Origin of the sequence: Pseudoalteromonas sp. J010, assembly GCF_003934235.1 — a bacterium.
GTDB lineage: Bacteria > Pseudomonadota > Gammaproteobacteria > Enterobacterales > Alteromonadaceae > Pseudoalteromonas > Pseudoalteromonas peptidolytica.
On the sequence record NZ_RDBW01000009.1, the window covers coordinates 1 to 57,671 of the forward strand.

A 57,671-nucleotide genomic window follows, 5' to 3' on the forward strand; every position below is an offset into this window, starting at 1 on the left:
TAGGTGCTGGTGTTGTAGCAACAATCGAAGCATAAGCTTTAGGTTGTAGCAATACACTGTAAAAAAGGTCGCTAGGTGCTGGTGTTGTAGCAACAATCGAAGCATAAGCTTTAGGTTGTAGCAATACACTGTAAAAAAGGTCGCGAAAGCGGCCTTTTTTAATGCCTATAGGAAATCAAAGGTAATACGTATATAGGCATGAGAGTGGCACGCTGACAATATATGGATTGTCATAATCAACACATATCCCCATTATCCATAAGAACCACACAACAATCTCCCGATATATCTTTTTGATGAACTAAAATCCACATTCTAACCACTCAATTAGCCTATTCTATAAGTTATACCAATTAGCTTTAATACTTGTTCAATTTGAAGGCGTAATACCAATTTGACTTAATACTTGCTCAATTTGAAGGAGTAAATCTGACGCTAACAGCGTTAAAAATTTCTTATTTAGAACAACTAAATAGCAAAATTTTTGCCTTGCCTACAGGACGTAGGTACCTCGGCGTGAGCAGGACGCGGAAGCGGTGTTATCGACAAGATTTTCTCACCTCAAAATAGACGGCTTAATTAAAGATAATGGGTATTAATACTTTGCCTCCATTGACGTAAAAATTTGGTTAAATTCGTAAAGATGTGCAAAATAAGCCTGTATAAAAAATAAGATTAGGAAGTGAAATCATGTTAGCTCTATCAACCCGAGTGATTGTTGCTGTGCTCAGTACTGCAATTTCCCTATGTACTTTTACCAGTTATGCCAAAGTCGATAAGGAGAGATCTTATATTCTTGCAACAGCATCATCAGGGGGAACGTTTTATCCTGTGGGGGTTGCAATTGCGACATTAGCCAAACTTAAAATCACGCCACAGCATGGTATGAGTGTATCTGCTATAACCTCAGCAGGTTCGGGTGATAATCTAAAACTAATGCGAAATAAAGAGGCTGAGCTGGCTATCTTACAAGGACTTTATGGCGCTTGGGCAACGCAAGGCGAAGGGGCGATGTCCACGGCAGGAAAGCAAGACTATCTGCGTTCAGTAACTATGCTTTGGCAGAATGTTGAGCACTTTGTAATTGATAAAAAGTATGCCAAAACGGGTAATGTGTCAGACTTAAAAAATCTTTACTCGCAAGGATTTGGTATTGGTAAACGTAATTCAGGCACAGAAGGATCGGGCAAGCACATTATGGCTGCACTAAGTATTGATAGTGAGAAATTCACTTTGGTTCATAAAGGCTATGCAGGCTCTGCTAATGCGTTACAAAACGGTCAAATTGCAGGGATGAATATTCCCGCAGGCGTGCCAGTTAGTGCTATCACAAGTGCTTACGCTGCTGATGCTCAAGGGATAACTGTGCTTGATTTTACGGATGAGCAGCTACAAAAAGTAAATGGTGGGACTGAACTGTGGTCTCGTTTCGAAATTCCAGCAAACACTTATCCAGGTCAAACCAAAGCCATCAAAACGATTGCCCAGCCTAATTTCCTTGCTGTTCACAAAGATATGAACGAAGAAGATGTTTACCTTCTTACTAAGACGATTTATGAAAACTTGGTTTTTTTACAGACTATCCATAAAGCAACCAAAGCAATGGCAATTGAAAAAGCGTTAATAGGACTCCCTGCTAAATTACACCCAGGGGCACTAAAATATTATCAAGAAATAGGTATCGAGATACCTGCCCACCTGCAGTAGTTCTGGTCGTTAAGCAAAGTGAGACAGTATGTACCAATGAGTAGTATCAAAAATGAGCCGGATAGTTTAGTAGTACCAACAAAGCCCCAGAGTAACAAAGCAAGGCTAGCTTTCTATTTGGCGGTAATCACAAGCCTCTTACATCTTTATTTTAATTTAGTTGCTACCTGGCCAGACAATTATATTTCAGCCATTCACTTTATGTTGTTTGGGAGCTTTTTATTACTGACTGTGCCGCTTAAGAGTGGCAGATGGACATGGGTTGCTCATGTGATTGATGTTGGGCTATGTGTAAGCTTAGTACTCAGTTGTGGCTATCTCGTGCTCTATAGTGACGCATTGGCAGCACGTAACTATGAATTTGCAACAGCTGACTGGCTAGCATCGATTACCGCTACGTTAGTGGCGCTAGAGTTAGTTCGTCGAAGTATGGGATGGTTTATTCCCGTTATGATCATGCTGGCGATGAGCTATGTATTGTTTCTTGGGCAATATATTGACGGTATTTTTCATTTTGCAGGACTCAGCGCTGAAACAATACTGTTTCGAAATTATTTTGATGACGGGCTCTTTGGGCCTATTGCCAAGATCTCTTGGACATTCGTATTTATGTTCATCCTGTTCGGTAGCTTTTTAGTTCAAGCGGGAACCGGTGATTTTATTATTCGTTTATCTAACGCACTTGTTGGGCGCATGGTTGGTGGCCAAGGTTTGGTTGCTGTGGTGAGTTCAGGCATGATGGGGTCAGTATCTGGATCTGCGATTGCCAATACAGCTGCAACTGGTGTGATCACAATCCCTTTAATGAAGAAGGCCGGATTTCCGGCAAAATTTGCCGCTGCTGTTGAAGCTGGAGCCTCAACAGGTGGCCAGTTGATCCCACCAATTATGGGAGCCGGTGTGTTTGTGATGGCTTCATACACGCAGATCCCATATCTCACAATTATTGCGGCGGCGTTTATGCCAGCGGTACTGTACTTTGCTTCCATTGCTATTTTTGTAAGAATTCAGGCAAAGCGATTAGGTATTAAACCATCAGAACACGCCGAGCAATTGAGTGCATGGCAAGAGTTAAAAGCGGGTTGGCATCATCTGTTACCTATATTGCTGCTGGTTGCACTTATGGTTTATGGCTTTACACCCACCTACGCCGTTAGTATTGCAACCCTCAGTGTATACTTATTTTCTTTGGGGTCTCGCACGCCAATGGGTTATTCAAAAGTACTCGCAGCACTTGCTTCGGCAACAGAGAATAGCGCCAAAACAGCGGTGTTATTGGTAACTATAGGTGTGCTTATTAATTGTATATCTATCAGCTCACTTGGGGTTACTTTCTCTTTGATGATCAATGAATGGGCTGGGTCGAATTTGATGTTGTTGCTGGTGTTGATTGCATTGGCATCTCTAATCGTTGGAATGGGCTTACCTGTTACGGCATCTTATATTGTGTTAGCGACACTCTCAGCGCCTGCACTGTACGGATTGATCAGTCAATCTGCATTGGTAGAGGTGATAGTCAACGGCCAACTCAACGATACCGCGAACATGATGATGCAGATGATGGCGCCAAGCCTCAGTGAGATTTATAACTTGCCTACAACCAGCGCCAATGAGGTAATGACTATACTGGCTGGGTTACCACCAGAAGCCATTGAGATTATTCGTAGCAATCAATTCGATGCTTCGCACTTGGCGATGATGCTTCTATCAGCGCACATGATTATCTTTTGGCTGTCGCAAGATAGTAACGTGACCCCACCGGTGTGCTTGGTAGCCTTTACTGCGGCTGGGATCGCAAAAACTCCACCAATGGCAACGGGAGTAGAAGCATGGAAGACAGCTAAAGCCTTATATATAGTGCCACTATTATTTGCTTACACTCCTTTTATAGGCGGTACTCACGTTGAAGTGATGCAAATATTTTTTACTGCCCTCATCGGTATCTATGCACTGGTTGCTGCAATTTATGGATATGCAGAGTCTCAATTGAAGCCATGGATAAGAGGAGTTATTGCGATTGCTGGCGTGTCGTTAGTATGGCCACATCAAATGTACTATCTAGACATTGGTGCAGCAATGATGGTGATTTCCTTGATTGCAACGCAAGTTTGGGTGGCTAGAACGGCAAGAGCATAAAGAACTTCTTATTGAGAACAACTAAATAGCAAAGTTCTTTCTTGCCCTCACGGGTGTAGGTACCTAGGTGGCGTCGTTGCTACCAATAAGGTTTTCCCGCCTCAAAGTAGCTCGCTTAATCAAGCAAGTTGGTATAAAAGGCCCTAAAACATGGGCCTTTTAGCATTATACGATATGTTGAATGGACTGATAAATCCTAGCAGGAAGGAGTGCTTTTAAATGTTGCTCCAATGTCAGCAAAGTCGTTGTGCCACGAATACCTGTACCTTCATCTTGCTCAATAAAGCCCTGCTCTTTCAAACTAGAAACAAAAGCGCTTAGTACTTTCTTGTCAAAAAACTCGGGGCTTTTGACTCCATGCAATGTCCCAAGTCGCTCGGCCAGTAGTGCGCTCTCGCTTTCGAGCTCACTGCGACTCAAGCCCTGATGGTGTTTAACTAGGTTGATGGTGATTGCATAACGCTCTAGGGTCAAATGGATCACTTTACCTAGCATTTCAAGTTGAGCTAAGGCTGCCCCCTCTTTGTTAACAGAAGCTAGGTGTCCGTCAAATGAAATAAGCTTCTGGGCTGCAAAGAAGGATAAAATAGATTCGATATAATCGTCTTGAAGATCGGTTAAAAACCACTCTTTAGCGAATAAAGGGTATAGCAACTCAACTTCTTTTCTGCATTCATCAATGCTTAAGCTGTAGCGGTTGAAAAGCTGTTGCGCTATTAAACTAGGTACTGCAAATAAATGAAGAATATTATTTCGATAATAATTTAGCAGCGCACGCTCATGTTCTTTAACACTGATGATGCTACCAAAGCTATCGTCAATGACATCGAACTTATCGAGCTTTAGAGCATGACTCAAGAGTGCTTCAGCACTACAAGCTGGGATTGTAGCATTGTTGTGATAGGGGGCTTGCCTGTGTAACTCTAGGTACAATTCGAGCTGCTGTAATAGCTGCGGCTTTGGTAATGCAAACTGTTCATTACTTAACAATATTGTGGCAAGAAGGTTGACAGAGTTAAGCGCTGCAGAGTTATTTATCTCGGTCATGATCACCTCAGAGAGATCAGCCACTTGTTTGTTTAGCCACACAGGCTTTTGTGCTTCTGTTGGGTGGATTGATGCACGCCAGTCAGGCTGCTGTTCGTTTAGAAATTGATTGACAGAAATTGGCTCGCCAAAATTTAAGTAGCCTCGTCCGTAATTTTTCAGATTCTTAATAGCCTTAAAAATGCCAAATATAGACTCATTTTTTTTGCTATTGCCGGCTAACTCTTTTAGGTACGTATTGATTTCCATCACATGTTCATAACCGAGGTAAACAGGTACTAGCGAAATAGGTCTATCGATACCTCGTAGCATAGACTGGAGCGTCATAGCCAGCATGCCCGTTTTTGGTGGCAATAAGCGACCTGTGCGACTGCGTCCACCTTCGGTATAAAATTTGACAGAGTAGCCTTTAATGAATAGCTGGCTGAGGTACTCTTTGAATACCGCAGAATACAGCTTATTTCCAGAAAAGGAGCGGCGAATAAAGAAAGCACCGCTGCGTCTAAAAATAGGGCCTGCAGGGAAAAAATTAAGATTGACACCTGCCGCAATATGCGGAGGCACTAAGCCTTGGTGATAAATGACATAGGTAAGTAGTAAGTAGTCCATATGGCTACGATGACAGGGGACATAGATGATTTCATGACCTTTATCAGCAAGTGCTTGGACTTTATCTGAGTTATTTACCTCAATGCCATTATAAAGTTTATTCCAAAGCCAAGTCAGAGCCCTATCTGCTACGCGCACCATGGCATCGGAATAATTCGCCGCGATTTCATCAAGTAAAGATAATGCTTGTAAGCGTGCCTCTTCTTGACTAAGGCCTTTTGCTTTGGCTTCGTCGGCAATGGCTTTTTTGATACTTTGTGATGCCAATATTGAACTGAATAGTTGCTCACGAGAAGGGAGCTTTGGTCCAGTTGCTGCGAGTTTTTGGCGTCTAAAGTGCACTCTGGCAACGCGTAAAAGCTTATGAGGAAGCTCTTCAACATCGGCTTTATCAGTAAGTAGTTGGTTAAGTTCAATAGGGCGTGAAAATCGAACAAAGTTGTCACGACCTGAAAACATCACTACAAAGCACTTTCGCAACCAGCTTGGGGTCAGTGAATTTGATAACAGCGTGCCCACACCTGGTTTTTCTTTGCCTGGGTTTCTACCCCAAAGAATAGTCACAGGGATAACTTGGACATTTTGATTGATATCGGCTTTTAACGCTTCAAAAATTGCCTTGCTATGAGCAAGGGCATTGCTTGGCTTGTGGCTATTGCCAAATACGCTCGGTGGCGCTTGGATCCCAACAAACCGGTTGAGCTCTTTATTTCCTATTTTTTCTTTTTGGGAAGGTCTTGGCAAGCCAAGCTTCTTACACATTATATCCAACGCGACCATATCTGAAGTTGAATCTAACGTCGCCACATAAAAAGTAGGTATGCTTGGGTCAAGCTCATAGTCATTAATGGGATTTTCTGGCAATACTTTACTTTTGACGAAAAGCCAATTGCTACAACGAGCGATAGTGGTGAGCAAATAAGAAAAAATCTGCATGGAAATACCGAACAATTATCATTAATTATAGAATACCAAGATTTAACTGGACTGACCATTTCAACTGCTATTTTCAGCCATCTTGCTCTGTTTTTTGATGCTTTAAAAAGTAGCACAGTTATCTTAACGGACAATGATAGAAAGCTGTTTGTGCAGGTTGCTTTACTCTAAAGTTGCCAAGGCTGCGCCTAAACGCTGGTTATTTTACGGCCATAAAATTACTTTATAATAGTTGTTGCATTTATCACCAATATCACTATAATATGCAGACTTTCTTGACCATAGTGTCTTTGAAAGTAAATGAAAGGTCTGGATTTCAGGCCCTATGAACAGGAACTCCGATTGTGAGTTCAATGGTAGAAATAAATTAACAACCGACTTCTCAGGAATTATTGAGCTAGTCTCGGTCGTTTTTTTATGCTCTTTTTAAATGCTCTTTTTATTTTGAGGTTTAAGAATGTCAAATCAACGCATTCGTATTCGCCTAAAAGCTTTTGACCACCGTTTGATTGACCAATCAACGGCGGAAATCGTGGAAACAGCGAAGCGCACTGGTGCACAGGTTCGTGGTCCAATCCCACTACCTACGCGCAAAGAACGTTTCACAGTATTGATCTCTCCGCACGTTAACAAAGACGCGCGTGATCAGTATGAAATCCGCACCCACAAACGTCTGATCGACATCGTAGAACCAACTGACAAGACTGTAGACGCGCTAATGCGCCTAGACCTTGCTGCTGGTGTTGATGTTCAAATCAGCCTGGGTTAATCGGAAGATTAGAGAGGTTTTAGGAAAATGGCATTAGGTCTAGTCGGTCGTAAAGTGGGTATGACACGTATCTTCACTGAAGATGGTGTATCTATCCCTGTGACAGTTATCGAAGCGACTCCTAACCGTGTTACGCAGATCAAATCTGACGCAACTGACGGTTATAACGCGCTTCAAGTTACTGCAGGCGAGAAAAAAGCAAGCCGTGTAAACAAACCAGCAGCGGGTCACTTCGCTAAAGCTGGCGTTGAAGCGGGTCGCGGCCTGTGGGAATTCCGTCTTAACGGCGGTGAAGGTGAATTTGAAGTAGGTTCAGAGCTAACTGTTGAACTTTTCACTGAAGTGAAAAAAGTAGACGTTACTGGTACTTCAAAAGGTAAAGGTTTCCAAGGTGGTGTTAAGCGCTGGAACTTCAGCATGCAAGACGCAACTCACGGTAACTCTCTATCTCACCGTGCTCCTGGTTCAATCGGTCAAAACCAGTCTCCTGGTAAAGTTTTCAAAGGTAAGAAAATGGCCGGTCAAATGGGTAATGTTCGTTCTACGACACAGAACCTTGAACTAGTACGTGTTGACGCAGAGCGTAACTTGCTTTTAGTTAAAGGTGCAGTACCTGGCGCTATCGGCGGTGACGTTATCGTTAAACCAGCTGTTAAAGCATAAGTCCTGGAGATTTAGTGATGGAATTAGCAATTAAAGGCGCTGGTGCGCTTGAAGTTTCCGAAGCTACTTTTGGACGTGAGTTTAACGAAGCATTAGTACACCAAGTAGTTGTTGCTTACGCAGCAGGTGCTCGTCAAGGTACTAAAGCTCAACTGACACGTTCTGAAGTACGCGGTGGTGGTAAGAAACCATTCCGCCAAAAAGGTACTGGCCGTGCTCGTGCTGGTACAATCCGCAGCCCAATCTGGCGCAGCGGTGGTGTGAGCTTTGCAGCTAAGCCGCAAGATCACAGCCAAAAAGTTAACCGTAAGATGTATCGCGGTGCGATCAAGAGCATTCTTTCTGAGCTTGTTCGTCAAGATCGTCTAGTAGTTGTTGAAGATTTTGGTCTAGAAGCACCAAAAACTAAAGAACTAGTAGCTAAGCTTAAAGAACTTGAGCTTAAAGACGTACTAATCGTGACTGAAGAAGTAGATGAGAATCTATTCCTTTCTGCACGTAACCTGTACAAGGTTGACACGCGTGACGTAGCTGGCATCGACCCAGTAAGCCTAATCGCTTTCGATAAGGTTCTGATTACTGCTGCTGCTGTTAAGCAACTTGAGGAGGCGCTAGCATGATCCGTGAAGAACGTCTTTTAAAAGTAATCCTTGCTCCACACATCTCTGAGAAGAGCACTGTATCTGCTGAAGAAAACAACACGATTGTTTTCAAAGTAGCAAAAGATGCAAACAAAGCAGAAATTAAAGCTGCTATTGAAAAGCTTTTCGAAGTAGAAGTAACTGGTGTTCGCACTCTAAATGTTAAGGGTAAGACAAAGCGTACTGGTATGCGTTTTGGCCGTCGTAGCGATTGGAAAAAAGCATACGTTACTCTTAAAGAAGGTAGCGAGCTAGACTTTGTCGGCGGCGCCGAGTAATAAGGGGAGTTAGAATTATGGCACTTCAAAAGTGTAAACCAACTTCTGCGGGTCGTCGTCACGTCGTTAAAGTGGTTAACCCTGATCTACACAAGGGTAAGCCTTACGCTCCGCTACTAGAGAAAAACTCTAAATCAGGCGGTCGTAACAACAACGGTCGTATCACGGTTCGTCACATCGGTGGTGGTCATAAGCAGCACTACCGTGTAATCGACTTTACACGCACAAAAGATGGCATTCCTGCTAAAGTTGAGCGTCTAGAGTACGATCCAAACCGTAGCGCAAACATCGCTCTTGTATTATATGCAGACGGTGAGCGTCGTTACATTATTGCACCTAAGGGTCTTAAAGCAGGTGATGCAATCCAATCTGGTGTTGATGCACCAATCAAGGTTGGTAACACACTACCTATGCGTAATATCCCTGTAGGTTCTACAGTACACAACGTTGAACTTAAACCTGGCAAAGGTGCACAAATTGCACGTTCTGCTGGTGCTTACGTACAGATCCTTGCTCGTGAAGGTCAATACGTAACACTACGTCTTCGCTCTGGTGAAGTTCGTAAGGTTGAGTCTGATTGTCGTGCGACTCTTGGCGAAGTAGGTAACGCAGAGCACATGCTACGTTCACTAGGTAAAGCTGGTGCAAATCGTTGGCGTGGTATCCGTCCTACAGTTCGTGGTGTTGCCATGAACCCGATTGACCACCCACACGGTGGTGGTGAAGGTCGTACTTCTGGTGGTCGTCACCCTGTATCTCCATGGGGCGTACCTACTAAGGGTTACAAGACTCGTAAGAACAAGCGTACTGATAAGTTCATCGTACGTCGTCGTACTAAATAATAGTTGAGGAATTGCCATGCCACGTTCTCTCAAGAAAGGTCCATTTATTGACCTACACTTGCTGAAGAAGGTAGAGAAAGCGTTGGAAAGCGGTGACAAGAAGCCAATTAAAACTTGGAGCCGTCGTTCAATGATCATACCTAACATGATCGGATTGACCATCGCTGTCCATAATGGTCGTCAGCACGTTCCTGTGTTCATCACAGACGAAATGATCGGTCACAAACTAGGTGAATTTGCACCTACACGTACTTACCGCGGTCACGCTGCGGATAAGAAAGCTAAGAAACGTTAATCGGAGGGTATGATGGAAGCATTAGCTAAACACAAATTCGCCTCTGGTTCGGCGCAGAAAGCACGTCTAGTGGCAGATCAGATCCGTGGACTTCCGGTTGATCGCGCGCTAGAAATCCTGGCGTACAGCCCGAAGAAAGCGGCTGTATTAGTTAAGAAAGTACTTGAGTCTGCTATCGCGAACGCGGAGCACAACGAAGGTGCTGACATTGATGAGCTTAAAGTGGCTAAAGTATTTGTAGACGAAGGTCCTACAATGAAACGTATTATGCCACGTGCTAAAGGACGCGCAGACCGCATCCTTAAGCGTACAAGCCACATCACTGTTGTGGTATCGGATAGCTAGGAGATATAAGTAATGGGACAAAAAGTTCATCCTACTGGTATTCGCCTAGGTATCTCAAAGCCTTGGGTATCTACTTGGTACGCGAATACAAAAGATTTCTCTGAACAGCTTTTTGGCGATCACAAAGTACGTCAATACCTTACTAAGGAATTGAAAAGTGCTTCTGTAGCTAAGATCGTTATCGAGCGTCCAGCTAAATCAATCCGTGTAACAATTCACACAGCTCGTCCTGGTGTTGTTATCGGTAAAAAAGGTGAAGATGTTGAAAAGCTTCGCCAAGCTGTAACTAAGCTTGCTGGTGTACCTGCGCAAATCAACATCGCAGAAGTACGTAAGCCAGAGCTAGATGCACAATTAGTTGCTGACGGTATTTCTTCTCAGTTAGAGCGTCGTGTTATGTTCCGTCGTGCTATGAAGCGCGCAGTACAAAACGCAATGCGTCTAGGTGCGAAGGGTATCAAAGTTGAAGTAAGCGGCCGTCTAGGCGGTGCTGAAATCGCACGTTCTGAGTGGTACCGTGAAGGTCGTGTACCTCTACACACTCTACGTGCTGATATCGACTACGCAACTTCAGAAGCTTTGACCACTTACGGTATCATCGGTGTTAAGGTTTGGATCTTCAAAGGCGAAGTAATTGGTGGTCTTCCACTAGTTCAAGAGCAAGAGAAGCCAGCTAAACGTGCGCCGAAGAAAGCTAAAAAAAGTGCTAAGTAAGAGGTAGCGACTAATGTTACAGCCAAAACGTACAAAATTCCGTAAGGTACACAAAGGCCGCAACCGTGGTCTGGCTACCAGCGGTAACAAAGTTAGCTTCGGTTCTTTCGGCTTGAAAGCGACTGGCCGTGGCCGTATGACTGCTCGTCAAATCGAAGCAGCTCGTCGTGCTATGACACGTCACGTCAAGCGTCAAGGTAAAATCTGGATCCGTGTATTCCCAGATAAGCCAATTACAGAAAAGCCGCTTGAAGTTCGTATGGGTAAAGGTAAAGGTTCTGTTGAATACTGGGTTGCTGAAATTCAGCCTGGTAAAGTGCTTTACGAAATGGAAGGTGTTTCTGAAGAGCTTGCTCGTGAAGCATTTAACCTTGCTTCTCGTAAACTACCATTCAAGACAACTTTCGTAACTCGGACGGTAATGTAATGAAAGCTAGCGAATTAAAAGACAAAAGCGTAGAAGAGCTAAATGCTGAACTTCTTGAGCTACTTCGTGAGCAGTTTAACCTGCGCATGCAAGCGAGCACTGGTCAGCTAGCTCAAACTCACGAACTGAGAAAAGTACGTCGCAACATTGCGCGTGTTAAAACGGTTATTAACCAGAAGGCAGGTGCATAATGAGCGATAAGATCCGTACTCTTCAAGGTCGTGTAGTAAGCGATAAAATGGACAAATCAATTGTTGTTGCTATCGAGCGTCAGGTTAAGCACCCGATCTACGGTAAGTTCATCAAGCGTACAACTAAGTTGCACGCACACGATGAAAACAACACGGCACTAGCAGGTGACGTCGTGACTATTCGCGAATGTGCGCCAATCTCTAAGAAAAAATCTTGGATGCTAGTTGACGTGATTGAACGTCCTAAGAAAGCTTAATTTTAGTTTTTAACTAAATTAGACTTTTGATAAAGCCCCAGCATATGCCGGGGCTTTTGCGTTTCTGGATAATTTTTATAAATGGCTATCGAACGTCAGGTTATACCAATTTGCTTAATTAAGTGGTCTATCTTGAGGCGAGAAAATCTTCTCGATAACTCCGCTACCGCATCCTGCTATCGCTAAGGTACCTACATCCATATAGGCAAGGCAAAAATCTTGCTATTTAGTTGTTCTAAATGAGAAATTTTTAACGCTGTTAGCGTCAGATTTACTCCTTCAAATTGAGCAAGTATTAAGTCAAATTGGTATTAAGCATCCGATCTACGGTACTCTTTATAGAAAGAAAGCATCAAGCGTACAACTAAGTTGCACGCACACGATGAAAACAACACGGCTACTCACAGGTGACGTCGTGACTATTCGCGAATGTGCGCCAATCTCTAAGAAAAAATCTTGGACGCTAGTTGACGTGATTGAACGTCCTAAGAAAGCTTAATTTTAGTTTTTAACTAAATTAGACTTTTGATAAAGCCCCAGCACATGCTGGGGCTTTTGCGTTTCTGGGAAGTTGGTTATCGCCTTGATGGTCGGTATCACTAAAGTGTGCTGTCTTTTTACGATACAGCCGTTATGCTAGAAAAAATAATAAAAAATCATCACAGTTATGTTTTCTATCGGGCTTATCAGTCTTCTTGCACTGCTGTATTTAGCGCTTTTATTTACCATTGCATGGGGCGCGGATAGGGCAAGTACTAAATTTCGCTCTTATCATGCCAAGCAAGTCACCTATGCCTTGTCACTTGGGGTATATTGCACCTCTTGGGCGTTTTTTGGCACTACCGCGCAAGCTGCAAATAATGGTTGGTGGCTAGCGCCAACTTATGTTGGCACGATTTTACTGTTTATATTTGGTTGGCAAGTCTACACTCGCATTGCTGAAATCTGTCGCCAGCAGCAACTGACCTCTATGGCGGACTTTATTGCCACGCGTTACGGTAATTCCTCTAGTCTGTCAGGGTTAATTTCTCTGATCTCTGTTATTGCAGTCGTCCCCTATATTGCCCTTCAGCTTAATGCCACCAGCGCCAGTATAGGTATGCTAACAAGCGAAACCCAGCTGGTGAGTACCGCATTTTGGCAAGATAGTACTTTTTACATTACGTTACTGTTAGCTCTATTTGCCATTTTGTTTGGCACACGTAGGCTGAGACCCAGTGAGCATAACCCAGGGTTGATGACTGCAATCGCCTTTGAGTCATTAATTAAGTTGCTGGCGTTTATGGCCGTTGGTGTCTACGTCTGTTTTGTGCTCTTTGAATCGCCAGCTCACTTATTTAACCAGGTGGAGCAGCAGGGAATTACCAAGCAAATTGAGGCAACTGCCAGCCCAACCTATGTTTATTTAGTCCATGTTCTCTTGGGTGTATTGGCAACGCTTTGTTTGCCACGACAATTCCATACCTCTTTTATTGAATATGACGAGCAAAACCAATTTAAAACTGCACGCTGGCTATTTCCCGTTTATTTGCTGCTGATTAATTTATTTATTTTGCCAATCGCTTACGCCGGATTGGTGTATTTTAATGGTCAAGATGTTGGTTACGATACGTTTGTGCTTGCCTTACCGCTGGGATCTGATGCACCTTTGGTTGCTTTAACTGCCTTTCTGGGAGGATTCTCTGCGGCGACGAGCATGGTAATAGTCTCAGCCATCGTGCTATCGATTATGATCACCAATGATTTTATCAATCAATTTTTGTTGCGCCGCTCGCAGTTAAATTCACACCATCGTGGTTTATCTAAGTTTAATCTGCTCAATGCTAGACGGGTGGTCATTGTTGGCATTTTATTGTTGAGTTATGCCAGTCATCGTGTGCTTGCTGAGGGTAATACGTTGGCTAATATGGGACTCATGTCATTTGCCTTGGTTGCGCAGTTTGCGCCCGCGATGGTGATTGGTTTGTGGTGGCGAGGAGCTTCGTGCTTAGGCGCGCAATTAGGTATTGTGACAGGTTTTGCTATTTGGTTTTACACCCTGTTGTTACCGAGCTTGATCAGTGGCCTTAACTTCGAAAGTCACTGGTTGAGCGCGGGGCCTATGGGTATCACATGGTTAGCACCGTTAGACTTTTTGAGTCTGGGGTTAGACAGTACGAGTCAGTCTGTGCTGATCTCGTTAAGTGCAAATTTGTTGGTTTATTTTCTGGTGCCATTTATTTCATCAGCACGTCTTGCTGAGCGCTTACAAAGCAATAAATTTGTTATGCCATCCAAATCTGCACAGTCTGCAAATACAGTGTTGAGTTACCACGACTTGGCAACATTACTGCAGCGCTTTAGCGAGCAAGCGCGAGCACAGCAGCTTGTAGAGCTTCATTTCCCTAAAGAGCTCGGAAACTGGAAACTACCAGCACCTTTGCAAGTTGAAAATATCATTGAGCGGGAGATGTCGACCCTCGTTGGTGGGGCATCTGCGAAACTGATTTTAGATGTCGCCAAAGATGAAAAGCGTCAGCCTTTAGAGCAAGTTGCAGAGTTTGTCGATGAAGCGTCACAGGTATTACGTTTTAATCGTGACTTGCTACAGTCGACCATAGAAAATGTCAGTCAGGGAATTAGTGTAGTAGATAGCCAACTGCAACTGGTCGCTTGGAACCAGCGCTATGCAGAAATGTTTAACTATCCGGACAATGCACTGTTTATTGGTCGCCCTGTGGCTGAGCTTATTCGTTACAATGCACAGCGCGGACTATTTGGTGATGCTGATGTCGAGCAGCAAGTACAGAAGCGTTTATCACATTTACGACGAGGCAATGCATATCGTTACCGCCGCGAGCACCACGATGGTCGCGTGTTTGAAATACAAGGTAACCCGCTTCCGGGTGGCGGGTTTGTAACAACCTACACTGACATCACGGAGTTTGTGAAACAGCAGTCCCTACTAGAACAAGTTAATACAAACCTAGAAGAAACGGTCGCAGCAAGAACCAAAGAGTTGATAGACGCCAACCATGCTTTATCTACTGCGAAACGCCAAGCTGAGCAGGCAACGGAGAGTAAGACCCGTTTTTTCGCAGCAGCAAGCCATGACCTGTTACAGCCATTTAACGCAGCGAGCCTGTTTTGTTCATTGATGAGTGAAAAAGCCCATGGGACTGAACTAGCTGAGCTTTCGCAAAGCATCAAAAGTTCATTGGCAAGTGCTGAAGAGCTGTTGTCGAGCATTCTTGAACTCACAAAGTTAGAAGCCGGTGCGTTTAAGGTTAATCGCTCGCGCTTTGTGTTATCGACACTGTTGGAGCCATTAGAAAATGAATATGGGGCGATAGCGAAAGACAAAGGACTCGCGTTTACTGTGCGGGTTTGTGATGCCATGCTCTACACCGATAAAGCACTCCTAAAAAGGGTGTTGGGAAACTTACTGAGTAACGCGATTCGTTACACTGAGTCTGGTACGATAAGGCTTATCGCTGAATGTCAGGGTGAGAGTGTTTCAATCATTGTTGAAGACACTGGCGTGGGCATTGCAAAGCAAGATCAGGACGCCATATTTCAAGAGTTTAAACAGCTGCATAGTAAAGAGCTAGCGCAGGGATTAGGACTTGGACTTGCGATCAGTAAACGGATATGTGAAGTGTTGGAAATACCCATCACCCTTGGCTCACAACTTAATAAAGGCACGCAATTTACCTTAACACTGCCAAGCTTTGGAATGCAGACGGATCAAAAGAGCGAAGTAATTGCTGACAAACCCAGTGGTGATGCGCAATTATCGGGTTTGTCTATTTGGCTACTCGATAATGATGCCAACGCACTTGATGCACTATCACAAGTATTGCGAAGTTGGGGGTGTAAGGTGGTCGTAGCGCGAGATGAAGCAGCGCTTAGTGCACTGCAAGCAACGAGTCGGGCTGATATGTTGATCGCGGATTATCAGCTTGATCATGGTGTCACCGGACTTGAGGTAATTACGGCGCTTGCGCTGGACAATATGCCAATCATTATCAACACAGCTAACCACGACGAGGCTATTCGCGAGCAAGTAAGTGATGCCGGGATCCCATTACTTTATAAACCGCTTAAAATACCGGCCCTAAAGCGCATGATTAAACGACTAATTTAGTTAAGCACTCGCTTCATCGTCGAGGTGTACATCCGTAGCCAGCTGATTAAAGAGGATCCCAGCTTGGGTGCGGTTATACACATTGAGCTTTTTTAAAATTGCTGAAACATGTTGTTTGATGGTGGTCTCTTGAATCGACATTGCATATGCAATCTGCTTATTCAAAAGGCCGTCGGCAATCATCGTTAACACGCGATATTGCTGCGGTGTTAGCTTTTCTAAATTACGTGCAAATTGCGCTTGTTCGCTTTCACTTTCTGGCGCGATATCCACGATTTCAGGCAACCAAGTTTCTCCTTCAATAACGAGCTTGATAGCATCACTAATCACTTCTAGTGAGGAAGACTTGGGAATATAAGCGCTTGCCCCGAGGGCAACACATTGACTAATAATGGCTGCTGATTCGTTGGCTGAAACCATGATCACTAGTATGTCTGGATACTGATTTCTTAACCGGGCAAGACCTTCGAGGCCTTTCGCACCAGGAATAGACAAGTCCAAAAATACTAGCTCTGTCTCAGGATGCGCGAGCAACATCTCGAATAAGCTGTCTAAGGTACTGGCTTCTTTAATGGGGTCATGACCAATCGCTTGTGCAGCAGCGTGTTTAAGTGCGCTGCGAAATAGTGGGTGGTCATCAGCGATGATTGCTTGCACCTGAGACATCCTTAACTAACTCCAAGTATCCGTTGTTATAGGGTATTTCCAAAACTACATCAAGCGATTGAGATAGCGAGACTCTCTTGCAGCCTCGCTTTCGGTGCTAAAAACGATAACCTACGGTAAGCGAAACGGTTCTTGGGTCGCCAAAGTAGCCTATCAAAGTATTATCACCACCAAGTCCTGGCGTGTATTTACTCACATTACTCGGATCGCTTGGATCTGGTGTCACGAACTGATAGCCTCCTATCATATATTCTTCATCGGTCAGGTTTTTCCCATGAAGACCAACACGCCAATTGCCATCTGTGCTATACCAATTAATACTCAGATTGACTAAACCATAGCTATCCTGCGTCAGTAGGCTATCTTCCTCAAATAAGACATAATCACCACGATGGTAGTAGCTGGCATTGAATACCCAATCGCCAATATCGCTGTAGAGTTTATAGGTCGCCCCAAGGTTAAAAGTTAAATCAGGGGTGTTAGAAATACTAAAGCGGTCTGATTTATCAAATGTCGCACCCGTGTCTGGGTTAGTATCGAGTACCTCTTCAAAGTCGCTGTCGATATATCCTATCGCGGCGTCAAAACTCAGCGCCTCTGTGGCGACATAGCTCAGCTCGGCTTCAATACCATTTGCTGTAGACTTACCGATGTTGCCAAGTCGTTGGTTTAGATCGGCAGAAGTTGCACCGGGCAATACGGAAATATATTGGCGGTCTTTGTGATCTAATGTGAATAGCGTGATATTGGCTCTTAGATTGTCGTTCCATTCGCTTTTCATACCGATTTCGAATGAATCTACGATTTCAGGGTCTGCAGCAGGCTCTGCGGTGCTAGCTCTGGGGTTGAAGGTGCCGGATTTAAATCCTTGAGCATAGCTGGCAAAGAACATGATATCGCGGTTGTATTGATATTCCACTCCCGCTCTTGGCGTAAACCGTGACCAATCTTCTTCATCATCAAGCACTGACGGTACGAGCTCACCGGCAGGGCGTGTATAACCTGGGATCCAATTTGATTCGGGATACACGACATCAAAGACCAAACCATTGCTTACTTGCGCTTCTTTGCTGTCTTTAGTGTAACGAGCGCCTAATGTGAGCGACCACTGCTCTGCTAAATCAATGGTGCCTTGAATATACGCAGCTTTACTATTTGAGTTATTACAACCACTCACTTCTCGCGTAAGACCGGGAGCGCCCAAGCTTTGTCCTAATACCTCCAAAATTGCTTGGAATTGGCCGCATGACTCACCATCGTAATAGTATAGACCTGAGACAAATTTATAGCCGTTACCTGCATGGCTTAGCTGTATCTCATGGGTGGTTTGTTCATCATCATAAATGGCGGGTACATCAAAGATCCGCAATGGCGTATTATCAAAGTCGATATTGGTCGGGGAGTAACTATCTCGGCTAGCACCGATGTATTTTATTGTGGTAGCGTCAGAAAGATCCCAGCGAGCGGTCAAACTATATCCCTCAAGCTCGACTTTATTCCACGTTGGCATACTGGTGTAAGAATCAAATACGCTGTCAGGCACGGGGGCGTCAGTCAGTAAGCTCGGCAACAAGCGATAACCCCCTTTAGAGTTGGAGTCATCGTCGGTTTTATCCCATGCTAAACGGAAGAACAAATCATCGCTTGGACGATATTCCAAGGTTAACCGCGCAGCTTGAATTTCTTTATTGTAGTTTTCCTTGTCTTGGCCGGGCAGCGTTGAAACCTTGAACTCACCAAAGCCATCTCGATTCAAAGTTGCAAAGCCATAACCTAGGTAGAGTGTATCTTCCACGAGCGGCAGTTGACCTGTGATCTTAAGATCGCGTTGATTATAACTACCAACAGTCCCTTCCACGTTAAAAGTCGCATCGCCAGACATTTCCTTAGTGACATATTTTATAGCGCCACCAATAGTGTTTTTGCCATATAGCGTTCCTTGCGGTCCACGTAGTACTTCAATCTGTTGTACATCAAGGAGGTCTAGTACAGCCCCTTGCGGCCTTGCTAAGTAAATGTCATCGACGTAAATACCGACACCAGGTTCATAACCCCATAATGGATCTTGTTGCCCAACACCACGAATAAAGGCTGTGAGGGTAGAGTTAGTGCCACGGCTGGCTTGAAGTGTGGTATTAGGTGAAAACTGCTGGACTTCAGAGAGTACCGAAATGCCATTTTCGAGTAGATCGGTTTCACCGATAGAAGTCACTGCCACCGGAACGGTTTGAAGGTTTTCTACCGTCTTTCGTGCCGTGACCTCGATGCGCTCTAACTTGCCTTGTGATTGTATTGCTTGTTCTGCTGCCGCTGGGCTGACTTGAGTTGCCAGTGTAATAGCCAACGCGATAGCTGAATATCTAGGTTGGTAAATGTTCATCCAGTGATCCCTTTATTATTGTCATTTGGGGCTTGTTGTCACACCAAAGCATAGGGGAGTTGTAAAGTTTTTCTATTAGTACCTTAGTACTAATACCTTGATACGCTAGGATTAACACGGGGTGTAGGGCTTCTATAACCTTAGTACTATGGTTTTTATTGCGCCTGCACGCCACACTGATATTCATCAACAGTATGCCCAACACATCAATTTATAACGGGCATTAATAACAATAAAAGGAAGCCCTTATGCTCAGTATGCTTGGACTGGCAGGAGGACTTGGCCTACTTATTTGGCTAACTCTTCGTGGTGTAAATTTGTTTATTGCAGCTCCACTATGCGCATTATTGGTCGCACTAACCAGTGGCGTTGCTTTATTTCCTTCAGATGTGGTGCAAAGTAGCTTTATTACACTGTATATGGACGGCTTTGCAGGTTTTTTGAGCGCTTGGTTTTTTATGTTCTTGCTTGGTTCTTTATTTGGTAAGTTTATGGAAGACAGCGGTGCCGCTGATAGTGTAGCGCGTTATATTGTTAATAAACTCGGTATGAAACATGCTGTGTTAGCGGTAGTGATTGCCTGTGCGGTATTAACGTATGGCGGTGTAAGTGTTTTTATTGTGGCTTTCTCTGTCTACCCCATGGCGCTCAGCTTATTTAAAGATGCCAATTTACCAAGGCGCTTTATTCCCGCAACTCTGGCTTTCGGCTCTGTCACCTTTACCATGACTTCAGCAGGCTCTCCTGAAATTCAAAACTGGATCCCAATAAAGTATTTAGGTACTTCGCCTTATGCGGCTTGGGAAGTCAGTTTAGTGGTTGCCATATTTATGGCTATTACTGGCTATTGGTGGTTGAAAAAGATGATAACCAAAGCGGTGGCAAATGGTGAGCACTTTGAAGCGAGAGATGACGACCCTGAAATTCATGACCGCCATTATCCCCACCCAATCACAGGTGTATTACCTCTGATTGTGGTGTTGATTTTGTCTTTTACCCTTCATGATGCGCTGCAGCAAAGTGCACTTATTGTAGCCTTGTTAGGTGGTGTACTCAGTATTGTCGCGATCAACTTTAAGCATTTTCACAACATGGGGAATGCCATTAACTTAGGCACCACAGGAGCGCTAGTTGCTATCGGTAATACCAGTGCTGTAGTGGGGTTTGGTGCGGTCGCAAAAAACACTGAGGCATTTCAATTAGCGGTTGAAATGATGACACACATGCCGGGTAATGAGCTGCTTGGCGCCGCTGTGGCGGTGAGTGTGATAGCCGGTTTAACCGGGTCGGCATCTGGTGGGCAAGCCATTGCATTACCTCTAGTGGCACCGCACTACATCGATGCAGGTGTCAATCCAGAGCAATTACACCGCGTTGTCGCTATCAGCTCAGGTGCTTTGGATACCTTACCGCACAATGGTTATGTGGTTACAACCATTCGTGCTATCTGTAAAGAAACACATCAACGAGCCTATTGGTCTATGGCAGCGTTGACTGCGGTCGTGCCGCTGGTGGGGGTTGCCCTCGCATTAACCCTATTTATCTTATTTTAATGGAGTGATACAGCAATGAAGCGGATTTTCCTGTTACTTTTGTTCGTTGCCAGCCATATTGTCTATGGCGGTGAAACAAACAAACCTATGCTAGTTGAAAAGCAAGTTTTTACACTCGCGCATTTCACCACAGAGTCTGGAGCTAGCATTCCTGACGTTAAGGTCGGTTGGGAAAGCTATGGCAAACTAAATGCTGACAAAAGCAATGCAATTTTGATCACGCATTTCTTTTCTGGCACCTCTCACGCTGCGGGTAAGTATCGAGAGTCTGACGTATTAGCAGGTTACTGGGATGCCATTATCGGCCCTGGGAAAGCGATAGATACGAACAAGTACTTTGTGATAAGTTCAGATACTTTGGTCAACGCAAACTGGCATAATAAAGATGTGATCACAACGGGTCCTGCCTCCATTAACCCAAAGACAGGTAAACCTTACGGCTTGGATTTTCCTGTGGTGACCATAGGTGATTTTGTTGAAGTGCAGAAGCAACTATTGGATAGCTTAGGTATCGATAAACTACATGCGGTGATGGGCGCGTCTATGGGATCTTTCCAAGCGTTAGAGTGGTCGGTGCGCTACCCCGAAAAAGTGTCACGTTTAATTCATGTGATTGGCGCGGCAAAGATGGATGCTTGGACCGTTGCGGCGTTAGAGAAATGGGCTTTACCCATCCGCCTTGATCCAAATTGGCAGGGCGGGGACTATTACGACGGGGAAAGGCCACTTGCTGGATTGACGGCCACGATGCTTAATATCACTCAAGACGCGATGCACCCCGCTATTTATAACGCCAGTTTTCCAGACTTTATTGTGCTTGATCCCAAAGCAAAACAAGATATTCGTCAGCTTCCTAAACTCAGCCAAACGCTAGCAACGCGCGCACGAGCAAGGGCCGAAACGCAAGATGCGAATTCTATCTTGTATTTAGTCCGCGCCTCGCAACTATACACCGCAGGTATGCAAGGTAATTTTGATAGCGCTATTGATAAAATCACAGCAAAGGTTTTATTGATGCCTGCAAGCAATGACTTGTTATTAAGGCCTGAGCCCATTCGTAAATTAGCACAGACCCTTAAAGCCAAGAATAAAGACGTGCAAATTACAGAGATAGAAGGCGTTTGGGGGCATTTAGACGGTATTTTTTCAATTCAATCACAGGCTGACACTATTGCTCAGTTCTTAGCAAAATAATCAAGGAGTGACGATGAAGACGGCGTTGATCACAGGGGCTGCAAGTGGCATTGGTCGCTATATCGCGATGGCCTTGAGCAAACAAGGTTACAGTTTATTGCTTGTAGATTTGAACTTAGCGCAAGCACAGACGGTGGCTGAGTCTATCGTCAGTGACGGAGGAAATGCACAAGCGTTTGCGCTCAATATCGCTAATAAGCAAGACATCGCTGACTTTGTCCGTCAGCACGATAACATTGATGTGCTTATCAATAACGCAGGTGTGCAACATGTTGAAGCACTGGAGCATTATCCAGAAGATAAATGGCAACTACTGCAAGACGTGATGCTAACAGGGCCTGCCATGCTGTGTAAGGCGGTATTGCCACATATGCGCAAAGGCGGCTTTGGTCGTATTGTTAATATCGGTTCTATCCACGCTCTAGTCGCTTCTAAATATAAGTCAGCTTACGTTGCTGCAAAACATGGATTGATCGGGTTTGGTAAAGTATTGGCACTGGAAACCGCAGACAGCGATATCACCGTGAATACCATTTGCCCCGCTTATGTAAAAACTCCCTTGGTAGAGCAGCAAATTACCGCGCAAGCGAAACAGCATGGTATCAGCGAAGATGAAGTGATAAATAATATCATGTTGGCGCCAATGCCGAAAAAGGCCTTTATCGGGTTGGACGAAATTGCCCATGCAGTCAATTTTTTACTCGCAAATGAATCACGTAACATTACTGGGCAAGCCGTTGTGCTAGACGGCGGCTGGACAGTGCAGTAATAGTGTTACCGCTGCAGCCACGTGCAGCGGCAGAAATATTGCAAAAACCACTCAAACAGAGTTGCCTAAAAGTAAGTTAACGTAATCTTCTTGTTGAAGTTAAGCCAACTGTAATTCAACAATAGTTCAGAGAGCCAAGCACTTTGCAGTATCAGGTTCTACGCGCATTCATCTCAGCAATAAACTTGTTAGAATCTTCAATTGAGCGATTCATATCTGCAATTAAGGCGCTTATATCACGCTTTAGTCCTGTAAACTCACCTTTAATAGCACTTACCGCTTGTGCATTTAGGTTATGTTTAAGATACAGCACATTGTCTTGTAGTGAGTCGAGTACGGGCTGCATTTTTGCTTCACTACTGCGCATAGAGCGAAGTAAGCGTTCAAATTGGCGTTGTGTTTGACTTAATTGCTTAGCACTCTCGCGTTTTAGGTTTGCACTCGAATATTGCTCAAGTTCATCTTGCCACTCGTCAAATAGTGCGTTTGCCACATCTTCGACTTTGTCTATATTCGCACTTACAGCACTGGCAGCAGCAAGACTTGCTTGATAGTCATCATTGAGTAAATTATAGGCTTCTTGTAATTCCTTACCATCAAAATTGATTAGAGTCGTTAACCTATCTAATGCCGATTGGAACTCCTTTTGCGATTCTTGTTGAGAATCTTTGGTTTCTTCTACTCGATCAACGAGTATCTCTCGCTTGTGTACACCAAATTTTTCCATGGTGGCGTAATAAGCGCTTTGGCAGCCAGTTACTAACAAAAGTAACGCTACACTCAAGGTCAGTTTCTTCATTCGTACTCCCAGACTATCAAGGGTGATTAATCAGTAAGTGGTCAACGACCGTCATTTTATTACGATTTACCGCTATAAATTATGGGGGGGATTGTTATGATGTGTAAAGTGATCCATGAATATTAACTTGATTATGAAGCAAACAATCACCGAAATGAAAGCTGTTGCTTTACGGTTTTCTCGTGCTCAACCACGCTGGTGGCAGCGCTATGCTAAGCGTTGTGTGGAAGATCAAATAACGGTCAACGCTGGTTATTTAGCATATGTGACGCTACTTTCATTGGTGCCACTTGTTGCCGTTGGCGTTGCAATATTTTCTGCTTTTCCCGGTTTCGAAGAGACCAGAGTAGCAATTGAACACTTTATTTTTAATAACTTTGTGCCTACCTCGACTGATACTATCAAAGAGCATATTAGCGCGTTTACAGGTAATGCAAATCAGATGACAGCCATAGGTGTAAGCTTTCTTGCGGTTATTGCTTTGTTACTTATCCGCAATGTAGATACAACGCTCAATCGAATATGGCGGATTGAAAAAAAACGCCCCCTGATGATTTCATTTGCTATTTACTGGATGGTATTAACACTTGGCCCCGTGCTACTGGGGGCAAGTATTGGGATGACGTCCTATATTGTTTCTTTGGTCTCGTTTGCAGATCAAGGGATCCCGGGTTTTAGTGGTGCAATTATTAAAATGTTGCCCTACTTAATTTCCATGGTTGGTTTCATCATGCTCTATACTTTAGTACCAAACACAAGTGTGTCATTTAAAGCGGCGGTACCGGGAGCGTTATTTGCTGCGCTGTTATTTGAGCTTACCAAAAAAGGTTTTGCACTTTATATCAGCCACTTTCCGTCTTACGAAGTAATCTACGGGGCGCTCGCGACAGTACCTATTTTATTTGTATGGGTTTATTTGTCATGGATAGTCGTGCTCTTGGGTGCTGAGTTTACTGTTTGTTTAACTCAAGATATGGAAGCGGCAGGAGTGGATACTCGCTCCGAGTTTGACCCACCAGATGCGCAAGGGTTGTAGTGCCGTAAAATATAAGTGACACAATAAGGGGAATGGCTAAGTTTCTTGCCTCAACAAAGCCACTTAGTTATCCATAGATCAGGCTTACTGGTACGAAGTAAGGGGGATCATGAGCTTATTGTATCAGCATAGCAACGCTTTGCGTCGCTTCCACTTAGCTGTTGGTCATGGTCATCAACTCGACATTGAAGAGTATGGTGACCCTGCAGGCATTCCTATCATCGTACTCCATGGGGGACCTGGGCAAGGTCATTCCACAGCGGTACTGGGTTACTTTAACCCCAAAAAGTATCGCGTTATTTTGTTCAGTCAGCGGGGGTGTGGCAACTCAACGCCAAGTGATATTCGCCACATTAATACTGTCGCCTTATTGAATGACATAACTGCAATAAAAATACACTTAGGGTTGTCAAAGGTGATACTTGCAGGAGAGTCTTTTGGTGCAATGTTGGCACTACTTTACGCTCAGCAGTATCAGGATCAGATTGCTGGAATGGTATTGTGGTCAAGTTTTTTGGGAACAGAGGAAGACTTACATTGGTTGTATGGTAGACACGGTGCACCTGCTCAAATGTATCCTGAACAATATCATAAATTTGCACAAAACCTAGAGACGTTAACGTCCATCCTGAATTGTTATCATCAAGCACTTTTTGGCGAGGATGAGCTGCGTAAAAGAACCATGGCAACACGTTGGTGCGAATGGGATAACTTAATTGCTATGGATGGCGATATTGAAAAAATAAGACTATGTAAAGGGGACAAACAGCTCATCAAGGCGCAGCAAATGGTGCACTTTTTTAGTCGCAACTGCTTTATGCAGCCCCAGCAAATACTCTCTCATGGGGAAAGTATCCGTCATTTACCCATCTGGTTTATTCATGGCCGTCATGATTTAATGTGCCGATATGCGCCGGTTTATCAGCTGGCGCAAAAAGTTAACGCACAGTTGTTTATTGTCGACGGTGTAGCGCATTGTGGAGCAACCTCTGCGTATGCAGAAGCTATCCGACGTGCAGCGGATCTATTACTGTGCAAAATCCAGCATCATTAAAAATAGAGGTAGAGTGTGCAAGGACTAATTCAACGAGTTACAGAAGCAAAAGTCGAAGTTGAGAAGGAAGTAGTAGGGCAGATAGGTCAAGGCATAGTGTTACTGTTAGGGGTTGAAAAAGCAGACACGGAACAAACGGCAGATAAGCTACTCCATAAGGTAATCAACTATCGTATTTTTACAGACAGTAATGACAAAATGAATTTGAGTCTAAAAGATATTGAAGGCGAGTTATTGGTTGTGTCGCAATTTACTCTAGCAGCTGATACCAAAAAAGGCATGAGGCCGAGCTTTTCGAGTGCGGGGACACCTGAACAAGCAAATACCTTGTATCAATACTTTGTGGCGCAGGCTAAAGTAGCTGGGCTTAAAGTTGCCACAGGACAATTTGCGGCAGATATGAAAGTTAGCTTGGTAAACGATGGCCCCGTCACATTTAATTTCGCGATTACGTAAACAAATTGCTTTTGATTGAGTGCTTTTTACAATGGAACGCCGGTATAGTAACGCCGCTGAAGCAGCAATAATGTACAGATAAAAGCTCGAGCCTAGCGCTTTACATCGATGATGATATTTGCGTAATCCGGTACCCTCTCGATATAAGGCTTTTTACCGAAATTAGTGATAAGTAAATGCTGAAGTTGCTTTAATTGCGATTCATGGTCGGTTAAAAAGTTGATATATAGCCTCCCGCCTTCATTTATAGCTGCTCGTAATAAGCGGTAAAATTGATGCTGAAACAAGAAAAGAGGAGGCTCTAACTCGCTGAATAAATCTAATACTATCCAATCATAACGCTTGCCCTGCTGTAGTGCTTTGAACACATCAATACAGTTAACATCACACAAGGGATCGCCGCCAAAATAACGCTTATAACAATGGATGACATCAGGGTTGTTATCAATGGTAGTGATATGGCAACTTGGATACGTGGCCTTCAGATAGTCACGGATAGCGCCTGCGCCAAGTCCTAATTCTAATACGCTTGTCGGTGGTGTTGCTAATTGCCAGCGGCTAGCAAATGTTTTTAAGTGGGGAAATAGCAAGTGTTCCGGGTGGTTTAGCTCCACAACGGATTGTAAGGTGTTGTTTATTAGCAGCCATCGCAACGACTTGTCTTGGCGAACCTGAATGCTGTTTCGGCCTTGTTTGTGCCAATATAGCAAGTGCCCTAGCTGGTGGCTATGAACCACAAAATCGTTACTAATAGTGCCTGAATGAGTAATAAATTCTCCCATGATAACATCAGCATAGACGAGGATTTTGTGAATGCCAGCTTGTTCATTAGTTTTTACACTAAAGACTAAGTGTTTTAGCGCATTTTATTCCCTACACTGAGGTTATCTTGTAGGGTGTATTCAACCTAAGAATAATAGCGATAAGGCTAATAAAAAACAGGAGTCAGTGATGTTTGAGGTAACTTCACCGCAAAGTAGCGAAGATTGGCAAGCTTACTATCAATTACGTTGGCAAGTACTTAGAGCGCCATGGGATCAACCTAGAGGTAGCGAACAGGATGACTTAGAGCAAGAAGCAGAGCATCGCTATATAAAAAACAACGAAGGTGAAGTGCTGGGGGTTGCTAGGCTCCACTTCAATAATCATCAGCAAGCTCAAGTGCGATATATGGCTGTGGCTGAAGGGCATAGAGGCCATCATTTAGGTAGTCGTTTACTGCACGAGTTAGAGATCATCGCTTGGACTCAAAAAGCGCAAGAGTTAGTTTTATTTGCGCGTGAGCGAGCCCTATCATTTTACCAGCGCCACGGCTACGAAGTAGTCGAGAAAGCGCATTTAGCCTACGGTGATGTTCAGCATTGGAAAATGGTTAAACAGCGGCCAACTGAACCTGGTTGGTTTAGACAACCAGACTGGACACATGTACTGCAAAATACATGGCGTGAGTCTATCCCCATCAGTGACGCCATGGGTATTAAAGTAGAAAGCTATACTGACTGGCAGTTTTCTACCAAGGCAGACTTAAAAGCGAACTTAAACTTACACAACTCAATGTTTGCAGGTTCCATTTACAGTATGGCGACGTTAACGGGTTGGGGAGCAACATACTTAGCGCTCAAAGAGCTTGGGCTTGAAGGTGATATAGTGTTGGCGGATGCTAACATCAAGTACTTAAAGCCGCTAACAACAGCGCCTGCGGCGACAGTAACCATTGCAGACTGTGAAGGTGACCTACAAGCTTTGGTAAGTGATGCAAAGGCTAAGTATGTCGTGCCAGTAAATGTTTATGATGGAGATGTTCTAGTTGCCAAGTTTGAAGGGCAGTTTGTGGTGATAAAGCCACAATAAATAGCGCTGAAGTTAAAGCTCTGGTGATGCGCCAGAGCTTTTAAACCATTAGAGTATGTCTGTTAATAACACCCCAATGCCAAACCTTTGCGTATGCGTGTTGTAGTCAATTAGGCTTTCGCCATAACCATTGAAGTACTGTGCATAGCCACGTAATCTTCCCCAAATAGGGAAAGACCAATCCAATTGAATAGCACCTCGGTTGTCACTGCGTAAGTTATTACGCCACATGATGCCAAATTCGTGATCCTCATAACGATATACACTGTTAAACTCAAAATGTCCGAGATATTCATCAATATTAGGGTTATCGTCACCGCGTGGATCTAATGGGTCGTCTTTCGTGTTTTCAGGTAGTCGATACCAAGGCTTAAAGCTAAATACAAAGCCTCGATTCTCCCATATAAAGTTAGCATAGATACGGTTCCAAGAGCGCGAGTTAGGTTGACTACGACCATTTGATTGATGAGAAATACCAAGTACAAAGGCCATCTCATCACCCCAAAGTACATTCTCGTCATCTAAAAAGTTGATCCAAAAGATTTCTGGTTCATAGTTGGTTTCACGAAAGGGCGAAGAGACATCTTTGTTGTAGACTTGCCAGTATGATTGCAGTGTGAAAGCAAAATAGATAGCCTGATCTTTGTCAGAAAAGCTCTTATAAATAGGTGCTTTCAATGAAATTTGATACTTAGCTTCAAAGTTATCAATTGGTTCCCCCTCTTCATCGTCAATCGCTTTTAAACCGTCAAAAGGTCGGCTATTTACATTGGTCATATAGGAAACTGGTAAGATGTAATTGCGCTTATGTGGCGTAAGGACATTCCGGTTTTTTTCTGTGACACGCTCTCGAGCCATACGCTTATCGAGTTGACTTAAGTTTTTATCGGCGTCTGCTTCTGCACATTCTTGACGAACTTGTTCAATGGTTTTGTCTTTTTCACCGGTTAAGACCGCGTTGAGTACGCATTGTTTAACAAGGTCAATTTCATCTTCTTGCTGTGTATCTTGAGCGTAAAGCGGTAACGCCAATAACGCCAAAGTGGGTAGGGATAGGTGTGTCAGTTTCATTATCTTTGCGCCGAGAGTGAGTACAATTGATTACATTATTAACCAATGATAATGAAAGGGAAATGAATCAGTAAGGTCAACTATGCCCTGATAGCTAAAAACAGGTCTCGATAAAAAGGTGGCGGCGGCTGCCGCCATACCTTAGTAAGTGTTTACAGAAACAACCGAAAGAGCTAGATAATAGGTCAGTAAACATCTTTCTAACCTTTGATTGTTGCTATTTGACTTACTCTCACGCAATTAGTTACGTAAATTACAGTCGCTCAACTTGGGTAAAAAACTTGTATAGCTCTGTACCTTGGTTCACACTCGCAGAGGCAAAGTGCAAAATGGCAATTGCATCCTCGTCTAACTTGATTTCGTTCAAGGGCGTTTCCGATAAATAGCGTTCCATTCTTAATATCTTGGCAATTGTTTGCCCTGCTTTGATATGCTCTCCAAGTGTTGCTGTGTATTCGACCATACCACCCATCGGTGCGTAAAAAGTACGGTAGTTTGCTAATTGGCAAGTGTAACGAGCAATCTCTTTTGGCGCGAAGTGTGCACCATAAAAAGCTTGTTTATAATTGAGATAGCTGAGAATGCTGTTGGCATCATGCTGTGCTTCTGTCAGGTCAATTTTTTCTTGCGAGCCGAGCTCAACAGTAAATGCTTCAGTGAATACAGGGATGTTTCGTCCTTTTGCTTCATATGCTAATTTCAAGTGCCACCATGGACAAAAGCTTGCTTCATCCAAAGCACCATCGAACTCGTTGGGAATAAGTAGCACATGTGGAATATCAAAATAGCGGGCACTTTCCTTGGCATATTCAGGGCAGTAAAGGTGTTTCGCTGAAATGGGGCCGGTATGTAGGTCTAATACTAGCTCGGCTTCATGAGCCAAGCGCTGCAAATTTAATGCAATGCGCTTTCCTGTGGTGAGTCTATCTAGCGGGGCTTCTAATTGTGCTGTTGTATGCTCCAGCAACACTTGGCGAAACTGCGGCTTTATTTGCTCTAACGGAAGATCAACATACTTTTCGACAAATTCATATGCCAAAGAGCTATGGTCTTGATACATGCGGTTCCAGTTGGTCCCAGTTATCGGATCGAAGCGACCCAAAGTAAACTCTCCCGACTTTTGATTACAACCGATGGGGTTTGCATAAGGTACTAGAGTAATATCAGCTGCCAGTGACAATGTTTTAAGTTGCTCAAGAAGTTGATAAATGACCGCATTACCTTGGACTTCTGCACCGTGCATATTGGCTTGGATATAAACTTTTGGGCCGTTACCATCGCCTTTGATGCGATATACAGGAATGGTTAACGGCAAGCCGTTCGCTATTTCACCAACTTGAATATTCTGTTGTGTAATTATGTTCATCTCTACCTCAAATAGCTGGATGCAGGTTGCGCTGCGCGAGCGCAGGTAACTTCACCGCCAGAGATCACAAACTCCGCTGGTAATTCGTGGCACAGAAAAAATGGCATGCTTTCAGTGTAACCATAGGCACCACATTGACTAAACACCAACCAATCATCATCAGCACTATCACTGGGCAAAGCTAAAGTGCCTAACTTGTCCAGCGCAGTACAAAGTGGACCATGAATATGAAAATCAACAGTGTTGGCATCAGACTGACGTAGCAGTTCAGCTGGGAATGCTTGTCCAGTAACTGCTGGGCGCAATAAGTGGTTCACACCGCCCGCGACAATAAGTTGGTGAGCACCGTAATTCTGTTTTTGTTCAACCACTGGGTTGAGGTAAAAACCGCACTCGCCGACAGCATAGCGTCCTAATTCCATCCACAGCTCATCAACTTGAGTGGCGGATTTAATTGATGCGAGTGTATCTAGCAGCGTTGTCCAATTAAGTGCGGTGCTGTGCGCGTCATAAGGGATCCCAAGACCACCGCCTAGGTCGAGCACTTTAAGCGCTATCCCAAGTTCAGAAGCCAACTGTACTAAGGGTGACACCATGGCTTGCCAAAGTTCAGCTAGGGTATCGCTACAGAGCATATTGCCCCATTGGAAAATATGCAGGCCGACAAAATCTAAATGGGTGTAATCACTTAAAGTTAAAGCTTGCCACTGTTCACTACCTAGGCCAAAAGGGGTCAATGTATTACCACCTAGTGGATTGTGTTGTGCTTTATCAAAACGTAACTGAACCCGTAACAACACATCAAATTGAAGGTCGAACTCACAGGCTACTTGATTTAACCATGCAACTTGGTTGTGACTCTCTGCTACGAAGATGCGAACACCTTGATTTGCAAAGTGGCGAATTTGCTTTAGTGATTTCGCCGGACCTGTGTTGAGCACGCGCGCTGGAGTGACACCTTGTGATAAAACCTGATCCAACTCGCCACTAGAGGCCACATCAAAGTTAAACCCAGCGTGATCTAGGGTTTTAATAATGTGAGACAGTGGGTTGGCTTTAACGGCATACCATAGCTTTACAACTTGTTGATCAACTAGCGGCTTTACATGTGCGCTGAGTTTATCTAAGTCGTAGCAGAAAAAAGGGGTATCTTGTTGCTGTACTAAGCTTTGTGCAACAGCTCGTTGTGACGTGCTCAACCAGCTCATTAGCGTAATACCTCTTCTAGTGCAAGTGACGCATCGCTTTGCTCATCACGGTACTTGACTATAAGTGCACAGGACATGCTTAAACCTTGTTGGCGCGCCCACTCACTAGAGGCTGGGCGAGAGCCTGGGATCACAATTGCATTTTCAGGGATCGCCTCGTCTTTATCTAGTAAACGCTCATTGACACAATCATACACAGGAATACTGGCAGATAGACGAACACCTGGCGCTAAGACTGCCCCACGTTTTACGACAACGCCTTCAACTAATACACAGCCCGCACCAATAAAAGCATCATCTTCAACAACAACCGGGCTTGCACCAACAGGCTCTAAAACTCCACCAACTTGAACAGCAGCACTTAGGTGAACATTTTTACCAATTTGCGCGCATGAACCAACCAACGCATGACTATCTACCATAGTGCCAGTGTCAATATATGCGCCAATATTTACATAAGCCGGTGGCATGATGATGGTGCCTGCAGCGACATACGCACCACGTCTTACGCTGCTTCCACCGGGTACCATGCGCACGCCATCTTGTGCTGCAAAACCGCGTGGCGCTAGGTTATCTTTGTCCACGAAGCCACCAGGGAATTCCGTATTTACGCCATTTTTGAATGCTTCAAGGATCCCTTTTTTTACTTCTACATTTGCATGCCATTGACCCTGTTCGTCTTGTGTTGCCGCACGTACAGTGCCGTTTTCGAGGTTGTTTAGTAGTGTTAACCAGCTCATGTTTTACTGCCTTAATTCCAAGATAAAATTGTTTCGTTGGCGCGTGTCAGCGCATCTGTGTGGGTAAGTTCTAAATGTGTCAAAGGAGGGCGTAGGTTCGGGCTTGCCAGCTTCCCTTGTAAATGCATCAAGACCTTAACCGGAATAGGGTTTGCCACTGCAAATAAGCTGTTCGCAGCTTCCGACCATGTAGTGAATAAATTAGGGGACGTGCCACTAAGAGAGCGCCTTACAAATTCGGCTGTTTGTTGTGGCCAAGCATTCGCAGCGACAGACACCAAGCCTGTTGCTCCCGCTTGGGCAAAGTAAGGCATTAGGCTATCATCACCACTGTAGATTGCGACATTTGGGGCTGCTTGGCGAAATGCTTCGAAAGTGGCGATATTGCCGCTAGCTTCTTTGAGCGCCCAAAGATTTGGGTGATTTGCAAGTTCCCCTAATAATTCAGGGGCGATGGCAACGGCACTTCGTCCTGGTACATTGTAGAGCATACATGGCACGTTGCTCTCGTTTAAGAGGGAATTAAACCAATGGCCAAGTCCCACTTTGCCGGGTTTGGCATAAATTGGTGAGCCGAGTAACAAAGCATCGATGGGCTGTGTGTTGCAAAACTGCACCCACTGTATTTGTTGTTCAAGGTTGCTGCCACCCACTGCGACCATTAATGGTACGCGAGGCGCAAGTTGGCAAACAAACTCGACGATTTTTTGTTGCTCTTGTTGGGTAAGCGCAAGCCCTTCGCCTGTACTCCCAAGTAACAGAATACCATTTTGTGCCTGCTCTTGATCCCGCACAAGGGTTGTCAACGCGCTAAAATCGATCTGATTTTCAGCATCAAAAGGGGTAACTAAAGCCGTCCATAATGGATAGTCAGATAAGTTGAATTGTAATTTCATCTCTACCGAACTTAAATCATGTTCGTAGTAAGGAGGGTGTCCAAACTTCGAACCGTTAAAATTCGAAGAGCAATGGACTTAAAAAGGATAAGGCAGCCTGTGGCCTTATTTTTCTAAGACCAGAAGCTCTCCACCAAGTGTGTTGGTGACAGTCGCTGGGATTCAGCCCAGTCGCCCGAAACAGAGAATAGCAAAGTTGTCTGTTTCTCGGCGTGTATTCCCCTTACTAAGCTGCAACGGAGTTTGCTCTCCTTCACTTAGTTACCTGAATAACGCACCTCTTCCAGCCCTAATACCATTTGGTCTTAATATCTATTCGATTTAATTAAGCACCATTGGTATAAGTTTGACGCTTTGGCATCAAACTGCATAAATAGGGTGAGCTCGCATTGAAACATTTTGGCCGTCTAGGTGTCAAGTATAGGACTGTAAATAATATGATTGTCCACTACACTGAATAAGCGTGGGCATTTTTTAAAGAGGGAACAAATATACCAATATGTCGTTAATACCTAACATGAAGTTTCGCTACATAGGGGCACTGTTGGCTATGGCTTTATTGCTATCGATGGCCATGGTAGTGATGCAATACCTCCTCCACCAGCAGAGCCAGGATGCTCGAGTGATCAATCTTGCTGGTATGCAGCGGATGTTATCCCAGCGGATAGCACTGTTCAGTTCGATAGATTCGCCGCATGGGTTGGAGACGCTCAGACTAGCTATTGATGACTTTGAAGGTAATCATCACTTTTTAACAGAAAAAGAGGCGGGCAAGTATCACCACTTAAATGCGTTGCTCGAGTCGCTGTATTATGAAAATCCAGCTCAGTTACATCGGCAGAGTCTCATGTTGATTTCTTTGGCAAAACGTCACTTAAAGCAGCCAAATACCCAGTTATCACAAGATATTTTTAAATTATCACAGACTTTACTACCCAACTTAAATGAAGCGGTCTCTCTGTTTGAACATCAAGCTAAGTTAAACACCGAGCGGGTTAGAAAAATAGAGTTATTAATTTGGCTACTAGGGCTGACGGTTTTATTTATTGAGGCTAAATTTGTATTTCGCCCAATGGCAAAAGAGATAACCGAAACTTTTAGGCAGCTTGAAGCATCAAAAAAGCTCGCGGATGACGCGTTACAATCGAAATCGCGCTTTTTGGCTCGTGTTAGTCATGAACTACGAACCCCACTTCAAGCGCTCCATGGTTACTTGGATGAATTTATAAAAAGTGCAGATGCAAAACAATTGGAGCATGTAAAGAGTGCCGCTAATCAGTTAGATGTTTTGCTTTACTCGGTAGAAGATTTCAATAGTTTATCACAGCAAGATATTGTCATTGAGCGGCATCAAATACAGCTGCACGATGTGATAAAAACAGCTTGTATCTCGTTCCAACTGAGTGCACATAACAAGTCTCTCACGTTTAATTTAGCCCTTGGGAATGCGCTAAATATGATTTGTTTCGGTGATGCAAAACGGATAGCTTGGCTCGTTGGAGAACTTGTAAACAATGCGATTAAATTTACCGAGCGTGGTGGTATTCAAGTGTTTGCAGATATTGTGATGACTCAAGAGGCGTCTTATCTTGAGTTTATTGTTGAAGATACAGGAGAGGGGTTTGATTATAAGCGTCTACAGGAGTCAATGCGAACAGAGCATTTTCAGGGGTCGCAACTTGGGCTACAACGCTGTCAGTTGCTAGTGTCCGCGCTGGGTGGACAGCTTAAATTTACAGCTCGAAAGCCATTTGGTACGAGAGCAGAGCTTCAGATCCCGATAGAAGTTGATATCGAGAACGTGCGCTCAAGCAAGCGTGAAAAATTATCTACCAATGTTTTACTCGTTGAGGATAACTTAATCAACGCCAGAGTGATTGAAAAAATGCTGCAGCCGATAGCTAAGCAAGTAACACATGCTGAACATGGTGAGCAAGCACTTAAAATATATCAGGTTGGAAAGTTTGATGTGGTACTGATGGATCTAAATATGCCAATCATGAATGGCTTTGAGGCGACAAGAAAGATCAGAGCAATCGACCCTATCATCCCCATTCTCGTTGTGACCGCAAATACCAATAGTGAAGACTTAGACAAAGTATATGAGTTGGGCGCAACGGCTCATTTGTATAAGCCGCTACAAACAGAAGTATTAACAGATAAACTCACCGCTATCCTTGATAAAAGATAATCTCTGCTATTTTTTTATCAGGCTGATATTGCCCACACCAACTTCAGCATCGATAGCATAGCGTCCAGCACCGGAATAATCAGTTTTTGATCCTACCATGCTTTTTTTCGCTGTGTTACTAGCGGGGTACCCTGACATAGATGTTTTACCCACACCTGAGTCTAACGAGACCTGTTTAAAGTCAGAGGCCATCGCGGCAACCTTTATTTTACCAACACCTACCTCCAGTTCGGCAGAATTATTAAGGGCATTTACTTCAATTTTTCCCACTCCAACCTCAATATCTAGAGCCACACTTTGCGGTACTTTTACGTGCCAAGAGAGTTCATAATCATCTGACGGTACTTCAAGAGAGAGCTTATCAGCATGGCTTTTACTGGTTAATTCGGCATCATTGACGTCAGGTGTGCTAAACCAGCTGTCAGAGTCCTTTGGTGCAACTAGGATCTCAACCTCAATGGTGTCACCATGATAAGTTTCTAGATCAACTTTACCCACCGCAACATCTATTTCGAGTTCAATTACATCGCTACCTGAAAATGATGCTGTAATTGTTTTTGTTTCGTTTGCGTGAGCAGTGATTGCTGCACTACTCACCAATAAAGCGCAGATGATTCTTTTCATTCTTTTTACCTTTAAGGAGTGTCTTTGTAAGGTAAGTCGCAGTGTCAGGTGAAAAGGTTTAAATAGATTTTAATTTTTTTGAAGGCTCGGTGCGGTGTTGTATCAACGAGCCTTGAAAGGTGACCTGCGCTTTGGCTCTTTGCCAAGTTATGGCCATATTAAAGCGGTGTTATGGTATAACCTTCAGCTTTTAGTTGAGCGATCAGTCCGTACTGCTCGACCAGATGCAGAGCACCTACTGCGACAAATAAGGAGGTGTTCGGTAATTGCTCTTTGAGTATTTCAATCCAATTATTGTTACGTTCAATGATCATCAATTGTTCGGCTAATTGACCATATTTATCATCAGAGAAGCTCACATTGTAATAATGAGATAGCTTTTTCAAGTCGCCGGAACGCCATGCCGCGACTAAATCCAAAAAGTAAGTATTTAAGTCCGCCATCTGTGCAAACGTCTCTTTTAGCATGTCGTTGCTATGTACACTCAATTGACTAAACATCTCAAGCTGATATTCAAGCGTTTCAAATTCATCAACCGCAATATTGCTTTCATTTGCAAACGCGATAACCTGCTTGTCTATCCCATTTTTGTCCGTGAAACCTAACTTCTGATATTCCAGCTGTAGCATAGTCACCATAACAGCCCAGGGGGCATAACGTTCAAATAAAGCAATATCTATTTGTTTTGCTGCAAAATAGGCTTTCAGCTTGTTATAGACTTCGGGGCTTAGTTGAGACGCTAAGGTTTGATTGCCTTTTAGTAGCATAAAAGGCATGGAGCGTTGTTGGATTGCCAACGGAGATAAGGCCTCTAGGTTCACCTCAACCATCACTTTGTCACTGTTTTTGATAGCGGTTTTAACTTTGACTGGCAACCCTTGCATTTGTTTATCACCAACATGCACAGTTCCAAACAAGTAGGATGTTTTTTGACCTTTTTCTACTTTCCAAAGGCCAACTTCTGCATTTGCAAAAGCACTAAAAAGGCTTAGGAAAAAACAAAAAAATATAAATGGAGAAAGGAATTTTACCACTTTGATCCCCTGTTGATTTTATTAAAAAGGTAGTCTGCGATATAGCCTAGCGAATGTCACTAAAAAAGAAATGAGCAAGAAGTATAGAAAATTTCATATTGCCAAAATAAGAAAGTAAATTTTTCGTTATCGTTACGCAAAACCAATATAAAATTCTCAATTTAGTATTTGTTGCTGTTTTAATTCTGTTTATGGTGTTTTTTGGGTTTTTTTATGTCTTCAGTGTGCTTTTTTAAATTTAAATGGCATAGTTTTTTAGGTTGACTTGGGTGCTGTTCGCGCGGTATTAATAGAAAAAGAGGCAACGCAGTGTTTATACCTAGTCGTTAGCAAAGTTAAATTTTCGGAATTCAAGCAATGTTACTAACAGCAACTCTACTAGTCGTGATTATCAGCGTGGTGATTATTATTACCGCGGGGGCTAGTTAGTGCTGTAAGAAAACCATCAGCATAAGCGCCCCCCGCACCACAAGGTTCGGGGGGCGTTTTCGTTTTAGGGCAAAAAAGGCAACTGAGAGCAGAACATGAGCAATTCAACAACCGGCGCACAACTTGTTATCAAGGTGCTAGAAGAGCAAGGCGTCAAACACGTATTTGGCTACCCTGGGGGAGCCATCATGCCAATTTACGACGCTTTGTACGGTGCGCCTGTTAAGCACTATTTGACTCGTCACGAACAAGGTGCCGGATTTGCTGCCGTCGGTTATGCGCGTAGTACCGGGAAGTTAGGGGTATGTTTTGCAACATCAGGCCCCGGAGCGACTAACCTTATCACTGCGCTTGCAGATGCGATGATGGATTCAGTGCCTTTACTTGCCATTACAGGCCAAGTGCCAACTGCTGCGATTGGATCGGATGCGTTTCAAGAAGTCGATGTACTAGGTATGTCCTTATCTTGTACAAAGCACAGTTACATGGTTGAACGCTCAGAAGACCTTGCAGAGGTGCTCCAAGAAGCTATATACCTTGCCCAATCCGGTCGCCCTGGCCCAGTTTTAGTTGATATTCCAAAAGATATTCAGCTCGCAAATGTGCCTTTTCATCCATTTGCAGCGCCACAAGATGAATGTCCAATGCTATCACAAGCCGAGGTAGGGAAAGCTAATCAATTACTATGTGAAGCAAAAAGGCCAGTTGCATACATCGGCGGTGGTGTACAAAACGCTGATGCTCAGCTTCAGTTGATGCAGTTTTTAGAAAAAACACGGATGCCGGCAGTGTCGACTCTAAAAGCACTAGGCAGTGTTACACCTGATTATGACTTTGACCTTGGTATGTTGGGTATGCACGGCACTCAGGCTGCCAACTTAGCTGTACAGCAATGTGATTTATTGGTGTGTATCGGGGCTCGATTTGACGACCGCGTGACGGGGAATTTAGCAAAGTTTGCTGCTGGCGCTAAGGTGATCCACTTAGATATTGACCCTGCTGAAGTCGGTAAACGAAAACCAGCGGCTGCATCACTGATTGCTGATTTGAAGCAATCGCTGCCACAGCTTGAGTGTGTGGTTACTAACACGCAATGGCTTGAAACAATTGCAACGCTGCAACGACAACATGCGTGGCGTTATGATTATCCCGGTGAAAAAGTCTTTGCCCCTTATTTACTAAATCAACTAAGCCAAAAGCTGCCAAAAACTGCAGTGGTATGTTGCGATGTCGGTCAACATCAAATGTGGGTGGCGCAGCACATGAAATTTAGCCACCCGAGTAATCACTTAAGCAGCGGTGGTGCGGGCACTATGGGATTTGGCCTGCCAGCTGCAATTGGTGCACAGATAGCACGTCCAGATAATACAGTGATCACGGTATCTGGCGATGGCTCCATCATGATGAATATTCAAGAGCTGGCAACTATTCGTAGAAACAACTTACCCGTTAAAATTTTGATACTTGATAACCAAAGATTAGGTATGGTGAGGCAGTGGCAGCAGCTCTTTTTTGACGGTCGTTACAGCGAAACAGACTTGTCAGATAATCCAGATTTTGTCGCATTGGCTGCTGTGTTTGGTATTCCAGGGCAGACAATTACTCACGCCAGTCAAGTTGATGAGGCTGTGGATGCACTGGTCAGTGCGCAAGGCCCCTATATTCTTCACGCTTGTATTGATGATAAAGAAAACGTATGGCCACTCGTTCCTCCAGGTGCTGCCAATGATGAAATGATGACGGAGAACTTTTCATGAAACACCATTTAACCGTTGCAGTAAAACAACAGAGTATTGCGATAGAACGCTTTTTACGAGTGGCTAGACATCGGGGATTTCGTCTTACTAATTTAGAGCTTCAAGGGCAAGATGACTTATTCCACGTCAAAATGACAGTAGATAGTGACAAACCTATCTATTTATTAACCTCACAACTGAGTAAGCTAGTAGAGGTGCAGGCAGTTGACTTGCACACACTACAGAAACAGGCAATTTAAAAGAATTAATTAAGGTAGTTAAACAATGACACAGACATCAGAACTTATTTGGCACAACGGTGAAATGGTTCCTTACTTTCAAGCAACCACTCATGTGCTTAGTCATGCTCTGCATTATGGCAGCTCAGTTTTTGAAGGGATCCGTGCTTATGACACGCCAAATGGCCCTGCGGTTTTTCGTTTAAACGATCATATCCAGCGTTTATTTGATTCTGCAAAAATCTACCGTATGGAGATCCCATATACAAAAGAGGAAGTAATTGCTGCGTGTAAAGAGACGATACGAGCAAACAACTTTACCAATGCGTATCTTCGTCCATTTGCCTTTTTAGGTCATGTAGGTCTTGGCTTGAATCCAAAATCACATCGCGCTGATATGACAGTTGCTGCCATGGAGTGGGGCGCGTACCTAGGTGAAGAAGGCTTAGCGCAAGGTGTGGATGTATGTGTGTCTTCGTGGAGTCGCTTGGCGCCAAATACCATGCCAACTGCAGCAAAAGCTGGTGGTAATTATCTGTCTTCTCAGCTTATTTCAGGCGAAGCGAAACGCAATGGTTATGCTGAAGGAATTGCGCTAGATGTGAATGGTTATCTCAGTGAAGGTGCGGGCGAAAACTTGTTTGTGGTGAAAAAAGGCGTGCTTTATACGCCACCCACGACAGCCTGCATCTTACCGGGCCTAACCCGTGACACTATTATTCATTTAGCCAAGCAGCGAGGTTATGAAGTGCGTGAAGAGGCGATTGCACGTGAAGCCCTGTATTTGGCGGATGAATTCTTTATGGTTGGAACCGCAGCTGAAGTTGTACCGGTTCGTAGCGTTGACAAAATCCCTGTCGGTAACGGCGGGCGTGGTCCAATCACAGAGGAACTGCAGCAAGCATACTTTGCACTTGTAAAGGGTGAGGCTGAAGACGAAAACGGCTGGTTAGAGTACGTAAACGATTAATCTTATTGGTTCAGGGTGATGCACCCTGAACCAAAGCATTGTAAATTTTGGGAATGAGGAACTCGGAAAACCGAGCGTAAGGTGAGACATGGCTAAATTACGGAGTAAAACAACGACTGAAGGCAGGCAACGTGCGGGCGCCCGTGCGTTGTGGCGAGCAACAGGAATGACCGACAGTGACTTTCATAAACCTATAGTTGCAGTTGTAAATTCATATACCCAGTTTGTTCCGGGTCATGTTCACCTCAATCAACTCAGCGCATTGATGGCTGATGCGATAACAGAAGCAGGCGGCGTACCTCGTGAATTTAATACCATAGCAATTGACGATGGCATTGCCATGGGGCACGGCGGTATGCTGTATTCGCTGCCATCGAGAGACTTAATTGCTGATTCAGTCGAATACATGGTCAATGCCCATTGTGCTGATGCTATGGTGTGTATTTCTAACTGCGACAAGATCACCCCAGGTATGCTACTTGCCGCACTGCGGTTGAATATTCCGGTGATCTTTGTTTCCGGTGGCCCGATGGAAGCGGGTAAAACTCGCTTAGCGGATATCGATTTAAAGTTGGATCTTGTTGATGCCATGGTAAAAGGAGCGGATCCAACAGTCAGTGATGAGGAGTCTGAGCAAGTAGAGCGCTCTGCTTGCCCTACGTGCGGCTCATGCTCAGGTATGTTCACTGCAAACTCGATGAACTGCTTATTAGAAGCGCTGGGTTTAGCGTTGCCTGGTAATGGTACAACACTAGCGACACATAAAGACCGTCAACAGCTGTATTTGGGCGCAGCAAAGCGCATCATGGCTTTATGTGATGAATACTATGGCAAAGACAATGAGCAAGTGCTGCCACGCAATATTGCAAATCAAGCGGCATTTATGAATGCCATGACACTAGATATTGCGATGGGTGGATCATCCAATACGGTGCTGCATTTATTGGCGGCGGCACAAGAAGGTTTTGTCGACTTTGATATGAACGACATAGACCGTTTATCTCGCAGTACCCCATTTTTGTGTAAAGTGGCGCCAGCAACACAGCAATATCATATTGAAGATGTACACCGTGCAGGTGGCATTATGGCCATTCTAAACGAGCTTGCTAAAGGGGATAAATTAGACTTGTCGGTAGGGCATGTGGCTGGCGGAAATCTAGGTGAGGTTATTGCGCGCTGGAATGCCGCAGATAGCAATAATGAACGGGCACAAACTTTCTATCGTGCGGGACCTGCTGGGATCCGTACTACCCAAGCAATGAGTCAAGCGTGTCGCTGGGACGAGCTAGATTTAGACCGTGAAGGCGGCTGTATTCGCTCTATCGAGCATGCCTTTAGGCAAGACGGCGGCCTTGCCGTATTAAAAGGTAACTTAGCGCCTGACGGCTGTATCGTGAAAAGTGCAGGAGTGGCCGATGAAATGCTGCGCTTTACGGGGCCTGCTGTGGTATTTGAATCTCAAGACGATGCAGTCGAGGGGATACTGGGCGGCCAAGTTAAAAAAGGTGATGTAGTGATCATTCGTTACGAAGGGCCAAAAGGCGGCCCGGGTATGCAGGAAATGTTATACCCAACCAGTTACCTGAAGTCGATGGGTCTAGACAAAGACTGCGCTTTGCTCACCGATGGACGCTTTTCTGGCGGTACTTCAGGGCTCTCTATTGGTCACGCGTCTCCAGAAGCTGCCAGTGGTGGTAATTTAGCGCTGGTTGAAAATGGCGATGTTGTCGCTATCGACATCTATAACCGCAGTATTGATGTAAAGCTTGATGAAACTGAACTAGCACTGCGCCATGAAAAACAGCTGGCTCGTGGTAAAGATGCTTATAAGCCACTAAATAGAGAGCGCTATGTGAGTCCCGCATTGAAAGCTTACGCACTCCTTGCAACTAGCGCTGACAAAGGTGCTGTTCGTGACTTACAAAAACTTGAGGAGTTGAGCTAGCGATGGTTTCCCAAGAGCTTGATTACTTCAGAGCCATCATTCAAGCGAATGTGGCACCGCTCGTTGAGGTAACGCAAGTCAATCAATTAGAGCAAATGTCAGCCCAGCTTGGTAATCAGATTTGGCTAAAGAGAGAAGATCAACAGCCGGTTTATTCTTTCAAATTGCGTGGTGCATACAACAAACTGCGTCAGTTGCCGAAAGGGTCTCGGGTGTATACCGCTTCAGCGGGTAATCATGCTCAAGGAGTTGCACTAAGTGCAACGCATTTAGGTCAGCATGCCACTATTGTAATGCCTGTGACCACGCCAGAAATAAAAGTGAATGCCGTGCGTAAACTCGGTGGTGAAGTGATTTTACATGGCCATCACTTTGATGCTGCAAAACAATATGCCTTGGAGTTGTGTGAAGCGCAAAGTGGTGTATTTGTTCCTCCATTTGATGATAAAGACGTGATAATTGGTCAAGGTACGGTAGCGCGAGAGCTTATTCAACAGCTTGATGAGTTGGATGTGGTATTTATACCGGTTGGTGGTGGTGGTCTACTCGCGGGTATGGCGGTGTATTTAAAATCACTGCGGCCAGACATTCGTATTGTTGGAGTAGAAGCTGATGACAGTGCTTGTCTTAAGGCTGCAATGGCAGCTGGCAAGCCTGTGGAATTAGAGAGAGTTGGTGGCTTCGCTGATGGTGTTGCAGTTAAGCTTATTGGTACTGAGACCTTCAGACTGGCACAAAAGTTTTGTGATGAGGTGATCACAGTTAATGCCGATGAAATATGCGCTGCGGTGCAAGATATTTTTGTTGAAATAAGAGCAACTGCAGAGCCGTCTGGGGCGTTATCAACAGCAGGTTTAAAAAAGTGGCTGGCACAAACTGGTGAAAAAGGGTTAAGTGTTGCTGCAATCCTATCTGGAGCTAACCTGAATTTTGATAGGCTTAGATATATTGCCGAAAGAACAGCATTAGGTGCAAAGCATGAAGCATTGCTTGGCGTATCAATTCCTGAAGAAAAAGGTAGCTTCAAACGCTTTTGTCACTCTTTAGGTGGACGCGCAATCACTGAGTTTAACTATCGCTATGCTGGCTGTGGAGAAGCACAGATTTTTGTTGGCGTAGGTTTGAGAAATGGGCAAAGTGAGCTGGATGAACTGAGGACTTCATTACATCAAAATGGGTATCAGTTTGATGACCTATCAGACAACGAGCTTGCGAAATTACATGTTAGATACATGGTAGGTGGAAAGCCTCCTGCGGTAATGAACGAGCGTCTATTACGATTTGAGTTTCCAGAATATCCAGGGGCGTTGGCGCGGTTTTTAGATATGCTAGGCAGTAACTGGAATATAACATTATTTCACTATCGAAATCACGGTGCAGCACAGGGTAATGTATTAGCAGCGTTTGAGGTAGAACCAAAGGATTATGAATGTTTTGATGCTCATTTAGCCAAGCTGGCGTATCAATTTCAAGAGGAAACACAGAACCCTTGCTTTGCGCGCTTTTTATATGGTGAGCAGTTGCAAAAGCAAAAAGCAGGCTAGTGGGGTTATGTTTGGCGCTTAGAGAATATTATTGCCAATTTAATTTCACAGAGCAATGAGAGGGCGCTTTGCCATCTCGAGGAGTTAATTTAGCGGGAGAGACGAGTGTTACAGTCTGGTAAAACTAAATCAAGATGGACTGCATTAATAAAGAAGCTTGTGTTACTAGCAGGCCTTTACGTAGTGCTAGTGATATGTTGGCCAGATTTTCAAAGTGGTATCTTCTTCTCTACAGCTTGCTTAATGCTGATGTTATCTATGGTACTAGGCGGTGACGGATATGGTAACCAAAGAGTGGAATCATTATTAACAAAGGTAGGCGATACACTGATCATCTCACATGGGATCGGAAAAGTGACTATACCGATAGCGCGTATAGAGTCTATTGCGATAGGCAAAAACTACTTGGGGCTGATAGAACAAAAAAATGGTAATGGTTACGACATTACATGCACAGGAAGTCGCGACCAAATTCATCATCATATTAAAAACCTACTCGCAGAGCATTTTGAAAACTGTACTGTATATCGTGTATAGCACTCACTTTCCTTAAGCTGTTTTTGAAATCGCGTCTATTGCTATGGCAAGCTTCTGCCCATCGACTATAGTTAGCCATTATTCTCGCACAAGAAATAAGGACATAATGTCTAAGTATTTTGCAGTGTTATTGCTTCTTATCTTCAGTACCCAAATACAGGCATTAGAGAAAGTAACGCTTCAGTTGAAGTGGACGCATCAGTTCCAGTTTGCTGGATACTATATGGCAAAAGAAAAGGGTTTTTATCAAGAAGAAGGGCTTGACGTTATCATCGTCCCCGCTGATCCGAACAACCCAAATGTTGACTTTCGTGTGCTATACGGACAAGCGCAATTTGGTGTGTTTCACTCTGGTTTACTAAAACAACGGCTTGAAGGAAAACCTTTTGTGGCGCTGGCTGCATTATTACAATCCTCTCCTTACTGTTGGATGGTTAAAGCGCAAAGCGGGATATATGTCCCACGTGATTTTCAGGGAAAACGCATCAGCCACCTTGGGCATACTGAAAATGGTGAGTTGCTGATGATGTTGCAACGAGCCGGTGTAAATACCGACAGCATGTTGCTCTACTCGGGCAAGAAACCCTTTGATGATTTCATCGCTGGAAAGTTTGATGCGATGCAGGTTTATAGCACAAACGAACCTTATCAGGCACAGCAGTTGGGCGTAGCGACTCGAGAAATTTGCCCTAAACAGTTTGGCTTAAATGTCTACGCAGACGTGCTATTTACGACCGAAGCAATGTTACGCGATCGTCCGCAGCAGGTAATGCGATTTCGCCGTGCCAGCCTTAAAGGTTGGCGATATGCAATGCTCCATTTAGAAGAATCGCTTGCGGTTACCAAAGCGAACTATGCAACTCATAAGTCACTCGCACAATTGGCTTATGAAGCAGAGAAGCTCAAAGATTTTATTAGGGTTTCGGGTATCCCTATCGGAAAAATGTCAGCTGCAAAGTGGCTGTGGATAGCGCAGCTGTATCATTTGGATGTAAGCCAATTTCACGAACATAAGGCTGATTTTATTTACTCAGAAGTCAAACAAGATCCGGCCTCATTATCTTGGGTGTTGGTGATTGCCGCTGTTTTAACCTTAGTTTGTATTCCCATGTATATTCAGCTCATCTTTTCTCGGAAAAATAAGTCACATTTACGCTAGAATAAGCATATTGTATTGCTGGTGGTTGTAACTACTTTGGACTTAAGTACGCGTTTTCTACGTTTAGATAAATTATTATTTGATACTCGTCAGTATTGGCAGATCGTTGCATTTGAGCATTTAGCCATTCCTTGGCCTGAGCTTGAGTCTACGTTACTGCAACTTAGCGATCAGGCAGTACATGAGTTAGACAACAACGAGCAAGCGCATCGTGATTTCTTCAAAAGTACTATCCCTGAACTGGAGCAATTACATACCCTTTGTATGCTGCCTAAGATTGAAGGCCATCGAGATGCACTGCCATTTTGGCTAAGTAATGGAATTAAAGGGCGTAAGCTTGAGCAGCTACAAGACTTTGTTGCTGCTATAAACGAAACCAAGTCTGCTGTGCTTGAATGGTGTGCTGGTAAAGGGCACTTAGGGCGTATGCTTGCCTACCATGGTGCGCCTGAAGTCAATAGTATTGAGCTACAACAAGATTTATGTCGTCAAGGAGAGGAGAGTGCAAAACGACAGAATCTAAACCTTCACTTTCATTGTGCTGATGTACTCAAAGATGATATTCATCACCATTTTGTTGAAAATCGCCATGGTATTGCATTACATGCTTGTGGTGAATTACACCGTGTATTTATCCGCCAAGCTGTTGATAATGGAATGAAAAAGCTATCGCTTTCTCCTTGCTGCTATCACCTTTTTACACCACAACAGTATGAAGCGATGAGCGTAGAAGCTAGCGCCAGTGCGCTGAACTTATCTCATCATGATATGAAGCTAGCATTACAAGAAACCGTCACCGCACCGGGCAGAGTCGCGGCAGTTCGCAAAAAAGAAGTGAGTTGGCGACTGGGTTTTGATGCGTTGAGAAGAGAGTTGGATGGTAGTGATAACTATGTCTCGGTTCCCTCTGTGAATAAAGCCATTTTTTCAGGGACGTTTAGTGAATTTTGTTACTGGGCGGCAGAGCAAAAACAAATCACCTTACCTGCAAGCATCGATTTTGAGAGGTATGAGCTGATTGGTGGCCAGAGAAAGCAAGTTACTGACAGAATTGAGTTGGTTCGTCATTTGTTCCGTCGTGCCATTGAAATATGGTTAGTGCTAGATAGAGCTTTATATTTACAAGCATCGGGGTATGATGTTGAGCTTAGTACTTTTTGCGAAAAGTCACTCACCCCAAGGAATATTTTGATACAGGCTGAACGTTAGCCGGAGAGCCACTAATGTGTAATTCTAGTTCGAGTCCGCTGAGCCATTTACTCGATCGCAATAAGCAGTGGGCAGAGCGCACCAATGCCAGTGATCCTGAATTTTTTAAAAAGTTGTCGCAGCAGCAAAACCCTGATTATCTCTGGATAGGGTGCTCAGATTCTCGAGTACCGGCCAACGAAATTGTTGATTTAATGCCCGGTGAACTATTTGTTCACCGTAATGTTGCAAATGTAGTGGTACATACTGATCATAATTGTTTATCGGTCATGCAGTATGCAGTAGAAGTACTTAAAGTCGACCATATTATGGTAGTTGGCCACTATGGTTGCGGTGGTGTTCAAGCGGTGCTAGATAATGCAAAGTTTGGACTAATTGACAACTGGCTTCGTCATGTTGCTGATGTCAAAGAGAAGCATCAGGCAATTATTGAGCGCATAGCTGATGAGCAACAATGCGCGGCATTATGTGAACTTAATGTGGTGGAGCAAGTGCGCAATGTTTGTCAGAGCAACATTGTGCAGGATGCGTGGTTGCGTGGTCAAACACTGACCGTACACGGTTGGGTATATGGCCTTGCTGACGGATTATTAAATGAGGTTGTTGGTGCAGTGGCAGACAGTGAGCAGCTATCTTTGTGCTATGAAAAGTCGTTACTCGGTGTGAATCAACGCTATTGCTCTTAAACTGCAAGCGAACAACGGATGTCTATGATATTAGCGTCAGGCTATACAGGTTACAGCACTAATATACTGCGTCCACAAAACCTTGATGTTATACCAACAATTAAGGCTAATTGGTATTAAACACCATACAATGAGATGGCAGCAAAACACCAATGCAGTGCTGCCAGTACGGTATTACTCGTGAGAGTCTGTTTGCTTGTCAGCCAGTTGCGCTTCAAGCTGTGCTACTTTTTCTTCGAGCTCTACTAGCTTTTCACGGGTGCGGATCAATACTTTGCTTTGAATATCGAATTCTTCTCTGCTGACGAAGTCCATCTCTGATAGTTTACTTTGAATAGCTTGCTTGGTTCTGGCTTCAAACGTTTCGGCAAGGCTCTTAACACCTTGTGGCATATTGCTTGAAATCTGTTTGGCAATCTCTTCAATTTTGGCTGGGTTAATCATTTTCTTACCTTAGCTTGCGAGTCAGTATACATGTACCATCTTACCTTATGCACGAGAGGTCGAAAAGGTTCGCTTCATAGTTTTACATTGATACGGTAAACTAGCGCGCTTAGTTTATAAGAATTCCTCAACCCCTCTGCACTCAAAGTTGTAACCAAAAGTGCGCCAAGCGAGAAGATAACCGGATTAGTTGCATGAAGCTCAACCCAAAACAAGACGAAGCAGTAAAGTATATTAGTGGCCCATGCCTTGTGTTAGCGGGGGCAGGCTCTGGTAAAACCCGTGTTATTACCAATAAAATTGCCTACTTAGTACAACAGTGTGAATACAAAGCGAGAAATATCGCTGCGGTCACCTTTACCAACAAAGCCGCCAAAGAAATGCGTGAACGTGTAGCGCAAACATTAGGTAAACAAGAAGCTAAGGGGCTGTGGGTTTCGACTTTTCATACATTGGGTCTGGAGATCATAAAAAAAGAGGTTAAAACCTTAGGCTACAAGCCAGGTTTTTCTTTGTTTGATGATCAAGATACCAACCAGTTGTTAAGTGAACTGACTGAAAAAGAGCTGGAGCGTGACAAAGATCTACTTAACTTGCTAAAAATGCAGATTGGTAATTGGAAAAATGAACTGATTTTACCCGAACGTGCTATTCGAGAAGCTCGAGAGCCTCAAAAAGCGCTGTTCGCTCAGTTGTATGCCCGTTACCAGACTCAGCTTCGTGCATATAACGCACTAGACTTTGACGATCTCATCATGATCCCAACATTGCTGCTGAATCAGTCGGTTGATGTTAGAGAGCGTTGGCAGCAGCGTTTTCGTTATTTATTAGTCGACGAATATCAGGATACCAATACCAGCCAATATCAGCTCGTAAAGCGCTTAGTGGGGGAGCGTGCTCGCTTCACTGTGGTAGGTGATGATGACCAATCGATTTACTCATGGCGTGGTGCTAAACCACAAAACCTAGTACTACTAAGTAAAGATTTTCCTGGTTTAAGGCTGATTAAATTAGAACAAAACTACCGTAGTGCTGGACGGATCTTAAAAGCAGCTAATATCCTAATCGCGAATAACCCACACGAGTTTGATAAGCAACTATTTAGTGAACTAGGGTACGGTGATCCTATTCGGGTGATTGCTACCCGTGACGAAGAGCACGAAGCTGAGCGGGTAGTAGCTGAAATTATTTCGCATAAATTTATGAAGCGCACGAGTTATCGGGACTATGCTTTGCTTTATCGCGGAAACCACCAAGCTCGGGTATTTGAGAAAGCTTTAATGACCAACCGTATCCCTTATAAAATCAGTGGTGGTATGTCGTTTTTTACTCGCAGTGAAATCAAAGACATCATGGCATATTTACGATTCTTGGTAAATCAAGATGATGACAATGCGTTTTTGCGTATCGTTAATACACCAAGACGTGAGATTGGCCCGGTGACTTTAGAAAAGCTTGGCAGTTTTGCCAATGAACGTCATATTAGTTTATTTGAAGCATGCTTTGAGTCTGAACTTTTAGAGCGTATGGCGGGACGAGGGCTAAAGGCCTTAATGGGATTTGCTCGTTGGGTAGTTGAGCTTTCTGATAGAGCCACTCGGGGTGATACTTTGGAAGCCGTTAAAGATATGATCCGAGAAATCAACTACGAGGCTTATCTATACGAATCATCCCCAAGTGCTAAAGCGGCAGAGATGAGGATGAAAAATGTCTCGGAATTATATCGCTGGATCAGTGATATGCTAACAGGGGATGCAGATAATCCGGCGATGACCTTGTCAGAGGTTGTTAGTAAACTGACGCTGAGGGATATGCTTGAGCGCAATGAGGAAGAGGATGATTCTGATGCCGTGCAGCTGTTAACGTTACATGCTTCTAAAGGATTAGAATACCCGCACGTGTTTATGGTTGGCATGGAAGAAGGCCTGTTACCTCATCAAACTAGTATCGATGAAGACAATGTTGAAGAAGAAAGGCGTTTGGCTTATGTAGGGATCACTCGTGCTCAGCAAACGTTAACGTTGACTTATACAAAAAGTCGCCGTCAATTTGGTGAGCAGATCACTCCTGAGTTGAGCCGCTTTGTGCAAGAGTTACCTCAAGACGATCTGCAAATTGAAGGTAAAAAGCCTGTGGCGACACAGGCAGAACGAATGGAAAAAGGAAAATCTAACGTGGCGAATCTACGCGCTATGTTAAGAAGGGATTGATTCGTTATCAAAAGTAGGGATAAAGGCGCATGTTTCTTGCCCTTTATCTAAAGCTTGTTGCTTGCCAAAAAACAGCTGCAAGCCATGCTTTTCTAACAAACTTCTGAAATTTAATATTGCAGGTCCACGAGCAATGACTTTAATGCCTTTTACTTGGGTAACGGCCAAAATGCCCTGCAATTGAACCTCATAGCTCGTTTGCTGAAGTACACGTTTACTAAAGGTAGAGCTAAGTAGAACATAGGTAAAGTCAATTTGGCTGATCAGGGTAAGATCGCAACGATCTTTGCCAAAGTTATTTAACCCGATAGGGATCCCCATTTCAGCCAACGACTTTAAGTTTAAAATTTGCTGACTAGAAGCAAAACGAATTTCACTTTCTTCAAACAATAAGCAAAGTGCGTTACCTTCAGTGACTAACTGTTGCTTTAGCACATCAAAATGGTTGTTTTCCAACAACATGGTTGAACAGTTAAATAAAATGTCGTCATTCCGACAAGCCGCAACATCTTGAGCTTTTTTAAGTAATTGCAATTCGATCTCAAGGTGTTGGGGTTTTTCAGCTGCAAACTTCTTTAGAATATCAAAGCTTGTGCTACCTAGTACTGGGTGTTCACCAAAAGCCTCGATAAATCCGATGGGCTCTGCACTGTCCGACCAGTTGACTATCTCGGTATAGCGAAAATGTGTTGGTAGCTTATCAAGGTGGTGCTGATCATGTTGTTTCTGAGCGCTAGAGCTGGCACTGAGTAGCGGATGATAAAACTCGTAGCGGCCACGACCGGCATTCTTTGCGTAATACATTGCAGCATCTGCATCTCGAATAATTTCATCGGTATTGCGATATAGCTTGTTACTATACGTTATGCCGATACTTGCACCGCTTTGCATACATACGCCTTTGAGGCAAAATGGCTGTTGCATGACCTTGATTATCCGTTTCGCCACGTCTTCTGCTTGTTGGCGATCGGTTAGATGATCAAGTAAAACCACAAATTCATCACCTGCTAGTCTGGCTAGCAAGTCATGTTCACGAATACACTCTGAGAAAGATTGTGATACCCAAACCAAAAACTGATCGCCAGCCTGATGACCAAGTTCATCATTAATATCTTTAAACTTGTCTAAATCAATAAACAGCACAGCAAAGTTATCTTCAGGATAGCGGTGATGTTTCTTCAGTGTTTTTTCAAGTTGGGTTAAAAATAGGCTGCGGTTTGGTAGACCGGTAAGTGAGTCGTGGTGGGCGTCGTGATATAGCTGCTGCTCTATTTTTTTGCGCTCTTCCATTTGCATTTGTAAATGCAAATTCGTTTGCTGTAATTCTTTGGTCTTCTCTGCAACGCGATGTTCGAGTTGCTGGTGACTGATCTTTAATGCCTGATTTGCTAAATGAGTCTGTAATACCGATGCAATCTGATTTGATACAAACGAAATTAGCTCAACATCGTCATAGTCAAATTCATATTTATGATCATACGCTTGGCATGCTATTAAGCCAATAACGCCAGTGGCGGTTTTTAATGGAGCACCGAGCCAACTTGTCGCGGCTAAATTATGGTTGTATCCCGCTGGTCGCTCTACAATCCCCTCCATCGCGAGAGCTTTGGCTCGAGTGCTGTCGATCAGTTGACTTTGCTCTGTGCGAATAACCAGCTCGCTATATCCTTTTGCAAAAGATCTGGTTTTATAGCGAGTTTTTTCATCAACACTATAGGGGAAGGTTAGCCATTGTTCTTCTTTATTATAAAGCGCGATATACAAGTTATCGGCAAAGGTAATTGACCGGATAATGTCATGAACCTGTTTATAAACATCATCGATATCAGAAAACTGAGTTGCTAGTTCTGATATTTGAAACAAGATCTGCTGCCTTTCTAGCGCACGTTTACGATTATCAATTTCCTTGTTCAGCGCTTCATTGCTTTGCATTAACGCGCGAGTGCGTATCTTAACTTCTGACTCGAGTAATTCGCGTTTTTTGACTCTCTCGATTGCAGTGGCTAGGTATAGCGACATCACTTCAAGCAGCTCAACTTGATGCTCACTGTATGACTGTTCAGCCTCATAGCTTTGTGACACCATAACACCAATAATCGCGCCATCGCGATATATTGGCACCCCTACCCAATGTTCTGCTTGGCTACCAAGGATTTTGAACTCACCAGCCTTTGCTCGCGACAACATCTCTTCTTTGGTGAGGTAAACTGTTTTGCCAGTTTTAAAAACATGACCTGTAACGCCATCTTTGAAGTGATGTGCCTCATGTAAGGGAATAGCCACAGCATCTTTTTCATCTACAAAGTAAGAAAGTTCAAGTGCTTGTGTAAAGCGGTTTTGTAATACCACATAGAAGCTCTTGCTTGGTAGATATTGAGAAAGAATATTATGAATTGCGGGGTACAACAGGGTTAACTCAGCAACAGTACTTGCCTGTTCTGATAATTGAATTAATGTGTGTTGAAGTTGAGACTTTCTTTTATATTTTTCTAGTAAAGACTCTAATCTTGCGGCTCGTCGAGATAGTCTCTTAACCTGTTGTTGTGGCTCTTCCAATGATGAAAACCGGTTCTTATTTTTGTTTAATTATTGAGCTTAATAATTTCACTTTTAACCTAAGTGGTCAAGTGCAATTTTCTCATTCCTACAAGCTTGTTTTGTGGCTTGATCTGTCATACCAATTAGCATTAATACTTGCTCAATTTGAAGGAGTAAATCTGACGCTAACTGCGTTAAAAATTTCTTATTTAGAACAAATAAATAGTAAGCCTTTCATGCCTTAAAATAGACCGCTTAATTAAGATAATTGGTATAAATTGTCATGATATTTTAGAGAAAAAGTGCAGCGATAAAGGCTGCACTTTTTAATGTATTTTTGGTTACCATGACAGCAACGAGCTAATACCTAGTTTTTTGTCATGAACTCGATAGCTGCTGCGATTTCATCATCAGAACAGTCCATACAAGTACCACGAGGTGGCATTGCATTAAACCCATTAATCGCATGGTCTAGTAGTACTTCAGAGCCTTTGGCTAGACGTGCAGCCCAGTCATCAGCTGTTTTAGGAGCACCTAGCGCGCCAGTACCGTGACAAGCAAAACAAGAAGCTTGGTAAACTTGTTCGCCTGAGCGAGGGCCAGTTGGTACCGCTGCTGCTGCACTTTCAGCACCAGCTAAATATACTGAACCGATTGGCTGAAGGCGTTGTTTAATCGCTTCTTCAGTTAAAGAATTGTCATATGGTTGCGCAACTGCGGCTGTTGATAGCAATAAAAGTGCTGCTGAAAGTTTTTTCATTTACCTTGCTCACTTCGTTTGAACGTGTTCAATCACGATGATGGATGACGGAATTATTGCGATTATAACGCCACCTGTTCATTTATAAAACGTAAACTTGAGTATAAATGGTTAAAACCATTAATTTATTGCGTTAGGGCAAGCTTTTTGCCCAAATTCGTAGAACCACAGCCAAGTTTTGTGGTTGTCACGAATACGCTTTAAGTAAGATACGCAATTTACCTAAGAATGGATTAGAGTCTGCTAACTTGGATAAGTCTGACAGACTCGTAAATTTCTATATTAAGCCATTTCTACTAACTTTGAGATGGCTTTTTCAATTCCAGAAGCTGCCTCTAGCACCGAGGATGCCAACATATACGCTGGTGTGGATATCACTTTTTCACCTTCATCAACTACGATGTCAGATACTGTGCACTCAACATGTTTTGCTCCTAACGTATTAATAGCAGCTGCGGTATCAACATCAGAGCCTATGGTTGCAAGCGTACCTGGTGCATGAATATGTGGGATGAGCGCCGGTGCAATACATAAATATGCTATTGGTTTTTGCTGGCTGTTAAACGCACGACATGCGATTTTCATGCTTTCTAAAATCGTTGATTCGACACCTTTAAAAGCGAAATCAGACAGGTTTTTCGCGACACCAAAGCCGCCAGGTATGACAAGTGCATCAAATTCATCTGCATTGAGGGTCTCCAAATCTGCTATTTCTCCACGCGCGATACGTGCAGCTTCCACTAGTACATTACGACGTTCTTCTTGTGTTTCGCCTGTTAGGTGGTTGATCACATGGAACTGATCAATATTAGGTGCAAAACACTGGTAGCTTGCTCCTACTTTTTCTAGATTAAGTAAGGTTAGTACCGATTCATGGATCTCTGCACCGTCAAATACACCACAGCCACTAAAAATTACTGCTACTTTTTTCATTCACTTCTCCTTCTAACGTCTTGTTGCGCGCGCTATATACATAAAAAGAATTATGGCCTAATTAAAAAATTATAAAGGATCTTCTATGATCTTTGATCATTTGTGGTAGTATACTCCTCCGCTTGAGAAAATCAGGCTATTTTTTGTTCATACGTTCTAAAATGTGTGGCCAATAAAATTCTTTATCCACAAATGGCTAAAGATAATAACAACTAAAAAAGCTCTAAAAACGCAAGTAAACCAAAGCCTTATATCGTACTCTGACTTCAAGTTGAAAGTTCTGGAGCAATTTTTCGTGTTTGTCTACAAAGTTATCCACAGGCTCAACTTGCAATATCCAAATGATAGGCTAACGTGAAACTCGTTTTATCTTGTGCCTTGTGGCATCCTTACATTCTACTCTGTAAAAGACTAATTTAGGATCCAATATTTATGTCTCAGATCCCTCAAAACCCTTTGATCTTGGTTGATGGTTCTTCCTATTTGTTCCGTGCTTATCATGCGCCACCGCATTTAACTAACTCAAAAGGTGAGGCGACGGGGGCAATCTATGGCGTGATAAATATGCTCAAGAGTTTACTGAAGCAATATCAGCCTAGTCATATGGTTGTAGTCTTTGACGCAAAAGGGCCAACCTTTCGTAATGAAATGTACAGCGAATACAAAGCACATCGCCCACCTATGCCTGATGATCTCAGAACGCAGATCGAACCAATCCATGAAATTATAAAAGCAATGGGTTTGCCACTTGTCAGTATCAGTGGTGTAGAAGCTGACGATGTGATCGGCACCTTCTCTAAAATCGCCTCAGAGCAAAGTCGTCACGTACTAATAAGTACAGGTGATAAAGACATGGCGCAATTGGTTAATGAGCATGTTACTTTGATCAACACGATGACAAACACCATTTTAGATCCCGCAGGCGTGGTGGAAAAGTTTGGCATCGGTCCTGAACTGATCATTGATTATCTCGCGCTGATGGGTGACAAAGTAGATAATATTCCGGGTGTACCTGGAGTGGGTGAAAAGACTGCGCTTGCCATGCTTCAAGGGTTAGGGTCGATAGACTCACTGTATGATAATCTAGATAAAATCGCTGATTTGGGTTTCCGTGGTTCCAAAACCATGGCGAAGAAGCTAGAAGAGCATCAAGCACAACTGAAGCTCTCATACGAATTGGCAACGATTAAGCTTGATTGTGAGGTTGAGCAAGATCTAGAGCAATTTAAAATTGCAGAAATGGACAAAGATCGCCTGATTGAGCTGTATGGTGAGTGTGAATTTAAGCGCTGGCTGGCTGAGTTATTGGATGGTCAACAACAATCAGATATCGTTACCATTGAAGCGGAGGGATCTGCACCAGCGGCAGCCCAAGTAGAAACTCACTACGAAACGATCCTTACAAAAGCACAACTTGAGCAGTGGGTTAGCAAACTAAAAGCTGCTGATTTAATCGCTTTTGATACCGAAACGACCAGTGTTAATTATATGCAAGCGGATCTGGTTGGAATGAGTTTTGCTATTGCACCGGGTGAAGCAGCTTATTTACCCATCCATCATGATTACGTCGGCGCACCAGAGCAACTTACCCAAGAAGCGGTGTTTGAGGTGATGGCGCCATTACTTGCCGATCCCCAGATCAAAAAAGTGGGTCAAAATCTAAAATACGATCAAAGTGTACTTGCCCGTGCAGGGCTTGAGCTAAACGGAATCGCTTTTGATACTATGCTAGAGTCGTACGTGTTTAACAGCGTGGGAACTCGCCACGATATGGACTCATTGGCGCTTAAATATCTGGGTCATAAAACAATTAGCTTTGAAGACATTGCGGGCAAAGGCAAGAATCAACTGACATTTAACCAGATTGAGTTGGAAAAAGCGGCACCTTATGCAGCAGAAGATGCTGACATTACGCTTAGGTTACATCAACACCTTTGGCCATTAATTGAGAAAGAAAATAGTCTAAAACAGGTCTTCACAGAGATTGAATTGCCGCTATTAAGCGTGTTGTCTCGAATTGAACGCACAGGCGTACACATTGATGGTGATATGCTTGCAAAACAAAGTGTTGAGATAGAGAAGCGTTTAGGAGAGTTGGAACAGCAAGCTTTTGAAATTGCAGGTGAGGAATTCAACCTCAGTTCGACCAAACAACTGCAGGCAATATTGTTCGACAAGCTTGAGCTACCGGTGATCAAGAAAACTCCAAAGGGTGCGCCGTCAACAGCGGAAGAGGTGCTGCAAGAGTTAGCGCATGACTACCCATTGCCTAAGCTTATCATCGAGCACCGCGGTTTATCGAAGTTGAAGTCTACTTACACTGATAAACTACCGAAGTTAGTGAATGCTGATACTGGTCGTGTACATACTTCATATCATCAGGCTGTAACGGCGACAGGACGTTTAAGTTCAAGTGATCCGAATTTACAAAACATTCCAATTCGCAATGAAGCTGGTCGTCGTATTCGCCAAGCATTTGTTGCAGACACCAACAAACAAATTGTTGCAGCAGACTATAGCCAGATTGAGCTTAGGATCATGGCGCACTTATCTCAAGACACGGGGCTACTTAGCGCTTTTGCAGAAGGAAAAGATGTGCACAGTGCTACAGCTTCAGAGGTGTTTTCTGTGCCGCTTGAAGAAGTGACATCAGATATGCGTCGAAAAGCTAAAGCGGTTAACTTTGGTTTGATTTATGGCATGAGTGCCTTCGGTCTTTCGCGACAACTCGATATTCCAAGAAACGAAGCACAGCATTATATGGATACTTACTTTGAACGTTTCCCTGGAGTGCTGGAATATATGGAACGTACAAGGGAAGAAGCGGCCGAGAAAGGGTATGTTGAGACTTTATTTGGCCGACGCTTGTATTTACCCGATATAAAAGCGCGTAATGGTGCTCGCAGAAAGGCTGCTGAACGTGCTGCGATTAATGCTCCTATGCAAGGTACTGCTGCTGACATTATTAAAAAAGCCATGATTAAAGTGGATGAGTGGCTGCAAACGTGCAGCCGTGACGACATTCAATTATTGATGCAAGTGCATGATGAATTGGTGTTTGAAGTCCATAGCGACAAAGTGGCAGAGTACAGTGAAAAGATCTGTGAGTTAATGAGTGCTGCAGCATCACTAGATGTCCCGTTACTAGTAGAAGCTGACAGTGGTGATAATTGGGAACAGGCACACTAACTAACCAGAAATCGGGATAATAACCTATTCTCTTGCAGCTATTATCCCGAGCTATTGATGCACAAGTTTGCCGTGTATTGAGCAACAAACTCTGGCTAGTGTGATATTACGCCTGCTGAGCTTAGGTGACTTAGCGGATTAACTCACTGCTTACCACGAGAGGCAAAGCCGCGAACTTTATTGTATTAGCGCCGTATCATCTTTCTAGGTGATACGGTTTTTTTGTGAATGACTTAACTTATGTGTGCAAGTAAACACTAGCGGTATAGCGT

Annotated in this window: 50 protein-coding genes, 1 pseudogene and 1 riboswitch; of the genes and pseudogenes, 35 read left to right on the forward strand and 16 right to left on the reverse strand. The window is 43.8% G+C overall.

The features are described from left to right. Positions 1-690 precede the first annotated feature (690 nt). Together EAG18_RS05900 and EAG18_RS05905 are read left to right on the forward strand one after the other, a co-directional pair. The gene (locus tag EAG18_RS05900) at positions 691-1,707 is read left to right on the forward strand and encodes a TAXI family TRAP transporter solute-binding subunit (protein WP_125251475.1); all 1,017 of its coding nucleotides are present in this window, start codon (positions 691-693) and stop codon (positions 1,705-1,707) included. Between the two features lie 36 nt (positions 1,708-1,743). Further along, positions 1,744-3,843 carry a TRAP transporter fused permease subunit gene (locus EAG18_RS05905; RefSeq protein WP_125251476.1) on the forward strand — a complete coding sequence of 700 codons (2,100 nt, stop codon included), beginning with the start codon at positions 1,744-1,746 and terminating at the stop codon, positions 3,841-3,843. A 165-nt stretch (positions 3,844-4,008) separates the two neighbouring features. Here the strand turns inward: EAG18_RS05905 and plsB are convergent, their stop codons facing one another. Further along, positions 4,009-6,435, reverse strand: coding sequence for a glycerol-3-phosphate 1-O-acyltransferase PlsB (plsB, locus tag EAG18_RS05910; RefSeq protein ID WP_125251477.1), 2,427 nt, complete (start codon positions 6,433-6,435; stop codon positions 4,009-4,011). Positions 6,436-6,892: 457 nt separating this feature from the next. Between plsB and rpsJ the strand changes: the two genes are divergently transcribed. From rpsJ to EAG18_RS05980, 13 genes and pseudogenes are all read left to right on the forward strand, one after another. Continuing rightward, the gene (gene rpsJ / locus EAG18_RS05915; protein ID WP_010376390.1) at positions 6,893-7,204 is read left to right on the forward strand and encodes a 30S ribosomal protein S10; all 312 of its coding nucleotides are present in this window, start codon (positions 6,893-6,895) and stop codon (positions 7,202-7,204) included. A 27-nt stretch (positions 7,205-7,231) separates the two neighbouring features. Further along, the gene (rplC, locus tag EAG18_RS05920; RefSeq protein WP_010376387.1) at positions 7,232-7,867 is read left to right on the forward strand and encodes a 50S ribosomal protein L3; all 636 of its coding nucleotides are present in this window, start codon (positions 7,232-7,234) and stop codon (positions 7,865-7,867) included. Positions 7,868-7,884: 17 nt separating this feature from the next. Further along, positions 7,885-8,487 (forward strand): 50S ribosomal protein L4, encoded by a 603-nt coding sequence (gene rplD, locus EAG18_RS05925; protein WP_125251478.1) that lies wholly within the window; start codon positions 7,885-7,887, stop codon positions 8,485-8,487. After that, on the forward strand, positions 8,484-8,786 hold the full coding sequence (gene rplW / locus EAG18_RS05930) for a 50S ribosomal protein L23 (protein ID WP_095728987.1): 303 nt from the start codon (positions 8,484-8,486) through the stop codon (positions 8,784-8,786). Before rplD ends, rplW begins: the two co-directional genes overlap by 4 nt. Before the next feature lie 17 nt (positions 8,787-8,803). Beyond that, entirely contained in the window at positions 8,804-9,628 is an 825-nt protein-coding gene (gene rplB / locus EAG18_RS05935) for a 50S ribosomal protein L2 (RefSeq protein WP_010607737.1), read from the forward strand. A 16-nt stretch (positions 9,629-9,644) separates the two neighbouring features. After that, on the forward strand, positions 9,645-9,923 hold the full coding sequence (gene rpsS, locus EAG18_RS05940) for a 30S ribosomal protein S19 (protein WP_010376377.1): 279 nt from the start codon (positions 9,645-9,647) through the stop codon (positions 9,921-9,923). A 12-nt stretch (positions 9,924-9,935) separates the two neighbouring features. Continuing rightward, entirely contained in the window at positions 9,936-10,268 is a 333-nt protein-coding gene (gene rplV, locus EAG18_RS05945) for a 50S ribosomal protein L22 (protein WP_010376375.1), read from the forward strand. Between the two features lie 12 nt (positions 10,269-10,280). Further along, complete coding sequence (rpsC, locus tag EAG18_RS05950) at positions 10,281-10,982, forward strand: 30S ribosomal protein S3 (RefSeq protein WP_010376374.1); 702 nt, start codon at positions 10,281-10,283, stop codon at positions 10,980-10,982. Positions 10,983-10,995: 13 nt separating this feature from the next. Further along, complete coding sequence (gene rplP, locus EAG18_RS05955; RefSeq protein WP_095728988.1) at positions 10,996-11,409, forward strand: 50S ribosomal protein L16; 414 nt, start codon at positions 10,996-10,998, stop codon at positions 11,407-11,409. Continuing rightward, positions 11,409-11,600, forward strand: a complete 192-nt coding sequence (gene rpmC, locus EAG18_RS05960) for a 50S ribosomal protein L29 (protein ID WP_058031280.1) — start codon at positions 11,409-11,411, stop codon at positions 11,598-11,600. Before rplP ends, rpmC begins: the two co-directional genes overlap by 1 nt. Continuing rightward, on the forward strand, positions 11,600-11,857 hold the full coding sequence (gene rpsQ, locus EAG18_RS05965; RefSeq protein WP_125251479.1) for a 30S ribosomal protein S17: 258 nt from the start codon (positions 11,600-11,602) through the stop codon (positions 11,855-11,857). Before rpmC ends, rpsQ begins: the two co-directional genes overlap by 1 nt. 310 nt (positions 11,858-12,167) lie before the next feature. Continuing rightward, positions 12,168-12,356 (forward strand): annotated as a pseudogene (locus EAG18_RS05975) (30S ribosomal protein S17); the annotation flags it as partial. 168 nt (positions 12,357-12,524) lie between these two features. Continuing rightward, positions 12,525-15,983 (forward strand): PAS-domain containing protein, encoded by a 3,459-nt coding sequence (locus EAG18_RS05980; RefSeq protein WP_125251480.1) that lies wholly within the window; start codon positions 12,525-12,527, stop codon positions 15,981-15,983. On the opposite strand, the gene EAG18_RS05985 is transcribed toward EAG18_RS05980, so the two are convergent. Together EAG18_RS05985 and EAG18_RS05990 are read right to left on the reverse strand one after the other, a co-directional pair. Beyond that, entirely contained in the window at positions 15,984-16,649 is a 666-nt protein-coding gene (locus EAG18_RS05985; RefSeq protein WP_125251481.1) for a response regulator transcription factor, read from the reverse strand. It abuts the gene before it with no gap. Between the two features lie 97 nt (positions 16,650-16,746). Next, the gene (locus EAG18_RS05990; RefSeq protein ID WP_125251482.1) at positions 16,747-19,029 is read right to left on the reverse strand and encodes a TonB-dependent receptor; all 2,283 of its coding nucleotides are present in this window, start codon (positions 19,027-19,029) and stop codon (positions 16,747-16,749) included. Positions 19,030-19,277: 248 nt separating this feature from the next. Between EAG18_RS05990 and EAG18_RS05995 the strand changes: the two genes are divergently transcribed. Genes EAG18_RS05995 through EAG18_RS06005 form a run of 3 tightly spaced genes read left to right on the forward strand, consistent with a single transcriptional unit; the run spans position 19,278 to position 22,545 of the window. After that, positions 19,278-20,582: an SLC13 family permease gene (locus EAG18_RS05995; RefSeq protein ID WP_125251483.1), complete on the forward strand. Its 1,305-nt coding sequence runs from the start codon at positions 19,278-19,280 to the stop codon at positions 20,580-20,582. Positions 20,583-20,597: 15 nt separating this feature from the next. Then, positions 20,598-21,776 (forward strand): homoserine O-acetyltransferase, encoded by a 1,179-nt coding sequence (locus EAG18_RS06000; protein ID WP_125251484.1) that lies wholly within the window; start codon positions 20,598-20,600, stop codon positions 21,774-21,776. 13 nt (positions 21,777-21,789) lie between these two features. Next, on the forward strand, positions 21,790-22,545 hold the full coding sequence (locus EAG18_RS06005) for a 3-hydroxybutyrate dehydrogenase (RefSeq protein WP_125251485.1): 756 nt from the start codon (positions 21,790-21,792) through the stop codon (positions 22,543-22,545). A gap of 151 nt (positions 22,546-22,696) precedes the next feature. On the opposite strand, the gene EAG18_RS06010 is transcribed toward EAG18_RS06005, so the two are convergent. Beyond that, complete coding sequence (locus EAG18_RS06010) at positions 22,697-23,344, reverse strand: DUF2959 domain-containing protein (protein WP_125251486.1); 648 nt, start codon at positions 23,342-23,344, stop codon at positions 22,697-22,699. Between the two features lie 154 nt (positions 23,345-23,498). Between EAG18_RS06010 and EAG18_RS06015 the strand changes: the two genes are divergently transcribed. The 3 genes from EAG18_RS06015 to dtd all read left to right on the forward strand — a co-directional run bounded on the left by EAG18_RS06015 (position 23,499) and on the right by dtd (position 25,890). Further along, entirely contained in the window at positions 23,499-24,380 is an 882-nt protein-coding gene (locus EAG18_RS06015; RefSeq protein ID WP_125251557.1) for a virulence factor BrkB family protein, read from the forward strand. 109 nt (positions 24,381-24,489) lie between these two features. After that, a complete protein-coding gene (locus EAG18_RS06020; protein ID WP_125251487.1) occupies positions 24,490-25,434 on the forward strand; it encodes an alpha/beta fold hydrolase in 945 nt (314 codons plus the stop codon). 15 nt (positions 25,435-25,449) lie between these two features. After that, complete coding sequence (gene dtd, locus EAG18_RS06025; protein WP_125251488.1) at positions 25,450-25,890, forward strand: D-aminoacyl-tRNA deacylase; 441 nt, start codon at positions 25,450-25,452, stop codon at positions 25,888-25,890. A 92-nt stretch (positions 25,891-25,982) separates the two neighbouring features. On the opposite strand, the gene EAG18_RS06030 is transcribed toward dtd, so the two are convergent. Beyond that, a complete protein-coding gene (locus tag EAG18_RS06030; RefSeq protein ID WP_125251489.1) occupies positions 25,983-26,672 on the reverse strand; it encodes an SAM-dependent methyltransferase in 690 nt (229 codons plus the stop codon). 169 nt (positions 26,673-26,841) lie between these two features. Between EAG18_RS06030 and EAG18_RS06035 the strand changes: the two genes are divergently transcribed. Further along, entirely contained in the window at positions 26,842-27,741 is a 900-nt protein-coding gene (locus EAG18_RS06035) for a bifunctional GNAT family N-acetyltransferase/hotdog fold thioesterase (RefSeq protein ID WP_125251490.1), read from the forward strand. Between the two features lie 48 nt (positions 27,742-27,789). Here the strand turns inward: EAG18_RS06035 and EAG18_RS06040 are convergent, their stop codons facing one another. The 5 genes from EAG18_RS06040 to dapA all read right to left on the reverse strand — a co-directional run bounded on the left by EAG18_RS06040 (position 27,790) and on the right by dapA (position 33,022). Continuing rightward, positions 27,790-28,812 (reverse strand): phospholipase A, encoded by a 1,023-nt coding sequence (locus EAG18_RS06040; RefSeq protein WP_125251491.1) that lies wholly within the window; start codon positions 28,810-28,812, stop codon positions 27,790-27,792. A gap of 253 nt (positions 28,813-29,065) precedes the next feature. After that, positions 29,066-30,178, reverse strand: a complete 1,113-nt coding sequence (locus tag EAG18_RS06045) for a succinylglutamate desuccinylase/aspartoacylase family protein (RefSeq protein ID WP_125251492.1) — start codon at positions 30,176-30,178, stop codon at positions 29,066-29,068. Between the two features lie 2 nt (positions 30,179-30,180). Continuing rightward, on the reverse strand, positions 30,181-31,386 hold the full coding sequence (locus tag EAG18_RS06050; RefSeq protein ID WP_125251493.1) for a PLP-dependent decarboxylase: 1,206 nt from the start codon (positions 31,384-31,386) through the stop codon (positions 30,181-30,183). Beyond that, on the reverse strand, positions 31,386-32,126 hold the full coding sequence (locus EAG18_RS06055; RefSeq protein ID WP_125251494.1) for a 2,3,4,5-tetrahydropyridine-2,6-dicarboxylate N-succinyltransferase: 741 nt from the start codon (positions 32,124-32,126) through the stop codon (positions 31,386-31,388). The genes EAG18_RS06050 and EAG18_RS06055 overlap by 1 nt, the downstream gene beginning before the upstream one ends. A gap of 11 nt (positions 32,127-32,137) precedes the next feature. Further along, positions 32,138-33,022: a 4-hydroxy-tetrahydrodipicolinate synthase gene (dapA, locus tag EAG18_RS06060; protein WP_125251495.1), complete on the reverse strand. Its 885-nt coding sequence runs from the start codon at positions 33,020-33,022 to the stop codon at positions 32,138-32,140. A gap of 115 nt (positions 33,023-33,137) precedes the next feature. Then, positions 33,138-33,313, reverse strand: a riboswitch (Lysine riboswitch). Between the two features lie 208 nt (positions 33,314-33,521). On the opposite strand from dapA, the gene EAG18_RS06065 reads away from it, so the two are divergent. Next, the gene (locus tag EAG18_RS06065; protein WP_125251496.1) at positions 33,522-35,213 is read left to right on the forward strand and encodes a response regulator; all 1,692 of its coding nucleotides are present in this window, start codon (positions 33,522-33,524) and stop codon (positions 35,211-35,213) included. Positions 35,214-35,219: 6 nt separating this feature from the next. Here EAG18_RS06065 and EAG18_RS06070 read toward each other — a convergent pair whose 3' ends face one another. Both EAG18_RS06070 and EAG18_RS06075 read right to left on the reverse strand, forming a co-directional pair. After that, the gene (locus EAG18_RS06070) at positions 35,220-35,837 is read right to left on the reverse strand and encodes a hypothetical protein (RefSeq protein WP_125251497.1); all 618 of its coding nucleotides are present in this window, start codon (positions 35,835-35,837) and stop codon (positions 35,220-35,222) included. 158 nt (positions 35,838-35,995) lie between these two features. After that, positions 35,996-36,871: a TraB/GumN family protein gene (locus tag EAG18_RS06075; protein ID WP_125251498.1), complete on the reverse strand. Its 876-nt coding sequence runs from the start codon at positions 36,869-36,871 to the stop codon at positions 35,996-35,998. Positions 36,872-37,395: 524 nt separating this feature from the next. Here EAG18_RS06075 and ilvG point away from each other — a divergent pair. The 9 genes from ilvG (at position 37,396) to can (ending at position 47,325) form a co-directional block, all read left to right on the forward strand. Continuing rightward, a complete protein-coding gene (gene ilvG, locus EAG18_RS06080) occupies positions 37,396-39,057 on the forward strand; it encodes an acetolactate synthase 2 catalytic subunit (protein ID WP_125251499.1) in 1,662 nt (553 codons plus the stop codon). Next, a complete protein-coding gene (gene ilvM / locus EAG18_RS06085) occupies positions 39,054-39,296 on the forward strand; it encodes an acetolactate synthase 2 small subunit (RefSeq protein ID WP_125251500.1) in 243 nt (80 codons plus the stop codon). Before ilvG ends, ilvM begins: the two co-directional genes overlap by 4 nt. Positions 39,297-39,321: 25 nt before the next feature. Then, positions 39,322-40,245, forward strand: a complete 924-nt coding sequence (locus EAG18_RS06090) for a branched-chain amino acid transaminase (RefSeq protein WP_125251501.1) — start codon at positions 39,322-39,324, stop codon at positions 40,243-40,245. An 88-nt stretch (positions 40,246-40,333) separates the two neighbouring features. Then, entirely contained in the window at positions 40,334-42,190 is a 1,857-nt protein-coding gene (gene ilvD / locus EAG18_RS06095; protein WP_125251502.1) for a dihydroxy-acid dehydratase, read from the forward strand. A gap of 2 nt (positions 42,191-42,192) precedes the next feature. Beyond that, positions 42,193-43,734, forward strand: a complete 1,542-nt coding sequence (gene ilvA / locus EAG18_RS06100; protein WP_125251503.1) for a threonine ammonia-lyase, biosynthetic — start codon at positions 42,193-42,195, stop codon at positions 43,732-43,734. A 105-nt stretch (positions 43,735-43,839) separates the two neighbouring features. Next, entirely contained in the window at positions 43,840-44,271 is a 432-nt protein-coding gene (locus EAG18_RS06105; RefSeq protein WP_125251504.1) for a hypothetical protein, read from the forward strand. A gap of 106 nt (positions 44,272-44,377) precedes the next feature. Beyond that, a complete protein-coding gene (locus EAG18_RS06110) occupies positions 44,378-45,430 on the forward strand; it encodes an ABC transporter substrate-binding protein (RefSeq protein ID WP_125251505.1) in 1,053 nt (350 codons plus the stop codon). Positions 45,431-45,466: 36 nt separating this feature from the next. Next, positions 45,467-46,639, forward strand: coding sequence for a methyltransferase (locus EAG18_RS06115; protein ID WP_125251558.1), 1,173 nt, complete (start codon positions 45,467-45,469; stop codon positions 46,637-46,639). A 14-nt stretch (positions 46,640-46,653) separates the two neighbouring features. Further along, positions 46,654-47,325 carry a carbonate dehydratase gene (can, locus tag EAG18_RS06120; protein WP_125251506.1) on the forward strand — a complete coding sequence of 224 codons (672 nt, stop codon included), beginning with the start codon at positions 46,654-46,656 and terminating at the stop codon, positions 47,323-47,325. 174 nt (positions 47,326-47,499) lie between these two features. Here can and EAG18_RS06125 read toward each other — a convergent pair whose 3' ends face one another. Continuing rightward, entirely contained in the window at positions 47,500-47,769 is a 270-nt protein-coding gene (locus EAG18_RS06125) for an accessory factor UbiK family protein (protein WP_125251507.1), read from the reverse strand. A gap of 194 nt (positions 47,770-47,963) precedes the next feature. On the opposite strand from EAG18_RS06125, the gene rep reads away from it, so the two are divergent. Continuing rightward, positions 47,964-49,979: a DNA helicase Rep gene (gene rep / locus EAG18_RS06130; protein ID WP_125251508.1), complete on the forward strand. Its 2,016-nt coding sequence runs from the start codon at positions 47,964-47,966 to the stop codon at positions 49,977-49,979. On the opposite strand, the gene EAG18_RS06135 is transcribed toward rep, so the two are convergent. Further along, a complete protein-coding gene (locus EAG18_RS06135) occupies positions 49,965-52,535 on the reverse strand; it encodes a diguanylate cyclase (protein ID WP_125251509.1) in 2,571 nt (856 codons plus the stop codon). The genes rep and EAG18_RS06135 overlap by 15 nt on opposite strands. On the opposite strand from EAG18_RS06135, the gene EAG18_RS06140 reads away from it, so the two are divergent. Then, positions 52,535-52,762 carry a hypothetical protein gene (locus EAG18_RS06140; protein ID WP_125251510.1) on the forward strand — a complete coding sequence of 76 codons (228 nt, stop codon included), beginning with the start codon at positions 52,535-52,537 and terminating at the stop codon, positions 52,760-52,762. The genes EAG18_RS06135 and EAG18_RS06140 overlap by 1 nt on opposite strands. Positions 52,763-52,884: 122 nt before the next feature. Here the strand turns inward: EAG18_RS06140 and EAG18_RS06145 are convergent, their stop codons facing one another. Continuing rightward, positions 52,885-53,277 carry a cytochrome c5 family protein gene (locus tag EAG18_RS06145; RefSeq protein WP_125251511.1) on the reverse strand — a complete coding sequence of 131 codons (393 nt, stop codon included), beginning with the start codon at positions 53,275-53,277 and terminating at the stop codon, positions 52,885-52,887. 282 nt (positions 53,278-53,559) lie between these two features. Then, complete coding sequence (gene elbB, locus EAG18_RS06150; RefSeq protein ID WP_125251512.1) at positions 53,560-54,210, reverse strand: isoprenoid biosynthesis glyoxalase ElbB; 651 nt, start codon at positions 54,208-54,210, stop codon at positions 53,560-53,562. Between the two features lie 432 nt (positions 54,211-54,642). Here elbB and polA point away from each other — a divergent pair, with 432 nt between their 5' ends. Beyond that, on the forward strand, positions 54,643-57,399 hold the full coding sequence (gene polA / locus EAG18_RS06155) for a DNA polymerase I (protein ID WP_125251513.1): 2,757 nt from the start codon (positions 54,643-54,645) through the stop codon (positions 57,397-57,399). The last annotated feature ends 272 nt before the right edge of the window (positions 57,400-57,671 follow it).

Coding starts and splice junctions, on each gene's coding strand:
- rplV (WP_010376375.1), top strand. CDS start 9,936: ATGGAAGCATTAGCTAAACACAAATTCGCCTCTGGTTCGGCGCAGAAA.
- EAG18_RS05905 (WP_125251476.1), top strand. CDS start 1,744: ATGAGTAGTATCAAAAATGAGCCGGATAGTTTAGTAGTACCAACAAAG.
- rep (WP_125251508.1), top strand. CDS start 47,964: ATGAAGCTCAACCCAAAACAAGACGAAGCAGTAAAGTATATTAGTGGC.
- EAG18_RS06145 (WP_125251511.1), bottom strand. CDS start 53,277: ATGAAAAAACTTTCAGCAGCACTTTTATTGCTATCAACAGCCGCAGTT.
- EAG18_RS05900 (WP_125251475.1), top strand. CDS start 691: ATGTTAGCTCTATCAACCCGAGTGATTGTTGCTGTGCTCAGTACTGCA.
- EAG18_RS06090 (WP_125251501.1), top strand. CDS start 39,322: ATGACACAGACATCAGAACTTATTTGGCACAACGGTGAAATGGTTCCT.
- EAG18_RS05985 (WP_125251481.1), bottom strand. CDS start 16,649: ATGTCTCAGGTGCAAGCAATCATCGCTGATGACCACCCACTATTTCGC.
- EAG18_RS06005 (WP_125251485.1), top strand. CDS start 21,790: ATGAAGACGGCGTTGATCACAGGGGCTGCAAGTGGCATTGGTCGCTAT.
- ilvG (WP_125251499.1), top strand. CDS start 37,396: ATGAGCAATTCAACAACCGGCGCACAACTTGTTATCAAGGTGCTAGAA.
- EAG18_RS06140 (WP_125251510.1), top strand. CDS start 52,535: ATGATGAAAACCGGTTCTTATTTTTGTTTAATTATTGAGCTTAATAAT.
- can (WP_125251506.1), top strand. CDS start 46,654: ATGTGTAATTCTAGTTCGAGTCCGCTGAGCCATTTACTCGATCGCAAT.
- rpsC (WP_010376374.1), top strand. CDS start 10,281: ATGGGACAAAAAGTTCATCCTACTGGTATTCGCCTAGGTATCTCAAAG.
- EAG18_RS05990 (WP_125251482.1), bottom strand. CDS start 19,029: ATGAACATTTACCAACCTAGATATTCAGCTATCGCGTTGGCTATTACA.
- EAG18_RS06065 (WP_125251496.1), top strand. CDS start 33,522: ATGTCGTTAATACCTAACATGAAGTTTCGCTACATAGGGGCACTGTTG.
- EAG18_RS06125 (WP_125251507.1), bottom strand. CDS start 47,769: ATGATTAACCCAGCCAAAATTGAAGAGATTGCCAAACAGATTTCAAGC.
- rpsJ (WP_010376390.1), top strand. CDS start 6,893: ATGTCAAATCAACGCATTCGTATTCGCCTAAAAGCTTTTGACCACCGT.
- EAG18_RS06040 (WP_125251491.1), bottom strand. CDS start 28,812: ATGAAACTGACACACCTATCCCTACCCACTTTGGCGTTATTGGCGTTA.
- EAG18_RS06010 (WP_125251486.1), bottom strand. CDS start 23,344: ATGAAGAAACTGACCTTGAGTGTAGCGTTACTTTTGTTAGTAACTGGC.
- EAG18_RS05995 (WP_125251483.1), top strand. CDS start 19,278: ATGCTCAGTATGCTTGGACTGGCAGGAGGACTTGGCCTACTTATTTGG.
- rpsQ (WP_125251479.1), top strand. CDS start 11,600: ATGAGCGATAAGATCCGTACTCTTCAAGGTCGTGTAGTAAGCGATAAA.
- ilvD (WP_125251502.1), top strand. CDS start 40,334: ATGGCTAAATTACGGAGTAAAACAACGACTGAAGGCAGGCAACGTGCG.
- EAG18_RS06070 (WP_125251497.1), bottom strand. CDS start 35,837: ATGAAAAGAATCATCTGCGCTTTATTGGTGAGTAGTGCAGCAATCACT.
- rplB (WP_010607737.1), top strand. CDS start 8,804: ATGGCACTTCAAAAGTGTAAACCAACTTCTGCGGGTCGTCGTCACGTC.
- EAG18_RS06000 (WP_125251484.1), top strand. CDS start 20,598: ATGAAGCGGATTTTCCTGTTACTTTTGTTCGTTGCCAGCCATATTGTC.
- dapA (WP_125251495.1), bottom strand. CDS start 33,022: ATGAAATTACAATTCAACTTATCTGACTATCCATTATGGACGGCTTTA.
- elbB (WP_125251512.1), bottom strand. CDS start 54,210: ATGAAAAAAGTAGCAGTAATTTTTAGTGGCTGTGGTGTATTTGACGGT.
- EAG18_RS06020 (WP_125251487.1), top strand. CDS start 24,490: ATGAGCTTATTGTATCAGCATAGCAACGCTTTGCGTCGCTTCCACTTA.
- plsB (WP_125251477.1), bottom strand. CDS start 6,435: ATGCAGATTTTTTCTTATTTGCTCACCACTATCGCTCGTTGTAGCAAT.
- rplW (WP_095728987.1), top strand. CDS start 8,484: ATGATCCGTGAAGAACGTCTTTTAAAAGTAATCCTTGCTCCACACATC.
- EAG18_RS06035 (WP_125251490.1), top strand. CDS start 26,842: ATGTTTGAGGTAACTTCACCGCAAAGTAGCGAAGATTGGCAAGCTTAC.
- rplD (WP_125251478.1), top strand. CDS start 7,885: ATGGAATTAGCAATTAAAGGCGCTGGTGCGCTTGAAGTTTCCGAAGCT.
- EAG18_RS06050 (WP_125251493.1), bottom strand. CDS start 31,386: ATGAGCTGGTTGAGCACGTCACAACGAGCTGTTGCACAAAGCTTAGTA.
- ilvM (WP_125251500.1), top strand. CDS start 39,054: ATGAAACACCATTTAACCGTTGCAGTAAAACAACAGAGTATTGCGATA.
- ilvA (WP_125251503.1), top strand. CDS start 42,193: ATGGTTTCCCAAGAGCTTGATTACTTCAGAGCCATCATTCAAGCGAAT.
- EAG18_RS05980 (WP_125251480.1), top strand. CDS start 12,525: ATGTTTTCTATCGGGCTTATCAGTCTTCTTGCACTGCTGTATTTAGCG.
- EAG18_RS06015 (WP_125251557.1), top strand. CDS start 23,499: ATGAAAGCTGTTGCTTTACGGTTTTCTCGTGCTCAACCACGCTGGTGG.
- polA (WP_125251513.1), top strand. CDS start 54,643: ATGTCTCAGATCCCTCAAAACCCTTTGATCTTGGTTGATGGTTCTTCC.
- EAG18_RS06110 (WP_125251505.1), top strand. CDS start 44,378: ATGTCTAAGTATTTTGCAGTGTTATTGCTTCTTATCTTCAGTACCCAA.
- EAG18_RS06030 (WP_125251489.1), bottom strand. CDS start 26,672: ATGGGAGAATTTATTACTCATTCAGGCACTATTAGTAACGATTTTGTG.
- rpmC (WP_058031280.1), top strand. CDS start 11,409: ATGAAAGCTAGCGAATTAAAAGACAAAAGCGTAGAAGAGCTAAATGCT.
- EAG18_RS06045 (WP_125251492.1), bottom strand. CDS start 30,178: ATGAACATAATTACACAACAGAATATTCAAGTTGGTGAAATAGCGAAC.
- EAG18_RS06055 (WP_125251494.1), bottom strand. CDS start 32,126: ATGAGCTGGTTAACACTACTAAACAACCTCGAAAACGGCACTGTACGT.
- rpsS (WP_010376377.1), top strand. CDS start 9,645: ATGCCACGTTCTCTCAAGAAAGGTCCATTTATTGACCTACACTTGCTG.
- rplC (WP_010376387.1), top strand. CDS start 7,232: ATGGCATTAGGTCTAGTCGGTCGTAAAGTGGGTATGACACGTATCTTC.
- rplP (WP_095728988.1), top strand. CDS start 10,996: ATGTTACAGCCAAAACGTACAAAATTCCGTAAGGTACACAAAGGCCGC.